General features: G+C 47.7%; 60 protein-coding genes (1 of these 60 only partly in view). 22 read left to right on the top strand and 38 right to left on the bottom strand.

Annotation, left to right across the window (positions count from 1 at the left end):
* From plsY to acnA, 7 genes are all read right to left on the bottom strand, one after another.
* Positions 1-550 carry the 5' portion of a glycerol-3-phosphate 1-O-acyltransferase PlsY gene (plsY, locus tag B4F99_RS04385; protein ID WP_035408639.1) on the bottom strand. The gene continues 65 nt to the left of window position 1, outside the view, so the window shows 550 of its 615 coding nt (coding positions 1-550); it begins with the start codon at positions 548-550; its stop codon lies off the left edge, out of view.
* A 17-nt stretch (positions 551-567) separates the two neighbouring features.
* Positions 568-1617 (bottom strand): D-alanyl-D-alanine carboxypeptidase family protein, encoded by a 1050-nt coding sequence (locus B4F99_RS04380; protein ID WP_290755562.1) that lies wholly within the window; start codon positions 1615-1617, stop codon positions 568-570.
* Between the two features lie 237 nt (positions 1618-1854).
* Positions 1855-2292, bottom strand: a complete 438-nt coding sequence (locus B4F99_RS04375) for an acyl-CoA thioesterase (protein WP_290755560.1) — start codon at positions 2290-2292, stop codon at positions 1855-1857.
* Positions 2293-2304: 12 nt separating this feature from the next.
* On the bottom strand, positions 2305-4548 hold the full coding sequence (locus B4F99_RS04370; RefSeq protein ID WP_214855417.1) for an AAA family ATPase: 2244 nt from the start codon (positions 4546-4548) through the stop codon (positions 2305-2307).
* Positions 4549-4624: 76 nt separating this feature from the next.
* Positions 4625-5332, bottom strand: coding sequence for a hypothetical protein (locus B4F99_RS04365; protein ID WP_290755558.1), 708 nt, complete (start codon positions 5330-5332; stop codon positions 4625-4627).
* Between the two features lie 190 nt (positions 5333-5522).
* A complete protein-coding gene (locus B4F99_RS04360) occupies positions 5523-5987 on the bottom strand; it encodes a DUF3939 domain-containing protein (RefSeq protein WP_214855413.1) in 465 nt (154 codons plus the stop codon).
* A 57-nt stretch (positions 5988-6044) separates the two neighbouring features.
* On the bottom strand, positions 6045-8771 hold the full coding sequence (gene acnA / locus B4F99_RS04355) for an aconitate hydratase AcnA (RefSeq protein ID WP_290755555.1): 2727 nt from the start codon (positions 8769-8771) through the stop codon (positions 6045-6047).
* Between the two features lie 257 nt (positions 8772-9028).
* Between acnA and B4F99_RS04350 the strand changes: the two genes are divergently transcribed.
* Positions 9029-9523, top strand: coding sequence for a hypothetical protein (locus B4F99_RS04350; RefSeq protein WP_290755553.1), 495 nt, complete (start codon positions 9029-9031; stop codon positions 9521-9523).
* 33 nt (positions 9524-9556) lie between these two features.
* Here B4F99_RS04350 and B4F99_RS04345 read toward each other — a convergent pair whose 3' ends face one another.
* Genes B4F99_RS04345 through B4F99_RS04335 form a run of 3 tightly spaced genes read right to left on the bottom strand, consistent with a single transcriptional unit; the run spans position 9557 to position 12230 of the window.
* Complete coding sequence (locus B4F99_RS04345) at positions 9557-10159, bottom strand: hypothetical protein (protein ID WP_290755551.1); 603 nt, start codon at positions 10157-10159, stop codon at positions 9557-9559.
* 33 nt (positions 10160-10192) lie between these two features.
* Positions 10193-11377 carry an RtcB family protein gene (locus B4F99_RS04340; protein WP_290755549.1) on the bottom strand — a complete coding sequence of 395 codons (1185 nt, stop codon included), beginning with the start codon at positions 11375-11377 and terminating at the stop codon, positions 10193-10195.
* A gap of 31 nt (positions 11378-11408) precedes the next feature.
* A complete protein-coding gene (locus B4F99_RS04335) occupies positions 11409-12230 on the bottom strand; it encodes a LysR family transcriptional regulator (protein ID WP_290755547.1) in 822 nt (273 codons plus the stop codon).
* 107 nt (positions 12231-12337) lie between these two features.
* Here B4F99_RS04335 and B4F99_RS04330 point away from each other — a divergent pair, with 107 nt between their 5' ends.
* Complete coding sequence (locus B4F99_RS04330; protein ID WP_214855402.1) at positions 12338-13576, top strand: purine/pyrimidine permease; 1239 nt, start codon at positions 12338-12340, stop codon at positions 13574-13576.
* A gap of 164 nt (positions 13577-13740) precedes the next feature.
* Here B4F99_RS04330 and B4F99_RS04325 read toward each other — a convergent pair whose 3' ends face one another.
* The 3 genes from B4F99_RS04325 to B4F99_RS04315 form a co-directional block, all read right to left on the bottom strand.
* The gene (locus B4F99_RS04325; protein WP_290755545.1) at positions 13741-14829 is read right to left on the bottom strand and encodes an MBL fold metallo-hydrolase; all 1089 of its coding nucleotides are present in this window, start codon (positions 14827-14829) and stop codon (positions 13741-13743) included.
* Between the two features lie 119 nt (positions 14830-14948).
* Positions 14949-15434 (bottom strand): general stress protein, encoded by a 486-nt coding sequence (locus B4F99_RS04320; RefSeq protein ID WP_290755543.1) that lies wholly within the window; start codon positions 15432-15434, stop codon positions 14949-14951.
* Positions 15435-15559: 125 nt separating this feature from the next.
* Positions 15560-17140, bottom strand: coding sequence for a peptide chain release factor 3 (locus tag B4F99_RS04315; RefSeq protein ID WP_214855395.1), 1581 nt, complete (start codon positions 17138-17140; stop codon positions 15560-15562).
* A gap of 402 nt (positions 17141-17542) precedes the next feature.
* Here B4F99_RS04315 and B4F99_RS04310 point away from each other — a divergent pair, with 402 nt between their 5' ends.
* Positions 17543-18787, top strand: coding sequence for an MDR family MFS transporter (locus tag B4F99_RS04310; protein ID WP_214855393.1), 1245 nt, complete (start codon positions 17543-17545; stop codon positions 18785-18787).
* Positions 18788-18843: 56 nt separating this feature from the next.
* Here B4F99_RS04310 and B4F99_RS04305 read toward each other — a convergent pair whose 3' ends face one another.
* The gene (locus tag B4F99_RS04305; RefSeq protein WP_214855391.1) at positions 18844-19641 is read right to left on the bottom strand and encodes a hypothetical protein; all 798 of its coding nucleotides are present in this window, start codon (positions 19639-19641) and stop codon (positions 18844-18846) included.
* Positions 19642-19782: 141 nt separating this feature from the next.
* On the opposite strand from B4F99_RS04305, the gene B4F99_RS04300 reads away from it, so the two are divergent.
* The 3 genes from B4F99_RS04300 to B4F99_RS04290 all read left to right on the top strand — a co-directional run bounded on the left by B4F99_RS04300 (position 19783) and on the right by B4F99_RS04290 (position 22660).
* A complete protein-coding gene (locus tag B4F99_RS04300; RefSeq protein WP_290755539.1) occupies positions 19783-20223 on the top strand; it encodes an RrF2 family transcriptional regulator in 441 nt (146 codons plus the stop codon).
* A 92-nt stretch (positions 20224-20315) separates the two neighbouring features.
* Complete coding sequence (locus tag B4F99_RS04295) at positions 20316-21329, top strand: hypothetical protein (protein ID WP_290755537.1); 1014 nt, start codon at positions 20316-20318, stop codon at positions 21327-21329.
* A 26-nt stretch (positions 21330-21355) separates the two neighbouring features.
* The gene (locus B4F99_RS04290) at positions 21356-22660 is read left to right on the top strand and encodes an LD-carboxypeptidase (protein ID WP_290755535.1); all 1305 of its coding nucleotides are present in this window, start codon (positions 21356-21358) and stop codon (positions 22658-22660) included.
* Positions 22661-22703: 43 nt separating this feature from the next.
* Here B4F99_RS04290 and B4F99_RS04285 read toward each other — a convergent pair whose 3' ends face one another.
* Positions 22704-23027 (bottom strand): hypothetical protein, encoded by a 324-nt coding sequence (locus B4F99_RS04285; RefSeq protein WP_023467783.1) that lies wholly within the window; start codon positions 23025-23027, stop codon positions 22704-22706.
* A gap of 91 nt (positions 23028-23118) precedes the next feature.
* Between B4F99_RS04285 and B4F99_RS04280 the strand changes: the two genes are divergently transcribed.
* Positions 23119-23544: a DUF2621 family protein gene (locus B4F99_RS04280; RefSeq protein ID WP_290755534.1), complete on the top strand. Its 426-nt coding sequence runs from the start codon at positions 23119-23121 to the stop codon at positions 23542-23544.
* 42 nt (positions 23545-23586) lie between these two features.
* Here the strand turns inward: B4F99_RS04280 and B4F99_RS04275 are convergent, their stop codons facing one another.
* Positions 23587-24066 (bottom strand): CcdC family protein, encoded by a 480-nt coding sequence (locus B4F99_RS04275; RefSeq protein ID WP_214855384.1) that lies wholly within the window; start codon positions 24064-24066, stop codon positions 23587-23589.
* A gap of 16 nt (positions 24067-24082) precedes the next feature.
* A complete protein-coding gene (locus B4F99_RS04270) occupies positions 24083-24781 on the bottom strand; it encodes a cytochrome c biogenesis CcdA family protein (protein ID WP_035408688.1) in 699 nt (232 codons plus the stop codon).
* 220 nt (positions 24782-25001) lie between these two features.
* On the opposite strand from B4F99_RS04270, the gene B4F99_RS04265 reads away from it, so the two are divergent.
* From B4F99_RS04265 to B4F99_RS04255, 3 genes are all read left to right on the top strand, one after another.
* Positions 25002-25196, top strand: a complete 195-nt coding sequence (locus tag B4F99_RS04265) for an aspartyl-phosphate phosphatase Spo0E family protein (RefSeq protein WP_290755531.1) — start codon at positions 25002-25004, stop codon at positions 25194-25196.
* Between the two features lie 196 nt (positions 25197-25392).
* Entirely contained in the window at positions 25393-25689 is a 297-nt protein-coding gene (locus tag B4F99_RS04260; RefSeq protein WP_290755530.1) for a hypothetical protein, read from the top strand.
* A 304-nt stretch (positions 25690-25993) separates the two neighbouring features.
* On the top strand, positions 25994-26896 hold the full coding sequence (locus tag B4F99_RS04255; RefSeq protein ID WP_035408692.1) for an SH3 domain-containing protein: 903 nt from the start codon (positions 25994-25996) through the stop codon (positions 26894-26896).
* Positions 26897-26955: 59 nt separating this feature from the next.
* Here the strand turns inward: B4F99_RS04255 and B4F99_RS04250 are convergent, their stop codons facing one another.
* From B4F99_RS04250 to yneA, 7 genes are all read right to left on the bottom strand, one after another.
* Positions 26956-28719, bottom strand: a complete 1764-nt coding sequence (locus B4F99_RS04250; RefSeq protein WP_290755528.1) for an ABC transporter ATP-binding protein — start codon at positions 28717-28719, stop codon at positions 26956-26958.
* A complete protein-coding gene (locus B4F99_RS04245; protein ID WP_290755526.1) occupies positions 28716-30467 on the bottom strand; it encodes an ABC transporter transmembrane domain-containing protein in 1752 nt (583 codons plus the stop codon). Before B4F99_RS04245 ends, B4F99_RS04250 begins: the two co-directional genes overlap by 4 nt.
* Positions 30468-30587: 120 nt before the next feature.
* Positions 30588-30818 (bottom strand): YneF family protein, encoded by a 231-nt coding sequence (locus tag B4F99_RS04240; protein ID WP_012370001.1) that lies wholly within the window; start codon positions 30816-30818, stop codon positions 30588-30590.
* 123 nt (positions 30819-30941) lie between these two features.
* Positions 30942-32930 (bottom strand): transketolase, encoded by a 1989-nt coding sequence (gene tkt / locus B4F99_RS04235; RefSeq protein WP_214855376.1) that lies wholly within the window; start codon positions 32928-32930, stop codon positions 30942-30944.
* A 279-nt stretch (positions 32931-33209) separates the two neighbouring features.
* Positions 33210-33446 (bottom strand): DUF896 domain-containing protein, encoded by a 237-nt coding sequence (locus B4F99_RS04230; protein ID WP_035398122.1) that lies wholly within the window; start codon positions 33444-33446, stop codon positions 33210-33212.
* A gap of 113 nt (positions 33447-33559) precedes the next feature.
* Positions 33560-34213 (bottom strand): YneB family resolvase-like protein, encoded by a 654-nt coding sequence (locus B4F99_RS04225; protein WP_035408704.1) that lies wholly within the window; start codon positions 34211-34213, stop codon positions 33560-33562.
* Positions 34214-34258: 45 nt separating this feature from the next.
* Entirely contained in the window at positions 34259-34546 is a 288-nt protein-coding gene (gene yneA, locus B4F99_RS04220; protein WP_023467771.1) for a cell division suppressor protein YneA, read from the bottom strand.
* 211 nt (positions 34547-34757) lie between these two features.
* Here yneA and lexA point away from each other — a divergent pair, with 211 nt between their 5' ends.
* The 5 genes from lexA to B4F99_RS04195 all read left to right on the top strand — a co-directional run bounded on the left by lexA (position 34758) and on the right by B4F99_RS04195 (position 38714).
* Entirely contained in the window at positions 34758-35372 is a 615-nt protein-coding gene (gene lexA, locus B4F99_RS04215) for a transcriptional repressor LexA (RefSeq protein WP_023467770.1), read from the top strand.
* Between the two features lie 31 nt (positions 35373-35403).
* The gene (locus B4F99_RS04210) at positions 35404-35874 is read left to right on the top strand and encodes a metal-binding protein (protein WP_035408706.1); all 471 of its coding nucleotides are present in this window, start codon (positions 35404-35406) and stop codon (positions 35872-35874) included.
* A gap of 186 nt (positions 35875-36060) precedes the next feature.
* Positions 36061-36762, top strand: coding sequence for an MIP/aquaporin family protein (locus B4F99_RS04205; RefSeq protein WP_035408708.1), 702 nt, complete (start codon positions 36061-36063; stop codon positions 36760-36762).
* A 43-nt stretch (positions 36763-36805) separates the two neighbouring features.
* Positions 36806-38308, top strand: a complete 1503-nt coding sequence (gene glpK / locus B4F99_RS04200; RefSeq protein WP_214855371.1) for a glycerol kinase GlpK — start codon at positions 36806-36808, stop codon at positions 38306-38308.
* Between the two features lie 133 nt (positions 38309-38441).
* Positions 38442-38714 (top strand): hypothetical protein, encoded by a 273-nt coding sequence (locus B4F99_RS04195; RefSeq protein ID WP_290755524.1) that lies wholly within the window; start codon positions 38442-38444, stop codon positions 38712-38714.
* Between the two features lie 87 nt (positions 38715-38801).
* Here B4F99_RS04195 and dhaM read toward each other — a convergent pair whose 3' ends face one another.
* The 3 genes from dhaM to dhaK are packed head-to-tail and all read right to left on the bottom strand — an operon-like array spanning position 38802 to position 40758.
* On the bottom strand, positions 38802-39170 hold the full coding sequence (gene dhaM / locus B4F99_RS04190) for a dihydroxyacetone kinase phosphoryl donor subunit DhaM (RefSeq protein WP_290755522.1): 369 nt from the start codon (positions 39168-39170) through the stop codon (positions 38802-38804).
* Complete coding sequence (gene dhaL / locus B4F99_RS04185; RefSeq protein ID WP_290755520.1) at positions 39163-39765, bottom strand: dihydroxyacetone kinase subunit DhaL; 603 nt, start codon at positions 39763-39765, stop codon at positions 39163-39165. The genes dhaM and dhaL overlap by 8 nt, the downstream gene beginning before the upstream one ends.
* 24 nt (positions 39766-39789) lie before the next feature.
* Positions 39790-40758, bottom strand: a complete 969-nt coding sequence (dhaK, locus tag B4F99_RS04180) for a dihydroxyacetone kinase subunit DhaK (RefSeq protein WP_290755518.1) — start codon at positions 40756-40758, stop codon at positions 39790-39792.
* A gap of 154 nt (positions 40759-40912) precedes the next feature.
* Here dhaK and B4F99_RS04175 point away from each other — a divergent pair, with 154 nt between their 5' ends.
* A complete protein-coding gene (locus B4F99_RS04175; RefSeq protein ID WP_035408725.1) occupies positions 40913-41614 on the top strand; it encodes an AzlC family ABC transporter permease in 702 nt (233 codons plus the stop codon).
* Positions 41593-41919, top strand: a complete 327-nt coding sequence (locus tag B4F99_RS04170; RefSeq protein WP_290755516.1) for an AzlD domain-containing protein — start codon at positions 41593-41595, stop codon at positions 41917-41919. The genes B4F99_RS04175 and B4F99_RS04170 overlap by 22 nt, the downstream gene beginning before the upstream one ends.
* A gap of 313 nt (positions 41920-42232) precedes the next feature.
* Here B4F99_RS04170 and B4F99_RS04165 read toward each other — a convergent pair whose 3' ends face one another.
* The 6 genes from B4F99_RS04165 to hflX all read right to left on the bottom strand — a co-directional run bounded on the left by B4F99_RS04165 (position 42233) and on the right by hflX (position 47289).
* Positions 42233-42508 carry a GNAT family N-acetyltransferase gene (locus tag B4F99_RS04165; RefSeq protein WP_035398130.1) on the bottom strand — a complete coding sequence of 92 codons (276 nt, stop codon included), beginning with the start codon at positions 42506-42508 and terminating at the stop codon, positions 42233-42235.
* Complete coding sequence (locus B4F99_RS04160; RefSeq protein ID WP_290755514.1) at positions 42483-42719, bottom strand: (4Fe-4S)-binding protein; 237 nt, start codon at positions 42717-42719, stop codon at positions 42483-42485. Before B4F99_RS04160 ends, B4F99_RS04165 begins: the two co-directional genes overlap by 26 nt.
* A gap of 116 nt (positions 42720-42835) precedes the next feature.
* Complete coding sequence (glnA, locus tag B4F99_RS04155) at positions 42836-44182, bottom strand: type I glutamate--ammonia ligase (RefSeq protein WP_290755512.1); 1347 nt, start codon at positions 44180-44182, stop codon at positions 42836-42838.
* Positions 44183-44227: 45 nt separating this feature from the next.
* Entirely contained in the window at positions 44228-44626 is a 399-nt protein-coding gene (locus B4F99_RS04150; protein ID WP_023467758.1) for a MerR family transcriptional regulator, read from the bottom strand.
* A gap of 141 nt (positions 44627-44767) precedes the next feature.
* The gene (locus B4F99_RS04145) at positions 44768-46045 is read right to left on the bottom strand and encodes an aminotransferase class I/II-fold pyridoxal phosphate-dependent enzyme (protein WP_214855359.1); all 1278 of its coding nucleotides are present in this window, start codon (positions 46043-46045) and stop codon (positions 44768-44770) included.
* A 2-nt stretch (positions 46046-46047) separates the two neighbouring features.
* Positions 46048-47289, bottom strand: coding sequence for a GTPase HflX (gene hflX / locus B4F99_RS04140; protein WP_214855357.1), 1242 nt, complete (start codon positions 47287-47289; stop codon positions 46048-46050).
* 139 nt (positions 47290-47428) lie between these two features.
* Between hflX and B4F99_RS04135 the strand changes: the two genes are divergently transcribed.
* Positions 47429-48400, top strand: a complete 972-nt coding sequence (locus B4F99_RS04135) for a tyrosine-type recombinase/integrase (protein WP_056060521.1) — start codon at positions 47429-47431, stop codon at positions 48398-48400.
* 146 nt (positions 48401-48546) lie between these two features.
* Here the strand turns inward: B4F99_RS04135 and hfq are convergent, their stop codons facing one another.
* Positions 48547-48795 carry an RNA chaperone Hfq gene (gene hfq / locus B4F99_RS04130; RefSeq protein WP_023467753.1) on the bottom strand — a complete coding sequence of 83 codons (249 nt, stop codon included), beginning with the start codon at positions 48793-48795 and terminating at the stop codon, positions 48547-48549.
* 48 nt (positions 48796-48843) lie between these two features.
* Positions 48844-49770 (bottom strand): tRNA (adenosine(37)-N6)-dimethylallyltransferase MiaA, encoded by a 927-nt coding sequence (miaA, locus tag B4F99_RS04125; RefSeq protein ID WP_290755507.1) that lies wholly within the window; start codon positions 49768-49770, stop codon positions 48844-48846.
* A 507-nt stretch (positions 49771-50277) separates the two neighbouring features.
* Here miaA and B4F99_RS04120 point away from each other — a divergent pair.
* Positions 50278-50805 carry a hypothetical protein gene (locus B4F99_RS04120; RefSeq protein WP_290755505.1) on the top strand — a complete coding sequence of 176 codons (528 nt, stop codon included), beginning with the start codon at positions 50278-50280 and terminating at the stop codon, positions 50803-50805.
* 35 nt (positions 50806-50840) lie between these two features.
* Here the strand turns inward: B4F99_RS04120 and B4F99_RS04115 are convergent, their stop codons facing one another.
* Positions 50841-51839, bottom strand: coding sequence for an ABC transporter permease (locus B4F99_RS04115; RefSeq protein ID WP_214855351.1), 999 nt, complete (start codon positions 51837-51839; stop codon positions 50841-50843).
* Positions 51832-52752, bottom strand: a complete 921-nt coding sequence (locus tag B4F99_RS04110) for an ABC transporter ATP-binding protein (RefSeq protein ID WP_290755502.1) — start codon at positions 52750-52752, stop codon at positions 51832-51834. The genes B4F99_RS04115 and B4F99_RS04110 overlap by 8 nt, the downstream gene beginning before the upstream one ends.
* A gap of 126 nt (positions 52753-52878) precedes the next feature.
* Here B4F99_RS04110 and B4F99_RS04105 point away from each other — a divergent pair, with 126 nt between their 5' ends.
* Positions 52879-53643 carry an SGNH/GDSL hydrolase family protein gene (locus B4F99_RS04105; protein ID WP_290755500.1) on the top strand — a complete coding sequence of 255 codons (765 nt, stop codon included), beginning with the start codon at positions 52879-52881 and terminating at the stop codon, positions 53641-53643.
* Positions 53644-53681: 38 nt separating this feature from the next.
* Here the strand turns inward: B4F99_RS04105 and B4F99_RS04100 are convergent, their stop codons facing one another.
* Entirely contained in the window at positions 53682-54032 is a 351-nt protein-coding gene (locus B4F99_RS04100) for a DoxX family protein (protein WP_035408747.1), read from the bottom strand.
* A gap of 205 nt (positions 54033-54237) precedes the next feature.
* On the opposite strand from B4F99_RS04100, the gene B4F99_RS04095 reads away from it, so the two are divergent.
* Positions 54238-55368 (top strand): S1C family serine protease, encoded by a 1131-nt coding sequence (locus B4F99_RS04095; RefSeq protein WP_035408750.1) that lies wholly within the window; start codon positions 54238-54240, stop codon positions 55366-55368.
* A 76-nt stretch (positions 55369-55444) separates the two neighbouring features.
* The coding region (locus B4F99_RS04090; RefSeq protein WP_290755498.1) for a lysine N(6)-hydroxylase/L-ornithine N(5)-oxygenase family protein at positions 55445-56549 on the top strand (1105 nt) is incomplete at its 3' end.

The following is a 56549-nucleotide window of genomic DNA, read 5'->3' as shown; positions in this document are numbered from 1 at the left end:
TGTTATCACGGTGCTTGAAGATGACGAACAACGCAAGAACCGTAAAGAACGTCGGAACGATCCAATCGTTCGTCAAGACGCCGATCGTGATCGACACGACAATCCCGACACTTGCTGCGACGATCGAACTGAGCGAGACCATCCGGCTCAGGCGAAGTGTCGTCAAAAAGGATACGAGCAGAAAGATGAAGAGAATCGGACTCGTCACGAGCAACATCCCACCAGACGTCGCGACTGCCTTTCCGCCCTTGAACTTTGCGAAAATCGGATAGATATGACCGACGACAGCCGCTAATCCAGCAAACAGCGGATGCACATCCGCGCCCATCAAGATCGGAACAAGGCTCGCGACGGCTCCTTTTCCAAGATCACCGATCAAGACGATGATTCCTGCCTTTTTCCCCAAGACACGGAACGTATTCGTCGTTCCGAGATTCCCGCTACCTTGTTGACGAATATCGATTCCGTGTCCCCATTTCCCGACAAGTAATGCGAACGGAATCGAACCAAGCAGATAGCCAAGAACCAAAATCCCTATGATTTCAATCATAGTCAACCTCCAACCTCTTAGTGACCGACTTTCATATATTCCTCAAGAGTCTGTCCGTTATTTTTAATTTGTGTCGCGACATCGACTCCGACATAACGAATGTGCCATGGCTCATACGTATAGCCCGTCCGTGACTGGAAATCACGGTCGTAACGAACGATGAAGCCGAACTTCGCTGCGTTATTCGCGATCCATTTTCCTTCTTTCGTATCACCAAGAGCGGCTGTTAATCCATTACCTACACTTGGTGACGAAATATCAAAAGTGAGACCTGTCTGGTGTTCACTGTGACCAGGGCGTGCTGAATATTGATCAGCAGCTGCCTTGCCGTCACGTGCGACATAATTATTATACAATACTTTTTGACGTGCGCCGGAACGGAATCCGCTGACAGCGTTCAATGTCACGCCTTCTTTTTTAGCAGCAGCGAACATCTTTTCCATCTGTTTCGCAGCTGGTGCTCGCATGTAGCTTTGTTCAAGTACACCCGAATAGGAGAAGCTGACGTTTGGAACGACGAGATCCGACGGCTTGTAGTCGATTGGCAAGCTATACTTCTTGTTGACGACGACGAGCATTCCAAGCGAAAGATCGGCTTTGGCATCTGCTGATTTATCGACGTCTGGCGTCTCATCTTCTGGTTTCGATGGTTTTTCCTGCTCTGGATCCTGAGACGAACTATCCGGTTTATCCGTCGATTCGTCCTTTTTGTCTTCTGTTTTGTTCTCTGCTGCAGGTGTATCATCTTTCTTTTCTGTTTCATCCTTCGTTGCCTCATCCGAAGATCCTTGGTCCTCTTGTGTCGTCTCATCGGATGATTTGTCTTCAGATGACTTGTCTTCTTGTTTTGCATCTTCTGACGTATCGTCTTTCGTTGTTTCATCTGTTTTGTTTGTTTCTTCTTTGTTCGTGTCTTTTGCTGTGTCTTCTTTTTTCGTTTCGTCTTTTGTTTGTGTTGTCTCATCTGATTTCTGTTCAGTTTTCGTCGTATCGTCCGCTTGTTGATCCCCAGGATTACATCCTGCAAGGAGAAGCGCTAACGTACTAACGGTTACGATTTTTTTCATGAGTAAGACCCCTCTTCTTTTTATGCTTCTCTATGTTACCGCTAATTGTTCCATCCGTCGAGCCTACTTCCAACAGATGGACTAAGACCCTACCTTACTTCAGCTTCTTTATTTTCGCAAATGATTCTGACTTTGTCATCGGTCGTTAGTACCAAGTGCTAAATTTTACTGTTCAGGGTGCAAATAAAAAAAGCGGAGCCGATTCAATAAAATCGATCCCGCTATTGTTGTACATCTTCACGCTTCCGTTAAGAGTGCTGCGTCCGTCTCACTCATCTTCTCGTAGATATCGTGCCAGTTCGGGAACACCTTCGGCAAACGAATCGGTCGGAAGTTTTCCTTCTTGACGACGACATGTGTCGTCTTTGCCGATACCGCAAGTTTTCCGTCCGGGTGCTTGACGGTATAAGCGTAAATCGTCCGTAAGCCATCGTAATGATCAATCCAGACCGTGACGACCGCCGTATCACTGTACGTCAACGAGCGCTTATAATCGAGATTGACATTCGTAACCGGGGAGACATAACCCGCATCTTCCATCTCCTTGTAATTAAGACCCAAGGACTGGATTAACTCTGTCCGTGCCAGTTCCAGATAGACGAGATAGTTCGAATGATAGACGATGCCCATCATGTCCGTCTCGGCGTACCGAACAGGTATTTCAATCGTGTGCATGTAGCTTCCCCCTTAAAAATCCTCTTTTTCAAGATAGGACCATTCTGAACCGGATAAGCTAACTTTGTCAATTAATCGCATCGATTGTTTCGCAATCGCCTGTTCGACAATCGTGATCGCCGCCCGTGCGTTTCCGTTCGGAACGACATCGATTTTCTCAGTAAGCGTCTGTCGCGCGTCCTCCGTCAGCTCATATCCGAATCGTGCCGCATATCCTTCAATGATTTGAATCAACTCGTCTGGCGAATAATTTGGGAAGTGGAACGACCGCTTGAAGCGCGACTTCAATCCCGGATTACTCGCGAGCAAGGCGTTCATTTGTTGCTCGTAACCTGCAAGAACAACAACGAGATTGTCTTGATGTTTCGTCATCTCATCCACAAGCGTATCGATGGCTTCCTTCCCGAAGTCATTTGCTCCACCGTTTAACGCATAGGCTTCATCAATGAATAAGACACCACCCAGCGCGTCTCGAATCGCGTCGCGTGTCTTTTGCGCGGTCTGTCCGACATATCCGGAGACGAGGTCCGCTCGGCTGACGACTTTCAAGTGTCCGCGTTTTAAATAGCCGCATTGTCGTAAGACATCGGCATAAAGCTGAGCGACAGTCGTCTTACCGGTACCACTATTGCCGCTAAAGACCGCATGCAGTTCGACCGGTAATACCTTATAACCGGCTTCACGACGGCGTTTTTGCATTGATAATAAGGCTTCGATCTGTTTCAATTCATCCTTTAGATCAGACAATCCGACGAGCGAAGCGATCCGTTCTTCCACCGTCGCGTCCGGTTCTTGCACCATCTCGAAATCTTCTTGTTCGAGTAAGGCAAAGTCTTCGTGACTGGCACTCTCTCCAAGGCTTGCTCCCTTCTTGAAGATCGCATCAAGCACGATATTGCGAACCGCCCGTCCGTTTCCGAAACTCGCGTCGACGCGCTCCCGCTCGAGCCGACCGAGCAACGCCCGCTCTGCTTGTTCCGTCAAGACGTAATCATTTGCCGTCGCAATCGAGCGTCCGATCGCGAGCAGCTCTTGATCCGTATAGTCTGCAAGCAGATAATGATTCGATTCCGGGAAACGGCTTCGTAGTCCGGGATTTGCCTTTAGGAAATCACGCATCTCTTCCGGATAACCAGCGAGGACGACTGCAAACCGTCCCGCATATTCCCCACTCGTCATCGCAGCGACGAGCGTATCGATCGCTGCCTGCCCATAGTCGTTCCCACTTTGTCCGGCACGCTTTAAGGCGTAGGCTTCATCGATGAAGAGTACACCTCCGACAGCTTCCCGGACCTTGCTCATGACTTGTTCTTCCGTTTGTCCGACGAAGGCACCGACGAGCGACGAACGATCCGTCTCGACGACTTCCGGGCGTTCGAGTAGTCCGAGTTCATGGTAGATCTTCGCCATCAAACGGGCAAGCGTCGTTTTCCCGGTTCCTGGGTTCCCCATGAAGATCATGTGTAGCGATGGTTGATCACTTGAACGATAGCCGTCTTCCGACCGTTTTTGTTGGTACTTCAAAAACCGATACATGTGGTGGACCCGTTGTTTAATGTCTTCGAGACCAATCATCGCGTCGAGTTCCTCGAGTGCTGATCGTTCAACTTGTTTGCTTTCGACGGGAAGTAAGGCAACGACACGCTTAAGATCCTGAATCGTCGTCGTTTTCAATTCCGTCATCTCACGGAATGCTTCTCGGGAATAGAAGCGTTCTTGTAAGCTGTCGACGAACGTCTGCGCCGTCTGCTCGAGCGTTGCACTCGAACGTAACAATGCCGTTCCAGCATCGAACAGTTCCGTCCAGCGTTCGGCATCTAGCCGACGAAGTCGTTCTGTCAGTTCGACGATTTGATCCGTCTCCTCGACGATTTGGCTCGCTTGGAGAATCAGTTCCTTTGTCGCAGATCGTTTCGCGTTCGCATTGTCCGTCTCACGGATCGTCGGGAACGTATGCGCGACGAGACGCTGATACGTACTTTGTAGTTGTTGCTCCGTTAATAACTGCTCAAGACGTGCTGGCAAGCGACCATGCTGACGGATTTCTTGCATCCAGCTCTCAGCTAAGGCGTCCAGTCGTCCTGTCATGATATAGCGATGCTCGACAAGTAACGCTAAGATACGGACGAGTGCTTCCGTTTCTCCAAGTAGCCGACTACTTTGGGCATAACGTAGCGCAAGCACCTCCTCAACTTTCGCGCCCTCTTCCCACGCCTTGATTTGATTGAACATCTCCTCTTTCGAGAATGCTTCCATGTTGAACCTCCTGCGTCTCGAAAAAACCGACTTTGTCCGCTACCGTTTCGTAGCGTCATCGCCGGTCGTTTCTTGTTTATTTTGCTTTTAGCCATTCCTTATCGAACGTATCAATTGTCTCAAAACTCTTCATCTTGACAGAGTAGAACAATTTACCATTATTGCGTGATTCGGCACCGAGGACTTTCGAACGGTCAGATGCGACATAATACGTCGCTTGTTCCTGGTTGTTTTCTTTATCGAAGATCGATGGATACTGTTTGATCCATTCTTCAGGAACCGTGCTCGATGGTTCTTTTTTCACGTAAACGTCCGCAGCCATCCCTGCAATGTCTGCTTCTCCCTCGACTTGTCCAAAGTCTCCTTTTTTAATGAAGGCGAGAATCTGTTCATTGAATCCTCGAGAGAGGAATGGACGCGGCGCACTGACGCTTTTGCCTGCTTTCGTCTCATTGACTAACTTCCCTGTCGCATCATACTCACGGAACATTGTGCCGTTCCAGGTCGCAAGCGATCCTTTTGACGGTCCGTCTACGACTTCTGTCCGAAAATGCCCTTTGTCGTCAAACACGACTTCATATGTCCGGGCTTCGAGCTCATCTTTTTTCGTTGCGAGTTTCTTCTCGACATATTGAATGCGTGTCATCGTATAAAACGGTTTGACCGTTGCGGCTTTTTCATCGCTAGCGGTCTGCGTCTTGTTCAAGAGATAAAAATTGTAGGCAAGGAGGATCGCCATTGCCACGATTGCTACTGCAATCCACGTGCTCGTTCGTTTCGTCATGCCATGTACACCTTCCTAGCTCAAGTCTCTATTCCCTATCATCGTATCGGTTTTAAAGGGGAAATACAAAGGGTTTGTCCAAGATTTCACGATTTCTGAGTAAATTCGTCAGACTTTTGAACAAATTAGAAAACGTTCAGGACGACAAAAAAAGGCGAACCGAATGAATTCGGTCCACCCTTGATTACGTTTACGCTTTCTTCGGCGTCAACGAGACGATCATCGACTCATCGACCAAGTAATAACTATGATGTGGCATTTCACGTAAATAGCCATCCTGAAACAACATCGCACAGTCGACTTGAAACGTTTTGCTATACGGTTTTAACGGAAGTTTTTTCACCCGGTCAAAATAGCGATCGACAGCAACCTGGACATGATCCATCTCATAGACGAGTTCCCGGTCTTTTGCTTCCATGATGGTGAATGTCTCACGCGACATGTAAAACACTTGTGTCGAGCGTGCTTTCAAATACGGCTCCAGCTGTTTCAGGTCGATCCGCTGATCATTATCTAGAAGCACTGTCCGATTCGTCCCTTTCGGTAGTTCAGATTCAAACGCATGCGTCGCTTGTTTGACTTCATCAAGCGTCACGTCACGCATCGGCAACGGTCGATCTTCCTTCGGTTGAAACCACTTCTTGAATCGATTCATCGAATTCCTCCTCTCGTCAAAAAAAGGTGGGGTTTCCCCCACCTTTGATTAGACAACTTATGCTTGTTGGAGACGCTCACGAAGGACCATTGGAAGGATCCCACCGTGACGGTAGTAATCGATGTCGACTTCTGAGTCGAAACGAGCAATCGCTTCGAATTCAGTGACTTTTCCGTCTGCCGCTGTTGCCGTGACTTTAACGATGTCACGTGGACGAACAGACTCATCGATTGCGATACTGATCGCTTCTTCACCTGTTAGACCAAGTGTTTCAGCTGTTGTGCCTGCCACGTATTGAAGTGGAAGAACACCCATCATGACGAGGTTTGAACGGTGAATCCGCTCGAAGCTCTCCGCGATGACGGCTTTGACGCCAAGTAAGTTCGTTCCTTTTGCTGCCCAGTCACGTGAAGAACCCATACCGTAATCTTTACCAGCGAGGATGACGAGACCTGTACCATCTTCTTTGTACTTCATCGCAGCATCGTACATCGCCATCGTTTCGCCTGTTGGCCAGTACGTCGTGAAGCCACCTTCTGTACCTGGTGCGACTTGGTTACGGATGCGGATGTTCGCGAACGTTCCGCGCATCATGATTTCGTGGTTACCACGACGTGAACCGTATGAGTTGAAGTCTTTTGGTGCAACCCCTTTGTTGACGAGGTATTGACCGGCTGGCGTCGTTTTTGAGAATGAACCAGCTGGTGAGATGTGGTCCGTCGTGACCGAGTCAGCGAACTTACCGAAGACACGGAGTCCGTTGAGGGCTTCGACTTGACCCGCTTCCTTCGCGAGGTTCTCGAAGAACGGTGGGTTTTGGATGTACGTCGACTCACCATCGAAGTCGTACTGATCCCCTGTTGGCACGTCAAGGTTGTTCCAACGTTCGTTTCCTATGAAGACTGAATCGTATTCTGCGCGGAAGCTTTCTGGTGTGACGACCGTGTTGATGATCGTTTGGATCTCATCACGTGAAGGCCAGATGTCAGCGAAGAAGACTTCTTGTCCGTCTTTGCCTGTCCCGAGTGACGCGTTCATGATATCGACGTCGACTGTTCCTGCAAGGGCATACGCGACGACGAGTGGCGGTGAAGCCAAGTAGTTCGCTTTGACGAGCGGGTGGACACGACCTTCGAAGTTACGGTTTCCTGAGAGGACAGACGAAACGAGCAAGTCTGAACCAAGGATCGCATCTTCGACAGCGCGGTCGAGTGGACCAGAGTTCCCGATACATGTCGTACAGCCGTAACCGACCGTGTTGAAGCCGAGTTCGTCAAGGTACGTTTGGAGTCCTGATTTCTCGAGGTAATCCGTAACGACCTTCGATCCTGGCGCAAGTGATGTCTTGACGTATTTCGGAACCGAAAGACCGAGTTCGATCGCTTTTTTCGCGACGAGTCCCGCACCGATCATGACGTAAGGATTTGAAGTGTTCGTACAACTCGTGATCGCAGCAATCGCCACATCACCAGTACGCATCTCAACCGCTTCGTCTTCGAACTGAACGACTGCGACTTTGTTCGCTTCTTCTTCTGCAAGACCAAATCCAGCGTTTCCTTGTGGAGCCGTCAACGCTTTTTTGAATGATGTATGGACATCCGTCAAATCAATCCGGTCTTGTGGACGTTTTGGTCCAGCAAGCGCAGGAACGATCGTCGAAAGATCGAGTTCGACCGTTTTCGTGAATGTTGGATCTTCGTTTTGTGGCGTGTAGAACAAACCGTTTGCTTTCGAGTAGTTCTCGACTTTTTCGATCAATGCTTCATCGCGACCTGTCAGACGAAGGTACGTCAATGTCTCTGTATCAACTGGGAAGAATCCACATGTCGCGCCGTATTCTGGAGCCATGTTCGCGATTGTTGCCCGGTCAGAAAGTGACATCAAGTGGAGTGATGGACCGAAGAACTCGACGAATTTACCAACGACGTTCTCTTGACGGAGCATTTCCGTTACACGGAGCGCGACGTCTGTTGCTGTCGTTCCTGGGTGCATCTCACCTGTGATGCGAACACCGATGACTTCAGGTACTGGGAAGAATGACGGCTGTCCGAGCATGCCCGCTTCCGCTTCAATCCCACCGACTCCCCAACCGAGGACGCCGAGACCGTTGATCATCGTCGTGTGTGAGTCTGTTCCGACGAGTGTGTCCGGATAGACATCAACTGTACCGTCTGCTGTTTCCTTTTCAAGGACGACAGATGCCAAGTACTCGAGGTTGACTTGGTGAACGATTCCTGTTGCTGGTGGTACGGCACGGTAGTTATCAAATGCTGACGTTGCCCAGCGAAGCAATTTGTAACGCTCTTCGTTACGCTCGAATTCAAGATCCATGTTTTCTGCAAGTGCTCCAGCAAAACCGTAGGCATCGACTTGAACCGAGTGGTCAACGACGAGGTCGACTGGTACTTCTGGGTTGATGACCGATGGGTCTCCACCGAGATCTTGCATCGCTTTACGAAGTGATGCGAGGTCAACGACCGTTGGAACACCTGTGAAGTCTTGAAGGATGACGCGTGACGGTTTGAACGGAACGTCGACATCATTCGAAACTTGAGCTGTTCCCCATTTCGCCAAGTTCTCGACGTGTTCACGTGTGATCGAACGACCATCTTGTTGACGAAGTACTGACTCGAGTAAGACACGAATCGAATATGGAAGGCGTTTGACTTCCGTCAATCCGAGTTCTTCCAATTTTTCAAGACTGTAGTACTGATAATTCTTACCGTTTGCTTCAAACGAACGGCGTGCGCCAAAGACATCTTGCGACACATCTGTTTGCTTCATGGTGATTCCCCCTTTAAGTGTTCACGACATCAAGCCCCTGATACCGCTTACTTGTACAGTTCTATCATAGTATAATATGGATTCCGTTACAATTTGAAAGAACAAAAGACTTTCGATAAGTTTTACTTATTGCCGATATTAAAAAATTATTCTGTTGTCCTGTTTTTTTCATATTTCCAGTCTCGCGTTTCCATTTAGAATGTTCAGGGTACTTAAAAAGTGTAGTACGATATCCGATTCTTGTGGAGGCGTTTATTATGGCGAAATATAAAAGCGATGCAACGCACGTCATTACGACGATTATTTTCAATGATTTAGAAAAAGCGCAAACAGGCTTCGCGATGATCAAAGACCTCGAAGCGATCAAGGAAATCGACATGGACCAGATGGTTCTCGCCAAACGCGACGAAGCAGAGGGGTTCTCTTTCATCGATGCCATTGACTTCACGCAACAGGACCAATCCTTCAAAGGCTCATTGATCGGCATGGCGATCGGTGTCGTCGGAGGTCCGTTCGGTATGCTCGTCGGTTCCGTTGCTGGTTATTTGATCGGTGCGAACCGGGATGAAAAGAACGAACGGGAATCGTTTGATTTATTCAACCGGACGCTGAATCAGATTGATCCCGACCATTACGGTGTCATCTTGATCAGTGAAGTCAACGAAGATTCAGAAGCCGTCAATGCGATCGCCGCTGAACTCGGAGCGACGATTCGCCGGACAGGTGAGACATTACCGGATGGTGCAGTCTAATCAAATCAAAGTTGTCTTCTTTACGTTCTCGTTTTAAACGGGAACGTTTTTTAATTCGTGAATCACCTGTTTTGCTGCCTCCTGCGTCGTGTCAGGATCGACTTTATATAAAGCATTTTGTTGCACGGATATGAGGATGTTTTTGTAGCTGATGATGATAAGATCAGACTGATTCGATAGCTTTTGATTCAGCCCTTTGTAGCCATCACTTGATTGATACTGCATCACGTCATTGCCTATGTATCGATCTATATAAGTAAGATGGATCGCTAACCGCGTATCTTGTTTTTGATTTTCAAAATAAAGTGTCTCTTGTGTCGACGGTGTGTCTATCGTTCCGTCAACGGTTAACCAACGTCTCTTCCCAAAACTCAATGATCGATCTACAGCCGTGAAATCTGAACCTATCGTACTTGCCTGCAACTGAAATTGATCCATCTTCAGGTGTTCATCCATGTACTTGAACAGCTTTTCATACTGAACAGGATGTAAGATAGGATGTTTTGTCTTCTGATTCGTATGAGTAGTAGTTTTGACTTCTACTTTTTTCTGTTCCGTCGTGACCGCCTCATCCGTACATCCTACACTTAAAAATACACTCGAAAATAGGATCGCCATGTTTCTCTCATAGCGCATACACTATCCTCCCCTTTTGAAAACACCCTGACATCACTTTGCCTTAAAGTTGTATAGCGGTTTAATGATCTCGACGACATCGACCGTTTCTTTCGTATTGCGAATGATTTCGTCCATCGGTTTATAGACGAAAGGCGACTCGTCACGCGTCGACGCGACGACAGAACTTGACCAGACATCGGTCATCGTCTTTTCGAATGCATCGAGTTCAACTGTTTTGAACGCTTTAGATCGTGACATGATGCGTCCTGCTCCGTGTGGCGCGGAATAATTCCAATCCGGGTTTCCTTTTCCGACGACGATCAAGGAGCCATCGCGCATGTTCATCGGAATGATTGCCCGCTCGCCGGCTTTCGCAGAGATGGCACCTTTTCTTAAAATCATCGCATCAAGATCAATGTAGTTGTGGATCGTATCGAACTGATCCACTACCGTCCATCCCATCGCCTCGAAAATGACTTCGGTCATCGCTTGACGGTTTAATGCTGCGTATCGTTGGGCGATCTTAAGATCATGGAGGTAACGCTCCATCGTTTCTCCGGAAACAGATGCTAAATCTTTGTTAAACGTAGATCGTTTTTCCTTCAATTGCTGCAAGGTCGCCTGAATATCCGATTCGCGCCCCTGCTGCTTTAATTCCTCAATGATTTGACCCGCATCAAATTGGAAGCGTGCCGTCTCGGCTTCTGCCTGATAATGTTCAGCGATCGTCTTCCCAAGGTTGCGACTGCCGGAATGAATCACGAGATAGCGCTGTCCTGCTGCATCCTGGTTCAGTTCGATGAAATGATTCCCTCCACCAAGCGTACCGATTGATAATCGTGCCCGTGTCTCGTTAAACGGTGCAAGTACTTGATCAAACGGTACCTGTTCTGACAATGGATGGGCTTGCTGGCGTACCGACATGCCACTTGGAACGAGACGCTGAATCGTCGCGTCAAGTTTCGCATAATCGATTGGTTCTTGTTCAGCAAGTCGTGTACATAACATGCCGCAACCGATATCGACACCGACGAGATTCGGTACGACCTCGTCCGTCACATGCATCGTCGTTCCGATGACGGACCCTTTTCCAGCGTGACAATCCGGCATGATCCGAACGCGACTATCTGTCGCAAATTGTTCCTCCAACATGGCTGTTACTTGCTTAATCGTCAGTTCGTCGACGTTGTCCGTGAAAATCTTTGCTTCCCCATATGTGCCTTGAATCTTTTTCATTCGATCGTTCCTTTCTTTCCTGTCCATTTAATTAATCTACTGTTTCTTGCATGATTTCAATGAATTGTTTTGTCAGTGTCGTCGGTCCCGTCTCCGTCAACCAGACGAAGGCTGTCGTACTTGCTGCACCTGACAGGTATGTCTGATGCAGTCCTGCCGTGTCCAGTTCCCGCAACGTACTCTCCGGCAATACGGTCACAGCCTTCCCTTTCCGAACGAGTCCGATTAGTGTCAAGACGTCAGAACACGTCTCTTGCGATACGACACCGAGCCGTTGACTTAATGTCTGAAAGACACCAAGCCCTTCCTGACTTGGAATGATGAGATCCGCTGTCGGATGATCAGGGTGCCAGACTTGATGAAACGGTTCTTCCTCCATCCATTCAATCGAGACGCCTTGCGCATCAATCGGCAAACGGACCAACGCTGCATCAAGTGACCGCTCTTTTAACCGTTCGATGAGCGCACTCGATTCTCCTTGGTGAACTTGTAAGATAATACCAGGATGTCGTCGTTTCATCTGTTCGATCCAGTCAACAAGCCGACTGGCTGATAACGTGTTGACACCAATCCGCAAAATCCCTGTTCGTCCGGCTTCGATGTCGCTTAATTCCATTCGTGTCTCCTGCTCAAACTGTAGCAATGAAACCGCCCGTTCATATAAGCGGTTGCCGCTTGGTGTGATCCGGATTCCGCGCCCTGCCCGCTCGATTAGGCGAACGCTTAACTCTTCTTCCATTCGTCGGATTTGTTGCGTCAAGGCAGGTTGTGCCATCCGTAAGCGCTCCGCTGCCCGTGTGACGGATTGTTCCTCGACGACCGCACAAAAATAGCGATACTGGCGTAAATCCATATTCATCATCTCTTTCATATGTTTTCATGTATAAAGATATATGAATCATAACATCAATCATATGCTATGATGCAGGAATATCTGAAGTTTAAGAAAGGAGCTTTTTCATGAAACAAACGACTTCTACCTTACAGTGGATCGTCTTTTTACTCGCGAACACGATTGCTTTACCAATCGTCGTCGCCAGTCTGTTCGACCTCTCATCAGTCGAAACAGCTGCTCTTGTCCAACGGTCGTTCTTTGTAGGCGGGATTGCCTGTTTCCTACACGGAGCCTTCGGCCACCGGCTTCCGATCGTATCGGGACCTGCCGGATCATGGGTCAGCATCTTCGTCGTCATCGCCGCACTACCGGTCGATTCAAAAACGGCCTTTACGATCGCGATGGCAGCCGTCGTCATTGCCGGTATCGTCCTCATCATCCTTGGTTTGACAGGATGGACGAAGTACTTATTACCCGTCTTCACACCGCTCGTCAGCGGAACGTTTTTGCTCTTATTATGTATTCAATTGACAGGCGTCATGCTTGGTGCCGTCCTCGCCGTCGAGGCAACACGGCTCGCCGGGATCATTACGTTCTTACTTGTGCTCGGACTCAGCCAATTCGGACCGAGTCGCTTACGTCCGTTCGCCTTGATGATCGGGATCATCGTCGGTTGGCTTGTCAGCCGTCCGTCACTTCCTACGTCGTCTAGTTTGTTCGCACCACCGCAAGCGTTACCGTTCGGATGGCCACAGTTTGACGGCAGTGCATTCCTTGTCGCGATTCCGTTCGCGATCTTGCTTGTCGTCAATTTAATTGCCGCTTTAAGTGCCGTCGAAGCAACGCTTCAAAAACAAGGACGTCTGCACCAAGGGTTATCCATCGAAGGCGTCATTCATTTACTCGCCGCTACTTTCTCGACGCTTGTACCGGTGCCTTTACCCATTACGAGCGGGTTCATCGCGCAAACAGGAAGCCGGAAACGTCGTCCGTTCTTGATTGCCTCGCTCGTCATCGCACTGATTGGTTTCTTCCCAAGCTTGATCGGGATCATCGCGACCTTACCGCGGAGCGTTGCGAGTGCCGCGTTGCTTGCGACATTGCCGCACATGTTCCTGATTGCTTGGCAGTCTGCTGAAAGTAACATGGAGAACAGTCGCCGCCGCCATGCGTTTGCGATCAGTGCCGTCATCGGCATCAGTATCTTGTTACAATCAACCGTCATCGCTGAAGTCCTGCCTTTGACGCTTCGTCCGTTCCTAAGTAATGGATTACTCGTCGGAACGATGCTTGTGCTCGGTTTCGAGATCATCGAAAAAGTACGTTCTCGTCGCGCGAAACAAGCGGATCGATTGGCAAGCTAAATGGTATTGTACGACCGGACGATTTCATCGTTCTCGCTTTCCTGTAAGAGTCGAGGATGAACATCTCATCTGTTTATTCATCTAAAAAAGTAGCCTTTTCGATGTGATTCGAAAAGGCTACTTTTTTATCATTTCATTCAATTAAAATCAAAAAGCTATTTTACTCAACGCACTTCCCGCCACCATTTCCGTGTCGTGCTCTCGGGTGTCACACTCTCCCCGATCATTGGTGTCAGAACCGGAATCTCATCGCGTTTTGCTTCCTTGAGCAACCGTTCGACCGGTTCGAACCACGCATGAAACGCGAGGATGAAGGCAGACCAGTGAATCGGCATCAGGACACGACCTTTGACATCACGATGAGCTTGAACCGTTTGTTCCGGTAACATATGCGAGTTGGACCAACGGACATCATACTGCCCACATTCCATCATCGTCAGATCAAACGGACCATATTGTTCACCAATTGCTTTGAAATGCGGACCATACCCACTATCGCCACTAAAGAAGACCTTTTGCGAGCCTTCGATGACCCATGATGCCCATAGCGTCGAAAATTGATCAAAACCATTTCGTCCTGAATAATGGCGCGATGGAGCCGCTGTCAATTTGACGTCACCGACTCGCGTCGATTCATGCCAGTCGAGTTCCGTGATCCGGTCCGCTGAGACGCCCCATCCACGGAGACGACTCCCAACACCGAGCGGCACGATGAAGCGACCGACTCGATTTTTTAAGGCAAGGACGGATGGATAGTCCAGATGATCATAATGGTCGTGTGAATAGACGACGACATCAATCAACGGAAGGCGTTCAAGGTCAACTTTCTGTGTCGTTTGAAACCGTCCCCCTCCCAGTTTCGGGAATGGCGACGGTGCGCGACCGAGCATCGGATCAAAGAAAATCGTTTGTCCATCGAGTTCAAGTAAAAACGCCGAATGTCCAAACCATGTCACACGTGGTACCTCACTATCGTCTTGCCGTCGCTGATATGGAAGCGTCGGCAGCGCTTTGACAGGACGCAGATTTGGAATGTTTCGTCCGTAGTCCTTTAAAATACTTTTCATCGAGTCCCATTCCATTTTCAACTGGAAGTCCATCTCATTTTTGAATTTCCCGTCAACAAAGCGATCTGATCGTTTAAAACTCAGTCGTTCCGCACGGCTTGGTCGATTTCCGAACACCGGGTATCGGTTGATGAACCAGGCAGTCGCGAGACCAATGCCTGCCAAAGCTGTCACTATTTTTTTCATGTATTATCACCTCTTCGATGCTCTCAGTATAGCACCTCGATTCCTCACATATCCTCCCCAGCGACTTCGGATACGAAAAAAAGTGAAGATCACCAATATGGCGTCTTCACTTCTAGGTATTAGTCGATATCGTCCGCTTTCCATTTCGCCCGGTCGCTCTTCTCACTTTCCTCACGGTGATTGGCTTCATAGGCGTTGTTTCCTGGATTTTCGACTTTATTATCATCGTGCCGATGATCGTGGTCATGGTTATGATGATGCTCATGGTCATGATGGTGATGGTGATCGTGGTCATGATCATGGTCGTGGTCGTGATCTCGATCCTTGACGAACAGTGCAAGACCGCCATGCTCGACTTCCGCGTAATGCCGTTCTGCCTCATCGTCCGAATGTCCGACACGTTTTAATGTCTCACGGAGCGGTGGTTCTTTAGAGAACGTTGATTTGACTTGATCAATCCAACTTGCACCCGATGCTTCGTCTGCCGCGTCATCTCGACCGACGACAGAAAAGTCCGAATCATGATGTCCTTGCTGTTTCAATTCTTCAATTTTTCGTTCCAGACTCGATTGATCCTGATAAATCCCAACAAACCGTTTCGCCATCACATGACACCTTCCTTTTTCATATGAATTCAAACTCGCTCTGTTTTTACCCTTGTTCGCTTGCCATCAAACGAGATTTCAGGAACGAAAAAACGGACCACTTCGAAAAGTAGTCCGTCAAAAACTTAGAGTTGTTGCGGTGAATCGACCAATGTGATCGTTCCTTCGTTTTTCTGAACGAATCGCTCGTAGACGAAATCATTCGCAAATAACAGAACGGCATTCTCCCAGCGGTCATAGACAAGAACCGTCCGTGAATCCGTCAATTTTTTGACGGCAGCGACTTCTGCTGGCTTGATCCACTTCGCGACTTGGAAGTTCGCGGCATCCTTCAAGATGTCAACGCCATACTCACCTTTGAGCCGGTGCTCGAAGACTTCGAATTGGAGTTGTCCGATCGCTCCGAGGATGATTTCGTTGTATTCCGTCTTGTAGACCTGGATCGCACCTTCTTGCGCAAGCTGTTCGACACCTTTTTGGAACTGTTTCGACTTCAAGGCGTTTTTCGTGTAGACCTTCAGGAAGAGTTCCGGTGCAAACGTTGGGAGTGCTTCATATTGTAACGATGGATCACCGTTCGTGATCGTATCACCGATTTGATAATTGCCTGAGTCATACAAACCAATGACATCTCCTGCGAACGCTTCGTTGACCGTTTCTCGCTCATCCGCCATGAATTGTGTCGATTGCGACAGCTTCATCTTCTTGCCTGTCCGTGTCAGGACGACGTCCATCCCACGATCGAACTTACCTGTACAGATCCGGACGAACGCAATCCGGTCGCGGTGGTTCGGGTTCATGTTCGCTTGAATCTTGAATACGAAACCACTGAAGAAGTCTTGCGCCGGCTCGACTTTTCCTTTGTTCGACTCACGTGGTGTCGGTGAAGGAGACAAGTTCAAGTAATGTTCAAGAAGTGGTGTGACACCGAAATCGACGAGTGCTGATCCGAAGAAGACCGGAGTCAGTTCACCTTTTGCGATCAATTCTTCATCGTATTCGTTACCTGCGCCGTCGAGTAAGTCGACTTCATCCATCAACGTCTCGTACATTTCCGAGTTGATCGTCGTCGCGAGTTCTTCGTTCGCGAGACCTTCCTCGCCGAGTTCGATCGTCTTACGATCATTTTTGAAGCAGTGGAATTGTCCTTTGACGCGGTCGTAGACCCCTTCGAACTGTTGACCTGAACCAGCTGGCCATGTCACAGCAACCGACGGGATACCGAGGACTTCTTCGAGTTCTTCCATCAATTCGAGCGGATCACGCGCTTGACGGTCCATCTTGTTGATGAACGTAAAGATTGGAATACCGCGCATTCGACAGACTTGGAAAAGTTTCTTCGTTTGCGACTCGATCCCTTTCGCCGCATCGATGACCATGATTGCTGAGTCAACAGCCGTCAGGATGCGGTACGTATCTTCACCGAAGTCCGAGTGACCCGGTGTATCCATGATCGAGACGATCTTTTTGTTGTATTCGAATTGCATGACCGAAGACGTAACAGAGATTCCGCGTTGTTTTTCAATTTCCATCCAGTCCGATTTCGCGAATTTCGAGTTTTTCCGTGCCTTGACAGAACCTGCCTCACGGATCGCGCCTCCGTGTAGGAGGAATTTTTCAGTTAGTGTCGTCTTACCCGCATCCGGGTGGGAAATGATGCCGAAAATCCGACGCTTTTCGACTTCCGTTTGTAGAATGTTTGTCATGTATGGTAGTTCCTTTCACCGATATATTCAAAAGTCCGATCAATCTTTTTCGCAACTAGTCTATCATACCGAATTTTCAAGGTCTCGTCCATTTCACTTCATTGACTCAATTTTCAGATTTAAAGTTGACAATTCATCACGATCTTCTTTACGATGACTAGGAAGTTCACTATTACAGAAGGAGGAGACGTACAATGGTATTCCATCAAGCCCGGACATCTGTCCACACTGTCTTTGTATCGGCTACAACTGTACGTCACCCAATCGTTTAATTTTTAATTAAGCAGGGTGTGCGTATGCGTATACGTGCATGCTGCCCTCTTATATTTGGACGGGTATGCCCATATTTGTGCGTATCCGTCTTTTCTATTGTCTAAAAACGGAATATAAGGGGTTTTCACTATGTTTAATGCACTCAAACAGCTTGATCGCAACATCTGGATCCGGTTCGTCGGGGAAACGATCACCGGGATCATGATGTTCATGATTGCACCATTTTTAGTTCTCTATTACGCGGATCGACTCGATTCTTACTTTTTAGTCGGCGTCATCATGGCGACTGGACCGATCATGTCACTCGTCGGCGCCGTTCTCGGTGGCCACTTCGCTGATAAATTCGGTCGAAAACCACTGATGGTTCTCTCGATCATCGGTGACGTCATCGCGCTAATCGGTTTCTCGTTCGCCGATTCATTCGGACCGCTGCTCGCTTTGAACGCGTTGCTCGGTTTATCGAGTTCACTGTTCCATCCGGCAGCAAGCGCGATGGTCGCTGACGTCACACCACCAGAACGCCTGAATGAATCGTTCGGTCTGCTTCGGATGGGACATAATGTCGGCGCAGCGTTCGGACCACTTCTCGGAAGTGCTGTCCTGTTCGTCGATCGTTCGCTCATCTTCTACTCCGCTGCCTTCGTCTTTTTCCTATATGGACTCGTTCTTTACTTCTTCATCGAAGAAACGAAACCGGAGTATATCGAAAAGACAGACGAAGTCAAAGTATCACCGCTCACTGTATTGCGGAAGGATCACGTCTTTTTAATCTTCATCGGTGCGGGTGTCTTCATTTCGATGGGGTTTGCCCTCGTCGAAAGTATGTTACCGGTCTTCTTGAAAGAAGCACTGCCAGGATTACCGACGAAACAAAATCCGTTTCCTTACTTGATGGCACTCAACGGAATCATGGTCGTCTTATTCCAGTTCCCGATTGCTGCTCGCTTGTCAGGGAAGGCATTCGGAAAAGTCATGTTGCTTGGTGCCTCGATCTTCGGAATCGGCATGATTTTCCTCGCATTCTTGCCGTCTTACCTGTTCTCACTCGGAACGAGTTATGTCGTGCTCGTGACAGTATTGCTTGCGATTTATGCGTTCTATACGCTCGGTGAGATGATCATGTCCCCTGTGCAGATGACATTCATTGCCTTAATCGCCCCGGAACATCTCCGCGGAACGTACAACGGTGCTGCGAGTCTTCAGTGGTTGATCGGTGGCGTCACCGCCCCACTGCTCGGATCCTTATTCCTTGACTCCGGAAAAGGTGATTTTGCGCTTGGATTCGTCGGACTGCTCTGCTGTGTATCAGGTGGGGTCTATCTCGCACTCGATCGTTCGATTCAACGCGCGAAACGCTTAACGAAATCAGCTTAAAAAAGCGATGTGTCATGCTCCGACTTTTGTCAGAGCGTGACACATCGCTTTTCTCGTTAAGATGGTAATTGATTTGCCGCTACGAACGGACCGAACAGGACCGGTAGCGGATCGAGTCGTTGCTGGATGTCTGCAATGAAGTTCGTCGATCCACTGACGAAGACGATCGGATCATTCGCTGTGATCATCGTCAGGAATTCCTGCATCTGCTGTTCCCATCCTTCTTGACGAATGTGGTGGACGATCATGCCTTTCGTCGTCAAGGAGAGGACATTTGCTAACATTCGTTCTGCCAGTTCTTCAGCTGAGACATGTAATAAGGTCGTTTTCCGACCGCTTAAGAGAGCATGCCTTGCTTCATCAATGACGGCTCCTAGATGATGTTCTTCTGCGATCAATAAGATATCTTGTTGCCGCCAATTTTCAGCACGGCGGTATTTACAAAAATGCCGACACGTATCGACAAGTTGATGATGGACGATGGACCATGCTTGAAGCAAAAGAGCATCTTCCTCAAGTGCATATTCAATCTGAACGGCTTTTAAAATTTCATGACTGATGATGTCCGGGTACGTCAGCAGAAACGATTTCGTCTGATTGATTTCGTTCAATAAAATCAATTTGAACAGTTCACTCGATTCATGCTGATTGGTAATTTGGTTCAGTAATTGACTTAGGCGTAAAATCCGCAGAGCCCGAGTTCCTTCCTGAGCCCCCGCTTCTCGAAGCGCGCGCAATTCTTCTTCGTACGTCGCCTCGAGCGAGTCATAGAAGCGCGTCGCGATCCGCAATCCCTTTTGCTCCATCGATGGACCTAGCTGTTGCAAAAGGTGTAATGCCTGATCGAAATGCATAATTTAACCTACCTTTCACCATCCATTATGCGTGAATCCACTCTCAAAAACAATCTCTAAAATGCATCTTATTTTTTGCACATTGAAAGTTGTAAATGCTTGCGTCCCCCCCCTAGTATGTGTGTTAAGTAGGTGATGAAAATGCGCATGACACGTTATACGGATTACGCGATTCGGTCCCTGCTGTTCGCAGCAGCTCATCCCGATCGTTTAGTCCGAATCCAGGAAGTAGCGGATTGTTACGACATTTCTAAGAATCATTTGATGAAAGTAGTCTATCGTTTAGGACAGAGTGGTCTGATTGATTCTGTCCGTGGTCGTGGAGGTGGTTTTCGATTAGCGAGCCCTCCGGATGCAATTCATATCGGTGACGTCGTACAACTCTTTGAACCAACCGTTCATTTTCTCGATCCGCAAGAAGGTATTTATGAAGTTCCTTCGCTCGATCCGGCACGTGATGCTTTCGATGATGCCATTGCGGCGTTCCATCAAGTACTCAACAGTTATACAGTACACGATTTGCTACATCCGACAGCTAATACTCATCCCCAAATACTTGAAATGATTCCGAACCGCGATTGAGCCGGTTCGGAATCTTTTTTTATTCCGTCCTCGCTCAATTGCGATTTCTCAAAACGCTCGTGGTATACTTATATAAGAAAGGAGGGGTACAGATGAACCCTCAAGAAGAACTCCATCTTTTATATCTTCGCTTAAAGGAAGAAGAACCCTCCGTTACACGCGGTGAGGCCTTATGGGCCATCTTTGAGGAAACAGCTGATGATTCACTCCGCTTCCTCTCCTTATGGACGTTTTCACAAAATCAATTTGATCTAGGACACTTCCGATCATTTCTCGTGTCCTTCACGCTCTTAATGGAATGGATCCGAAAAGACGAGATGACACTGACTCCAAAACAAGAACTTGATTTGTACTGGAACTATAAGTCCTATTTGATCTATATGGCAGAACAAGAAGACGTGACGGTATCGCTTCTCGAAGAAGATCTTGACCGATTCATCGATTTTTGTGACGCGCATGGATTCGCGCGCACACGCGACTATATTAGCTTCATGGTTTACAGCAAGCTCGGTGACGAGGAGCAAGCCGATCACTATTTATCGGAATGGGTCGACGCACCAAGCGACGAACTCAGTGATTGCCCATCCTGTGAAGCCTTCAGCCGGATGACATATGCAATCGAACGTGGATTCGAAGATCGCGCCTTACTTCTTTATGCGGCACTGCGACATGAACGCGGTTGTTCACGGATGCCAGATCAGGCTCATCCATACATCCTGCCATTATTCCTTAGTCGCAAAAAAGAACGTTTTGATTGGAGCGAACGCTTGATTGAAGAAGTCAAACGTGGTGAAACACTCTTTACCGGTGGCGATGAGCCTTATCATTTATATGCGAAGATGTATTACGACACAAACTATACCTGGTTGATGGAGGAGAAAAAACAGTTGATTCCATTCCTAACCGATCGTGGATATCTCCAGTTCCTACTCGCTCACTATGCATTCGCCCATCGACAATCCCTTGGTGAGGAAGCGTCGTATCTCGCAGCGCTCCGGACGAACTTATATGAAATCGCTCAATCTCTTGATCGTCGGATCGAAGGTGTCTTCTACTTGAATCTCGTTGAGCGTGAACTGAAACGGATCACCCAGTTCGTTGCTTAAATCTCATTCGTAAAGGAAGTGTCTTCATGTTAGATCATGTCCAACTCGCTATGCCGAAAAATGAAGAAGATCGCGCCCGTGCATTTTATGCCGGGCTTTTACATATGAAGGAAGTCGATAAACCTGCTGGTGTTCAAAAAAGTGGTGGTGTTTGGTTCAAAGACCACGGTACAGCGCTTCACCTCGGCATCGAGGAGCCATTCTCTCCTGCTAAAAAAGCGCATCCCGGATTGACCGTCGCTACATTTGAAGAATTGAGTGATCGCTTGCAAGACGCCGGTTATCCCGTTGAGCATGATACACGACTTGCTCCGCGCCGTCGTTTCTTTACAGCGGACCCATTCGGTAACCGATTGGAAATCATTTCCGCTCATCTTCCGACCTTAACGCCGAAGAAGCTGACAGATGGTTCACATATCCGCCTAGTCGCCCCCGCTTCGAGCCTCTCGACAGTCGAGCTGAAGATCATTGACGATGCAATCGAGACACTCGAATCATTCGGATTACGCGTCTCAATCAGTCAACATGCGCGTGCTGTCAATCCGTTCGGCTCCAGTGATCCCGAGTTACGCGTTGCAGATCTCCATGCCGCGTTCGCTGATCCGAACGTCGATGCGATCCTTTGCGTTCGCGGTGGGTTCAGTACGAATGAACTCGTCGATTTACTCGATTATGAACTGATTCGGACGCATCCGAAGATTCTTTGTGGCTTCTCTGATATCACGGCGCTCAGTCACGCCATTTTGACGAATACAGGTTTAGTGACATACTCTGGACCAATGTTACGGGCTTTCCGTGATCGTGACGCCTATACGATTGATTATTTCAAACAAGTCTTATTCGGAACGGACCCGGTTACAATCAAGCCGTCGATTCATTGGCGGGATTCGGATCGCGGACATGTCATCACGTTACCGAACAAAGGACCGATACTCTTATCTCCGGGACAAGCGAGCGGTCGTCTGATCGGTGGAAATCTTTGCACCTTGAACCTCCTTCAAGGCACGTCGCACTTCCCTGATTTGCGGGATACCATCTTGTTCCTTGAAGACGATTACGAAGTCCACCCAGCGACGTTCGCCCGTGATTTCGCCTCTTTGATGGCGCAACCAGGCGCCGAGACAATTCGTGGGATCGTCTTCGGACGGTTCCAACTCGCAACGAAGATGACGGAAGAACATCTGCGCTACTTGATTTCACTTTACCCATCACTAAAACAGATTCCGGTCCTTGCGAATGTCGATTTTGGACATACGAGTCCTTTGTTTACGTTCCCGATCGGTGGACAGGTTGACCTTCATGACGAGGTCATCCGACTTCATATTTCTTAAATATCAAAAGAAGGAGACGCGGCAATCCGCATCTCCTTCTTTTTTAATAGTCGAGCAATCTCGAAGCGTCGATTTGACGTTTCGACCCATCCGCGAACATCTCGAGTGTCGCAAAAATCTGGTCATTTGCCCATTCATAGTGAAGTAATGTGAAGTCTTCGAGTGTCGAGACCGTCTTGAACGTTTTCCCGACCGTAAACGCACGCTTCCGGCTCGCATCTTCTGCCGGAACGGTGACGAAGATGACTGTAATCTCCTCACCCTTTGTATCATAATAGAATTCAACGATCCGACCGTCCGCTGTTTCAGGTAAGACACCTTTACGGGGCTGTCCGGTCTCGTCCAATTGTACATATGGTTGCAGCATTTTTTCGCCTCACTTTCTCCGTCATTCATCATAGCACGTCCACCTGATTTATGCTAATCTATATTTGATGTGAAAGGGGGATGAGTCGCGCATGGAATGGTTCATGAACGGGATTCTGCTCTGGGGCTTTATCATGATTACACTCATGGCAATCGGCGGGGTTTTCATGTTCCGGAAGTTCCTCAAGAAGTTGCCGAAAGAAGACGGTAAATCGATGATGGACTGGGAAGATGAGTACATCGACAAGACACGACACCTTTGGACGGATGAGACGATGGAGTTATTGAACGCTCTCGTCATGCCGGTCCCATCGGCATTTCGTGATGTCGCACGCCGCAAGATTGCCGGGCGGATCGGACAGTTCGCACTCGAGGAACGGGCGACAGAGATGACATCTGAACTGGTCGTCAAAGGGTATATTTCTGCGACGCCGAAACGCGATCATAAATTCTTGAAAAAAGCTTTGACGGAGCACGCCATCGACTGGCGAGACTACGCATTATATTTCCAAAATTGAAGGATGCACGAAAAAACCGCCGAAGTCACCTTCAGCGGTTTTTTATTGGGGTAAATGTGCTACAGACACGGTGCCCGATTTCACCTTTTTGAATTTGAGATACATCGCGAAGCGCCACGGGGCAATCATACCGAAGGCGACGAGATAAAAGATCCCACCCGTCTCGAAGATGTCGATTTGCCCTCCGATAAAGAATTTCGCAATCGTCCGAATGAATAAGATGCCGAATAAGACGATGAAAAACGCTTTCGAACGTTGCAGATAAATCTGCCCTTCCGCTTCATAAAAATTGGATGTCTTGATCAAAAAGATACTGAAGATGGCTCCAATGAGCAACGCTTCTGCTACCTCCGTCCATGTCAGACGGGAAGCTGGGTATAAAAACTGTAGCATTCCCGTTGACATCGCAAACGGTGGGATCAAGATTTTTTTAGCGTTCGTCGGTTTTGCTGATGCCTTCACGCGAATAAAGCTGATCAGCAAACCCATGACGAGCGCTACCCCAGTTGATATCCAAATCATCCAATCACTTCCTTGATTAAAATCCTGTGAATCCGACGATGTCACTCATCCATGCCGCGAATTTACTGAGACCGTCAAAATACAGCATGACACCGAAGACCATCATCAAAGCTCCACCGAATTTCGTTAATTTCAGACTATACTGCACGAACAGACGCGAACGACCTACGAAAAATGCCATTAATAAGAAAGGAATCGAGAACCCAAGGACGTACGCGAGCATGTAGAACATACCTTGGCTCGGATTGGTCGCAGCTAATCCGATGACTCCTGCGAGAATCGGACCTGTACACGGTGTCCAACCAGCCGCAAAACCGATTCCGACGAGTACCGTTCCGACGTATCCCCCTTTTCGTTCCCCAAGATTCAGTTTCTTTTCACGCATCAAGAATGTCGGTTGCCATAACCCGACGAGAACGACACCGAACACGAAGATGACGAGTGCCCCGACCATCCGTAACGTATCCCGATATGTGATAAAGACATCTGCGAACAAGGATGTCGAGAGTCCGAGCACAGCGAAGACCATCGCAAATCCAACGAGGAAAGCTAACGTGTGAAACAGGGATCGCCTTTCCCGTACCCCTCGTTCCTTCAAATCCGTGACCGACACTCCTGTAATATAGGAGAGAAATACAGGATACAGCGGCAACGTACACGGAGAGACGAATGATAACAAACCGGCTCCGAACGCTAACCACAATGAGAGCTCCATATGAGCATCCCCTTTCTTTACTACTATAGAAGAAGTTCCTTCTCTATTTTGCCAAACTCCTCTGCATTTAGCACCTATTATCTCATAGAAAGTTGCAAAAGATTCGTGTCCGCCAAAATTACAAAAAAATTACATTTCGTCAATTTTACTGAAATCTCGTTGCATCTAGTAAATGGACTTGCTAGAATATGGATACGACACCAATGTAAGGGAGACCGCTATGACGACACAACAACTATTGACGTTAGCCATTGAAGCCAAACGTAGCGAATTATATCATCAAGCTGACCAGTCCAGCATCACCTCCCCGCGTGTTTTGCAACTTAGCCATGAACTCGACGTCCTACTTTTAGAATATTCACGGACGGTCCAAAACTATACCATTCACGGTTCAAACGAACCGCTCTTATCCTAATGCACGATCTAGTCAGCATTCGAGTGCGAATGCTGACTTTTTTATGACTTCTTATTTCTGATGGAGGTGCTTTATGTCTACTCTTACGTTCTTAGCTAGTTCCCGTCCCTTTTATGTACCTGACGATCTTCCTCGATTATACGTAGATGAAGTCGAACCGCTTGAATATGTCTCATTGAAGTAAGGACGATTCACGATGTCTTACCTTTATACGATTGATGGTGCTGATCAATGGGAGTTCATGATTTACTTAGAGCGTTATATGGAAGAAGGAGATGTCCTCGAATTACTCTACATTGAAAATCAAAATGACAGCATGCATGACCATCTACCGTCCGCTCCACTAGTAGAGCCGATTGACATCAATATTCAACAACGAACGTACCAAACGATTCACGGCACGTTTCAGCTTTCCGCTAACGATTGGATGCAGGAATTGTACCATCGTTCCTATCTGACAGCGTTTGGTGTGACGACGATCGTCAAGTATTGATCTGCATATCACCTATTTCACTTTTTCATCACTAGACGATAAAAGGATGACATAGTTTCTATATTTAAGTCTTTTTCCTTTTAAATTGTTCGAATATTTCATCGAAAGTAAGTCAAAAGACCTATAAATGTCTATTTTTCATAATTATTATGTCCTACCGATGACAAAAACCCTTCTTTTGCAATCTTCTTGTCATACAAGCTTAGTTTGTAACTCGAATGACATTGACCTGTAAACGCACAAGTCAGATTTGCCGTGTAAAGTAGGAACAGTAAACACAGCATATGTCAGGAGGACATCAATAATGAAAAAAGCAGTTTTCGCTGCCGGTCTTGCAGCAACAGCTCTATCAGTAGGATTTGCCCAAGAGACAGAGGCTGCCTCAGAAACGGTAACAGTAAATACACCAGTACTCAACGTACGCACAGCACCTACAACTGCATCAGCAGACGTAGGCAATGTATATAAAGGTCAAACATTAAATGTCGAAGGACGTTCTGGCGCATGGATCCAAACACACATTAACGGTCAAAAACGTTATGTCCATGGCGCGTATACGTCTGCAGCAGGCTCATTCGACTTTAAAAAAGCTACAGTTACTACGGCAGTATTAAATGTCCGTACACAACCAACGACAAGCTCGAAAGATGTCGGTAACCTCTACAAAGGTGAAAAAGTCAACGTAGAAGGTAAAGTCGGTGCATGGATCAAAACAACAATCGACGGTAAAACACGCTATGTACACAGTGCATATACAACACTCGGTAGCGTAGCGAAAGCACCAGCAGCTCAACCAGCTGCGAAGCCAGCGGCTCAACCGGCTGCGAAGCCAGCACCAAAAGCAGCAGCTCAACCAGCAACTGCAACAAAACAATCAACACCTGCAAAATCAGGTACAAAAGTGACGATGAACGTCAGTGCTTACACGAACGATCCATCTAACAATGGTAGCCAACTCTACAACGGTCGTGCGTTGACAGCAAGCGGTTATGACGTTACAAATACGATCACGTACAATGGTATGCGTATCGTAGCAGCTTCTTCGCAATATCCAATCGGTACACGTATGCACATCGAAGGCATTGGTGAAGCAATCGTACTCGACCGTGGTGGCGCAATCCAAGGTAACCGTCTTGATCTTCTCGTTGGTTCACAACAAGAAGCACTCAACTGGGGTCGCCAAAACGTCACAGTTACAGTCTACTAATCAAAACAAACAACCTGCCGGGCGAGATCGCCTGGCAGGCTTTTTTTATAGCTATTTTTTTAAGAGACCGTTACATGACCAGATTGCAGTTGATACATCTTCTTATACAATCCATCTTGCGCGATCAATTCTTGATGGTTACCTTGCTCGATCACTTCCCCTTGATGCAATACAAGAATCAAATCAGCATCTTGAATCGTTGATAATCGGTGGGCAATGGCAATCGTCGTCCGACCCTCACGCATCCGTTCGAGCGCCACTTGGACTTTTTCTTCCGTTTCCGTATCAATCGAACTTGTCGCTTCATCGAGAATCAGGATTTTCGGATCCCGTGCCATTGTGCGTGCGAAGGAAATCAACTGACGTTCCCCAGCGGAGAACGTCGCCCCCCGTTCCGCAACGGGACTGTCATATTGCTGATCGAGTTGATTGATGAATCCGTCGGCTTGTACGAATTTAGCAGCCGCTTCGACACGATCAAAGGAAATCGAACTATCGAATAATCGAATGTTATCCGCGACCGTTCCCGTGAACAAGAATGAATCCTGCAGGACGAGTCCGACATGCTGTCGTAGTTCTTCTTCTGATAACTGCTCGAGCGGTTGACCATCGATCAAGATCCGACCCGATTGGTACGCGTAAAAACGCATCAAGATATTGATGATTGAACTTTTCCCACTTCCCGTATGACCAACGAGCGCAATCGTCTGTCCTTTTTTCGCCTCGAACGAAATCCCTTTCAAGACATCCTTCTCTCCGTCATAACTAAAGCGCACGTCTTCAAAGACGATATGTCCTTCCGACACTCGTGCATCCCCTTCAAGTTGTTTCGTTGGTTCTGGCTCATCCGTATCGAGCACCTTGAATACACGGTCTGCTGAGACGACAGCTTGCTGGAACTCGGACAACCGTTGCATGATTTGCTGAACCGGTTGGAAAATTCGCTCCATGTAACTGATGAAAGCGTAAACGACACCGACTTGGACTGTTTGCGAGAATGATAAGACACCAAAGTACGTCACAAGTGTCGCAATCGAAATGGCGAGTAACAATTCGATGATGGGTCGTAGTAACCAGCTATCAAGCTTTAAGTTCTTGTAACGACCGTTTTGATGAGCGACGTTCGTCTCTTCGAATTCTGCCATTAGACGCTTTTCTTGGCGGAACTGCTGGATGATCGCCATCCCGTTGATCGATTCATTCAGTTGGGCATTGATTTTCGACAGTAAATCGCGGACTTCCGCGTAATACTTCGTCGAATACTTCCGGTAAATCCAAATGATGAAATAAAACAATGGTAACAACAATAACGCAATCGTCGCGAGTCGCGGTTCTAACAGATAGAGGAAGATATATGTCCCAATCAACTGGACACCGCTTTGCACGAATGTCGATAAGACACCGATGTAAAGTTCTTTAATCGCTTCCGTATCGTTCGTGATCCGGGAGACAAGTACCCCAGCAGGCGTTCGATCAAAATAAGCGAGTCGTAAGTGCATGACGTGTCGGAATACATCGATACGCAAGCGTTGAATGACTTGTAAGGCAATCTTTTGGAACTCAAATGCTTGCAAGTAATCGACAATGATCCCTGTTGTATGCAATAACAAGTACGCCGTAAACAAAAGTGCAACTTCCTTTACCGGATACGTACCCGGTGCGACATATTCATCGATAAAAATCTTGACGAGATACGGTCCCCCGAGTTTTGCCGCTGTCGTAATGAACAGCAGGATGAAAGCGATGCTGACTTGCTTTTTGAACGGTTTGACGAAATCAAGCAATCGTTTCAGGACGGCTTTTTCATTGATATCATGATTCATTCAGAACGCCCTCCTTGTTCAACGAGTGATTCTAGTTGCTGGCGATCGTACGTCTCTTTATACCAACCGTCATGAGCGAGTAATTGCTCATGTGTTCCTCGCTCGATGATCCGACCGTCTTCAAGGACGATGATCTCATCGGTATGCGACACAGCCGATAATCGGTGGGCAACGATGATTTGCGCTTGATCGTGATCCGCCGTACGGAAGTGGTGGATGATCGCTTCTTCGGTTTTCGCATCGACCGCAGACAAGGCATCATCGAGTACTAAAATCGGACAATCCGCTAATAATGCTCGGGCAATCGAGATCCGTTGTTTTTGACCGCCAGATAACGTCACCCCACGCTCCCCGACCATCGTCGCGTATCCTTCCTTAAATCCAAGAATATCCTCATGGACTGCTGCAATACGTGCCGCTTCCATGATGTCTTCCATTGATGCATCCGGTTTTGCAAAGGCAATATTATCGGCAATCGACGCGGAGAATAAGAAATGATCCTGTGGAACGATCGCTACTTGACGACGGACGGTGTCACGCGTCAATTGTTTGATGTCTCGTCCACCAATCGTGATGGCGCCTTGTTTAACGTCATATTCACGCGATAACAAACGAACGAATGTCGATTTCCCGGCACCCGTCTTCCCGACGATTCCGAGCGATTTACCGGGCTTCAACGTCACATCGATCTCTTGAAGGACCGGTTGCGTGTCATAGATGAATCGTTTAATCCCGACATGAAGTTCTGATGATGAGACACTCGTTGCTGCTTCCTTCGCATCTTTAATTTCTGGTTCGATCGCAAGCATCCGTTCGATCCGGTCATAGGAAGCACGACCCCGTTCAACGATGTTGAACAACCAACCGAAGGCGAGCATTGGCCACGTCAATAAACCAAGATATGTAGTGAAGGAAACGATATCACCAATCCGGATTTCGCCTTGTCGTAACAAGTAGGCGCCATAGCCGACCGCGATGATATACGATAGACCGACTAATCCAAAAATCGTCGGATCAAACAGTGCATCAATTTTCGCCACACGACGATTCTTTTGAACGACGTCATCAGACAGATCGGTAAACGTCTGCACGTCGGATTCGACTTCCCCTGTTGCTTTTAAGACACGGATACCACTGATGCTCTCCGCGACCTTATCGTTCAAATCAGAGAACGCTTCTTGCGCGTCATGAAAACGGGAATGTAACATCTTACCGTAGCGTGACGTCAAATAGACCATCAGTGGCATTGGCAAAAGTGACACGAGCGTTAATTTCCAGCTGATCGTCGTGACCATCGTGATGATGACAAAGCTCCCCATCGTCACCGAGTCGACGAGCGTTAGAATGCCGGCCCCCGCTGTCATCGAAACAGCTTGTACGTCGTTCGTCGCATGTGCCATCAAATCTCCACTGCGATATTTCTTATAGAACGATTGATCCAAATCTGAAAAATGACCATACAGTTGACTGCGTAACAATCGCCCGAGGCGAATCGATGCACCGAAAATGTGAAAACGCCAAAAATAACGAATGAAATACGTCGCGACCCCGATGAGTAACAATGTACTAGCTAGACGAATCAAATCATTCTTCGTCAAGCTTCCTTCACTCAGACCATTGACTGTCGTTCCGATGACCTTCGGTGGAATAAGTTCTACCCCTGCCACAAAAATCAAACAGATGACCCCAAGACTATACGCTTTCCATTCTCGTCGGAAAAACCAACCGAGTTTCCTGAAGACTCCCATTCAAGTCTCCCCCCTTTTTTAAATCCTATGATTATTTGAAATAGTCTCACATTTTAGATTAGTTCTCTTTCTAAAAAATAGCAAATAAAAAGGAGACCATTTAGTCCCCTTTCGTACAGCTTATTTTTTAGGTGATTTCATTGAACCACTCATTGAACGCATCACTTGGTTGACTTTCTTTTGTGATGGCTTTTGACCCATTTGCATCATCAATGTCTTAATCATATCTTCGTTGATTGGTGGGTTTTGCTCCAAGTAGTTCATCATGTATCGACGAGCGATATAGAAACCAAGGGCGACACCTGCTACCAAGCAAAGAAGGGCAATTAAAATCCAAATCCATGTAGCCAAGTTGCTTCCTCCTCTAACTTAAAACGTCGCTTTTTACTATACTATAATTCCAATTGTTTGCATAGATGATAATAGATGAAAAACGAGTCCGACGTAAGATCGGACCCGTTTTTCCGGAAATGATTATCCGAGTTGCTTGACAGTCGCTAAAACGTTCTCAACAGACATGCCGTATTCTTTCAAGAGGAAGTCTCCAGGAGCAGATGCGCCGAAACGATCGATTCCGATGACCTGTCCTTCTGTTCCTACATATTTGTACCAACCGAGTGAAGCCCCTGCTTCGATTGCTACACGTTTCGTGATGTGTTTCGGAAGAACCGATTCTTTATACTCTGCTGATTGTGCTTCGAATACTTCCCATGATGGAAGTGAAACGACAGCTGCTGATTCACCAAGTTCTTTTTGTGCTTCGACAAGAAGGTGAACTTCTGAACCAGTACCGAGCAAGAGTGTATCAGCTTTCGTAACGTCACCAGCGATGACATAACCACCTTTTTCAGCACCCTCTGTCGTCGTACCTTCAAGTTCAGGAAGACCTTGACGTGTCAAGACGAGGAGTGTCGGTTTATCTTTTGCTTGAACTGCTGTTTTCCATGCTGCGATCGTCTCTTTTCCGTCTGCTGGACGGTAGATCGTGACGTTCGGCATTGCACGGAAGCTCATCAAGTGTTCGACTGGCTCGTGTGTTGGACCATCTTCACCGACAGCGATCGAGTCGTGCGTCAAGACGAAGATTGATGGAAGTCCCATTAATGCTGCTAAACGAACAGCTGGACGGAGGTAATCCGAGAAGACAAAGAATGTCGCGCCGTAAGGAATGACGCCGCCGTGAAGTGCCATACCGTTGACAGCTGCTGCCATTGCGAATTCACGTACCCCGAACCAGATGTTGCGACCGCTTGGATCGATATCGAAGTCTGCTTCGCCTTTAAGCATCGTGTTGTTTGATCCTGCAAGGTCAGCTGAACCACCGAACAATGTCGGAACGTTCTTCGCGAGACCATTCAAGACTTCACCGCTTGTTTGACGCGTTGCTTTTTTCGACGACAAGTCGTATGTCGGAAGGTCTGCTTCCCAGTTGCTTGGCAATTCGTTTGCGATTGCGCGAACGAGTTCAGCATGCAATTCTGGGTGCGCTGCTTCGTATTGTTTCATCGTCTCGTTCCATGCGTCTTCTGCAGAAGCACCACGTTGGACGACCCGCTCGTCAAACAATGATTTGACTTCTTCAGGAACGTAGAACTCTTCGTGATCCCAAATGTAGCTTGCTTTCGTCAATTTGATTTCTGCTTCACCAAGTGGTGCACCGTGAGAAGCCGACTTCCCTGATTTGTTCGGTGAACCGAAACCGATGACTGTCTTGACTTCAATCAATGTCGGTTTTGTCGTCTCTGCCTGTGCCGCCGCGATTGCTTTCGAAATCGAATCGATATCCGTTCCGTCTTCTACGCGAATGACTTGCCAGTTGTACGCTTCGAAGCGTTTCTGGACGTTTTCAGAGAATGATTTATCGAGATCGCCATCAAGTGAGATATCGTTTGAATCATACAATACGACCAATTTACCAAGACCAAGGTGACCTGCGAGTGAAGCCGCTTCAGCTGAGACACCTTCCATTAAGTCTCCATCTCCACAAATTCCGTATGTGAAGTGATCAACGACGTTGAGATCGTCACGGTTGTATTTTGCTTCAAGATGACGTTCTGCCATCGCCATACCAACTGCCATCGCGATCCCTTGACCAAGTGGACCCGTTGTCGCATCTACACCAGCCGTGTGACGGTATTCCGGGTGACCTGGTGTTTTTGATCCCCATTGACGGAATGATTTAAGATCATCCATCGATAGATCATATCCCGATAGGTGGAGGAGTGAGTAGAGAAGCATAGAACCGTGTCCGGCTGAAAGTACAAAACGGTCGCGGTTGAACCATTCTGGATTTTTAGGGTTGTGGTTCATATGATCCGCCCAAAGCGAGAATGCCATCGGCGCTGCTCCCATTGGCATACCTGGGTGACCCGAGTTCGCCTTTTGTACGGCATCAATCGATAAGGTACGAATCGTATTAATTGCTAATTGTTCTACTGTCGTCATGTTCGTCAAAACAATCATCCTCTCTCTTTTTCACAAATTCCTACTCATTTTAGCATACTCTTAAATGTGATACAACTTTTCTAAATAGTATGTCACATTAAAATGAATGCGCTATCTATAGCCGTTCTATCGACTCATACAGGATGTCTGAATCGATGAATGTCCTCTATTAAGATGTATTGCTATCGTACAATGTTTCCTCACCTACTCACTCTAAACAAAAAAGATACTCGCTCTAAACAAAAAAAGAGGTCCGCTTGACGCGAGACCTCTTTTTTCTATAAAAGAAACGAACGATTATTGTTTATTCCGTTCTTCTTCTTGTGCTTGTTTCAATTTCTCTGGTGTTACGTCCGTTCCTTCTTCATCGACGATTTTCATGCCCATGAGTTGGTTTTTGAACGATCCACGGAATGCTGCGAGATACGCTGCACGTAATTCTTTTTGCTCTGCCGTTTCCGCTTCTGATAACGGCTCGACTTTTGATTTATTCGCTAATGCATTGATTCGATCTAATTGTTCTTGTGATAACATGGAATCCCTCTTTCTTTATGACTCAAACTTGAGTTGTTCAATTGTATTCTTACTGTAAAAGAGCTTATAAAAAAAAGCAAGTTAACCGCGTCAGTCGACGGGTTACTTGCTTCTCATTCCGGGCTAGGTGTCAGTTCGCGGTATTCAAGATATCGACGATTGACCGTTGCTTTTGAAATATCATGCCCCATCCCCCGCAAGGTGATGGCGATATCAGAAAACGTCAATCCGAGTTCTCGAAGACGTACAATTTCTTCGATCGGTACGTCTTTTCGACTACGTCCTGCGTTCTCTCCTTGACGATTGAGATTTCGTTCCGGGCGAAAACCTTGTTCGACTGCTCGCCGCATGCCACGGGCGATTTTTGCATTATGCAGTTTCCGTTGGTATTCTTCCACGAGTGAGACGATCTCAAGGACCATCGCTTCTGCATCCGCAAGTTGATATTCTCCATCTGAATCAAGCGTCATCAAGCGGACCCCATGTTTTTTGAATGTATGCAAAATAGCGATTTTTGCATTCCCTCGACCAATCCGTGTATCATCTGTCACCAGGACCGCATCTACCGTATCGCGTGTCACATAATCAAGAACTGTTAGCATCCCTTCCCGATCAACATCATATCCACTCTCTTTTTCAGAGACGATGTCCACGACATCAAATCCCTTTTGAGAAGCAACCTTCGAAAGCTCCATCCGTTGGCGTTCAATCGAACTATCTTGTGCTTCTTTTTCGGTCGATACTCGACAATAAATCACGACCTTCATCGTACCTCACATCCCTGTTCGTTCTTTCACAACTTTTCCATTTTGTCATTGCTGTGCGATTGGTACAACGATTTTGCTTTTTGAGATGACATGTTTTGTCTCAACATCATTATTTTTGATCAACCAGTTGACGTATTCCTCATCTGACATCGAACCGTCATTGTAGACTTCAGCAATTTGTTCGACTGTAGCGTTCTCATCGACCGTAACGGAAGCCGTCATCAATTGCGCTACTTTTTCATCTGGGCGTGGTGTGAGTAAAAAGATCACGAAGGCAATACTTAATGCATAGAAGAGAATAGAAAAAGCATGAGTACGAATCGTATGAATCATCATGAATCCCTCCAAATATGAAATGAATGAGTTAGAATAAACGTTCGCGGAACAATTGTTCGCATAACTCATAATAAACACAGAACCCGTGTTCGGTCAACACAAAATGTCGAACAATTGTTTGTACGCTCATTTGTTCTATGTTATAGTGAATTTAGAAACATATATTCTTACATTTCAAAATTCAATCCAGAAAGAGGTGGCAATTCGTATGCGGAAAATGTCTAAGCGTCAACAAGAGATTCTCGACTACATCGTCTCTGAAGTGAAACTGAAGGGGTATCCCCCATCAGTTCGTGAAATCGGAGAAGCAGTCGGACTCGCGTCTAGCTCGACGGTACACGGTCATTTGGATCGACTCGAGAAACGGGGAATGATTCGCCGTGACCCGACGAAACCACGTGCGATTGAGATATTGCTTGATAAGCCTGAAGAAATCACGGAAGCCATCGTTCATGTTCCCGTCATCGGGAAAGTCACAGCTGGTCTTCCGATTACAGCGATTGAAAACATCGAAGAACAATTCCCGCTTCCTGCACATTATGTAGGAAACGAAACGGTCTTCATGTTGACGATCGATGGGGAATCAATGATTAACGCAGGTATTCTTGACGGCGATCGTGTCATCGTACGCCAACAAAACACAGCAGAAAACGGAGAAATCGTCGTAGCTATGACCGAAGATAGCGAAGCGACGGTGAAACGGTTCTTCTTAGAAGATCAACAGGTACGTCTACAACCAGAAAATGACTCGATGGATCCGATGTATTTCGATAATGTCTCCATTCTTGGTAAGGTAATCGGCGTGTATCGGACGATTCATTGACGGAGGGACCAGTTACGACTGGTCTTTTTTCATGCCCTCAGGAAACGTACATGATACCGTCAATACCGTCGCACTGACGGGTTACGTTGCGTATTCGGTCGCAACGCAACAAACGGATTGGTTACCGACTGCCATCGGAATCGCTGTCGGTACGCTTTGGTTGTCACCTGACCTCGATTTAAAGTCAGAACCGTATTATCGCTTTGGACCATTTCGAGTCCTGTGGATGCCTTATGTGAAGATCATGCCCCACCGCTCGATCTGGTCACACGGATTGATCATTGGGGATGTCATCCGACTCCTTTATAGTGCTGCACTTGTGATTCCCTTATTATTTCTCAGCTTGTATTTTCAAGTCATCGCGTCAGAGACCATTGATTCCTGGTTCGCTTCCCTACCCGCTTTTGTCATTGGTATCATGGTGGCGAGTACAATTCATATCCTACTAGATTATTCCAGTAGTTGGTTTCGACCTAAAAAAAGAAAAAAGCGTCGTCGTTAACACCTCTTTTGCTTGCTTGCAGGCAAGACGAGGTGTTTGCTTATCCAATTTTTCGTATCTTTAAACATTAAAATAAAAAATTTCCATTCCTATATTTCAATTATATGTATTGAAAACGTTATCAAATCGGAGTAATTTAAAGTAGAAAGACCATTATTTGCTTTAATCCAAAGGGAGGGTTTTTGCATGAATAACTTTGTACTAGAAATGATCGGTACGATGATCCTCATTCTGCTCGGGGATGGTGTCGTCGCCGGTGTCGTCTTGAGAAAGACGAAGTCCGAAAACAGCGGATGGATTGTCATCACGTTCGCTTGGGGTCTTGCCGTCATGACAGGAGCATTCGTCGCTGCTGAGAGTGGAGCGCACTTGAACCCTGCTTTAACAATTGCACTTGCTTTAAACTCTGATTTACCGTGGGCAGACGTTCCTGTCTATATTGCCGGACAACTTGTCGGAGCTTTCATCGGCGCCATTCTCGTTTGGCTTCATTACATGAAACATTTTGAAGCGACTGATGATCAAGCTGCAAAACTCGGTGTGTTCGCAACAGGTCCAGCGATTCGCCATACGCCGTCGAACTTGATTTCTGAAATCATCGGGACATTCGTTCTCGTCTTCGGTATCTTGGCGCTCGGTTTAACGACATTCGGTGACGGCTTAAAACCACTTATCGTCGGTTTACTCGTCGTCGTCATCGGTCTATCACTTGGTGGTACAACAGGATATGCCATCAACCCGGCCCGTGACCTTGGACCGCGTATCGCACACGCTATCCTACCGATTCCGAATAAAGGTTCATCTGACTGGGGCTACTCATGGATTCCAGTCGTCGGTCCAATCATCGGTGGAGCGCTTGCCGTGTTCATCTATCAATTGATCTACTAAGATCACGTCTCACTAACACATACCGCTCAAGGGGGATTTCGAAATGGAAAACAAGTATATCCTAGCACTCGACCAAGGTACGACAAGCTCACGTGCGATCATCTTCGATCACGACGGGAAAATCGTCAACTCGGCACAACGGGAATTCAAGCAATACTTCCCACAACCAGGCTGGGTCGAGCATGATGCAAACGAAATCTGGGGTTCAATTCTTGCTGTCATGGCTGAAGCACTCGGAACAGCAGATATCAAACCTGAGCAAATCGCCGGAATCGGAATCACGAACCAACGTGAAACGACAGTGGTCTGGAATAAAGAAACAGGTAAACCGGTTTATCACGCACTCGTTTGGCAATCACGTCAAACGTCTGGTATCTGTGACGACTTAAAAGAACAAGGTTTGAATCAGAAGTTCCGTGATAAAACAGGACTTTTGATTGATGCCTACTTCTCTGGTACGAAAGTCAAATGGATTCTCGACAATGTCGAAGGCGCACGTGAGCAAGCAGAGAACGGTGAATTACTCTTCGGTACGATTGATACGTGGCTCGTTTGGAAATTGTCTGGTGGAAAAACGCATATCACGGATTACACGAACGCTTCACGGACATTGATGTACAACATCTATGAGCAAAAATGGGATGAAGAGTTGCTCGATATCCTCGGTGTTCCTGCATCGATGTTGCCAGAAGTACGTCAATCGAGTGAAGTCTACGACAAGACGGTACCGTATCACTTCTTCGGTTACGAAGTGCCAATCGCTGGGATCGCTGGTGACCAACAAGCTGCACTCTTTGGTCAAACATGCTTCGAAGCGGGTGAAGGAAAGAACACATACGGAACAGGTTGTTTCATGCTCATGAATACGGGTGAGAAAGCCGTTTCTTCTGACCACGGACTCCTGACGACAATTGCTTGGGGCGTTGATGGAAAAGTCGAATATGCGCTTGAGGGTTCTATCTTCGTCGCCGGTTCTGCGATCCAGTGGCTCCGTGATGGACTCCGTATGTTGAAACACGCGAAAGATTCAGAAGGCTATGCAACGAAAGTCGATTCAACAGACGGTGTTTACGTCGTTCCTGCTTTTGTCGGTCTTGGTGCACCGTATTGGGATTCAGATGTTCGTGGGGCGATCTTCGGATTAACACGCGGAACAGATAAAGAGCACTTCGTTCGGGCAACGCTTGAATCACTCGCTTATCAAACACGCGACGTGTTGACAGCGATGGAACAAGATTCTGGAATCGAACTGAAAACACTTCGTGTCGACGGTGGTGCTGTAGCCAATAACTTCTTGATGCAGTTCCAATCGGACATCCTCGGCGTTCCTGTCGATCGTCCAGAAATCAACGAAACGACTGCACTCGGTGCAGCATATCTTGCTGGATTAGCCGTCGGTTACTGGAAAGATAAAGCGGAAATCAAACAACAATGGAAGCTCGATCATCAGTTTAAACCAGAGATGAAAGAAGACGATCGTGAACAACGCTATGCTGGATGGCAAAAAGCAGTGGAAGCGACAATGGTCTTTAAACCATCGAAATAAGTTAATTAATAACCCGATCCCTTTTACAGAGGGACCGGGTTTTTGATATCTTATAGAAAATATAGCGTGAAGTGCCTCATGAATACCATTTATTCTGATCAACAGCTAAAAGAATACATTCAGTTCGCGCTTGATGGCAACATCACGCATGAAGAACTGGCAGCTGGCAGATTGGTGTTACCGGTATATGATCAATGTCTACCATAATGATTATTATCATCTTGCAACTGACGGACGTGGAACTTATCCATTAAGTGAACAAGCGACTGAAGTAGCAAACGATATCGATGCACAATGGGATCTCTATCTTTATAACACGTATTCTTTGGATGCATTACAAACACTTGATTTAGCTACAGTTTGCTTACCTAGAGAGTGGTTAGAAGAGTGGCTCCGGTCGTTTTGATTCATGAGAGTCTCTACTAAGTTTTAATATGAATAGAAGTAATTGAAATAAATCCCCCTCGCCTATTCGCGATGGGGGATTTATTACTTATTTGCCAAACTCATTTTTTAATCCGTCTTCAATCTCATCGACGGATTTCGACTGTCCACTTAAAACAGCTGCTAGAAAAGCACCTTCGACGAGTGGTGCGTCGATAAAACGTACCGTCCGTTCGCCACTGTATAATTCAAGTGCTAATTCCGTGTTCATCGTCGCAGAACCGATATCCGTTAAGACGACTCCATCGTCGTCTAGTGTATTCAGTGTTTCTTCGATTCGTGTCGCGTCCGTTCCAATGCTACCATTTTCAAGACCGGCTGCTATTAAGACTGGTGTATCCGGTGCCATCTCTGCCAACAGTTCCTTCAGTCCAGCCGCGAGTTTTTCACTATGAGAAACAAGTACAAGATTAACCATGAAGCACCTCCGCAATTTCGCTGAGTAGCAAAGCACTCGATAAACTACCTGGGTCCTGTACGCCTTCCGTCGCTTCACCGAAGTAGGACGCGCGCCCTTTCGTTGCGATACGCGCTTTTGTATCAGCAAGCGCTTGATCGATTGCCGCTTTCAAGTCCCCTTCTTGCGAGAGCGCTTCTTGGAACGGTGTCCAGATATCAACCATCGTCTTTTGACCGAATTCCGATTTCCCACGCGATTTGATCCCTTCCGTCGCTTCGCGGAAAGCGTCTGCAAGATCCGCACCTTCGACTTCTGTTTTCCCTTTGAATGCACCGGCGAACTTAACAAATGCTGTCCCGTATAAAGGACCGGATGCCCCACCAATCGTTTTGATCAGCGTCATCCCGACTTCTTTGGATAAAGCTCCTAAATCCTCATATTCGCCGTGTTCTTCTAGCGTCTTCTGGACTGCTTGGAAGCCACGCGACATGTTAATTCCATGATCTCCATCACCAATTTCCCGGTCAAGGTCCGTCAATTCATTCTTATGCTGTTCGATCTGTTCCGCTGCTTTGAGGAGCGCGCTTTGCAACTGTTCCGTCGTCAACTTCATGTTTTTACACCCCGTTTATTTGAATTAGAATCCAATCGCTTTCGTTTCTGCATCGAGATATCCGAGCAGTTCATCATCCACTGGTAAGAGCGTGATTGAGAACCCGTGCATCTCAAGCGATGTCATATAGTTTCCAACGAATGAGCGGGCAATCTCGTAACCATGCGCCTCAAGTTCTTCCGCGACATATTTATACGTGATGTACAGTTCGGATTCTGGTGTTCCGCCCATCCCATTCACCATGACGGCGACTTTTTTGTCTGGTACTTCTTTCGTCAAACGATCGAGCAACTCTTTGACGATCGCATCAACGGAAGCGACTGCTTTTCGTTCAAGTCCTTTTTCACCGTGGATCCCGATTCCGATCTCCATCTCGTCATCATGCAACTCAAAGCCTGGCTTGCCGCTCTCCGGCATGTAACATGGTGAGAGTGCCATTCCAATCGAACGAACGCCCTTGATGACTTTTTCCGCAACTGCTTTGACTTCACTTAGTGATTTTCCTTCTGCCGCTGCAGCACCGGCAATCTTATGGACGAAGACAGTTCCTGCGACCCCACGACGATCCTCTTCCTTTTTGATCGCGATGTCATCATTAACGACGACCGTATCAACTTCAATGTCCTCGAGTTCAGCAAGTTCCTTCGCCATATCGAAGTTCATGACGTCACCTGAATAGTTCTTGACGACGAGTAGGACACCTTTTCCCCCATGAGCTGCCTTGATGCCTTCAAGCACCATGTCGGGTGTCGGTGAAGTGAACACTTCCCCACAAACAGCCGCAGCAAGCATACCGTCCCCGACGAATCCAGCGTGTGCCGGTTCGTGACCGCTTCCCCCACCAGAGACAAGACCGACTTTTCCGTCCAGTGGTACTTTCCGCGCAACGACGTTAACACCTTCGACTTTTTTATACATATCAGGGTGAGCAAGTACGAGCCCGTCGACCATGTCTGAAACGAACCGGTTTGAATCTTTCATTAATTTGTGCATGAAAAACGCTCCTTTACCTAACTGATTTTGCCGTACCACTTACTCTTTACCACCAAATCAAGTCGAGTATGTCGAAAAAAATGATGAAAATATTGACCAGTTGGTGACGATATACCGCACGAATGCTATGCTCTTAAAAAAGAGGAGGAATCGAATGTCATCAGCCTTTCAAGCAGGTGTCCGCGCCTGTCTACCCACCGTCCTTGGCTATATCGGCATCGGCTTTTCCGCAGGGATCGTCGGTCGTGCCTCCGGCTTATCCCCTCTTGAAGTCGGATTCATGTCCGTCTTCATCTATGCCGGCGCCGCTCAATTCATCATCACGAGTCTCTTGCTGTTGAATAGTCCCGCCTCTGCCATCATTCTGACGACATTCATCGTCAATCTCAGGCACTTGTTAATGAGTCTGACGCTCGCTCCGCACGTCGAGACACGCCACCTTCGTGATCGACTCGGTACCGGGACGTTACTGACAGATGAATCGTTCGCTGTCGCAATGAATACTGCGCAAAAAGGGAAGATCTCACCGTCCTTCATGCATGGCTTAAATCTGACCGCGTATCTTAGCTGGATTATCGCAACCGTTCTCGGTGCACTTGTCGGTAGCTGGTTTCCTGATCCCGAACGCTTCGGTCTCGACTTTGCTCTGACGGCGATGTTCATCGGTTTATTGTACTTACAATTTGAAGGAGAACGTACCCGCATTGCCGTGAATAGTTGCCTCTTATTGATCGTCTTACTTTTGCTTTACATCACCATGCGCTACTTTTCTGCGGAAGTCGCCGTTCTTTGCGCGACACTCGGTGGCGCTAGTATAGGAGTCGTGATCACACGATGGAAATCCGCCCAGAATTAATCGGTCTCTTTTTAGCTTGTGGACTCGTCACTTGGATTCCACGTATCTTACCGTTTCTCGTCCTTCATGGACTGACGTTACCGCGCCTTGTAACGGAATGGCTCTCGTTCATTCCCATCTGCCTGCTTGGCGCCCTCTTCTTTCAAAATTTACTTATCGCGCAAGACAACGCGTTCCCGACGATTTCGACGCTTCATGTCTTCGCCGCCCTACCGACGATGGCAGTCGCGATTTTTAGTAAAAGTCTTTCTTGGACGGTCATCACCGGTGTCGTCACGATGGCGTTTCTACGGATTTATCTGTAAGCAAGTTATTCATCTTTAACATATTTCGGTAAATATTTTATGTTATCCTTAAAATAGAAATACATGGATAGTGAAGGAGGTGCTGATGTGCCGAACAAGTGGCTAATACCCTTTTTAATTTTATCGTGCGCTAGTTTTCTACTTGCGAATCAAATGGATCTACCTTATATGCTAAAACAAGGACTGGTCGCGTTGTACATCATCGCCTATTTCGGTGCGATGGTTGTTTCTCGCAAAATGAAAGTCAGAGATCACAAACAATGACTCGAAAAAATCTCCTCTAGTCTTGAGAGACCGGAGGAGATTTTTATGATCACGTATTTGCTTGTACGTCCTGATAATCCGATTGATGTTCGAACTCTTTTTTCGCAAACGGACATAACGGCAGTAGCTTGACGTTTGCTTCCCGTGCCCAGTTGACGATCTCGGCAACAAGTTGTTCCCCAATCTGTTGGTTCCGGTGCGCGGGATCAACATACGTGTGATCAATGATCCACATGCCGTTGTTCGTATCGCTGTAAGTGATTTCTCCAATCACTTCACCTTCCTGATGGGCTTCGATTTTACGTTCCGCTCGTTTCAGCTCCATTTGCTTCCCTCCGTTCGTAAGATAAGGCGCCGCTTGGACAACCATCGACGACGCGCATGACGTCTTCCACCGGCGCCCCGTCCCCTTCAATCCAAGGACGCCGTTTGACATCAAAGACGGTCGGTAGACTTCGTACACAATGACCGGAATGAATGCAGACTTCCGAATCAAAATAGACCGTGATCTCTTTGCCTTCATATCCTTTTTTCATGATATATCGTCTCCCTTTCTTTGTACTCTTGTATCTTTCCATATCCTTGACTCAATCCCTGTCGACGACATGAAAAAAGCACTTCCAGACAAAAGTCCAGAAGTGCTTGAGTTGGATTAGAACAAGACCATGTACTGATCGCGTTCCCATTCCGTGACTTGCGTCCGGAACATATCCCATTCGATTTCTTTCAATTCAACGAAGTGCTCTGCGATGTGATCGCCGAGAGCGTGCATGACGACGTCATCCGCTTTCAAGACTTCGAGTGCGTGGCTGAGTGTTGATGGAAGATCATCGATTCCGTTCGCAACGCGTTCCGGTTTGTCCATGACGTAGATGTTACGGTCGATTGGAGCCGGTGCTTTCAAGTTGTTCTTGATTCCGTCGAGACCTGAAGCGAGCAATGTCGCAAGCGCGAGGTACGGATTCGCTGCTGGATCGACTGAACGAACTTCGATACGAGTCGAGAGTCCACGTGCTGCAGGAACACGGACGAGTGGTGAACGGTTACGGGCTGACCATGCGACGTAGCAAGGCGCTTCGTAGCCAGGAACAAGTCGTTTGTATGAGTTGACTGTCGGGTTACAAACCGCTGTGAAGGCACGTGCGTGTTTGAGGATACCTGCTGTGAAGGCACGTGCATCATCCGACAATTGCATGTCTTCGTTGCCTTCATCGAAGAAGACGTTCTCGTTGCCTTTGAAGAGCGACATGTTCGCGTGCATTCCTGATCCGTTGACTCCGAAGAGTGGTTTTGGCATGAATGTCGCGTGCAAGTTGTGCTTCGCCGCGATCGTCTTGACAACAAGTTTGAACGTTTGGATGTTATCCGCTGTCGTGATCGCATCCGCATATTTGAAGTCGATTTCGTGCTGACCTGGAGCGACTTCGTGGTGTGATGCTTCGATTTCAAAGCCCATGTTCTCGAGCTCGATGACGATTTCTTTACGGCAATTTTCACCAAGATCGACTGGTGCGAGGTCGAAGTATCCACCTTGGTCGTTCAATTCAAGTGTCGGACGACCTTTTTCATCTTTCTTGAAGAGGAAGAATTCTGGCTCTGGTCCAACGTTGAATGATGTGAAACCGAGTTCTTCCATATCTTTAAGTACCCGTTTGAGCTGACCACGTGGGTCTCCTGCGAACGGCGAGCCATCCGGATTATGGATGTCACAGATTAAACGTGCAACTTTCCCTGTTCCATCTTCTGTCCATGGGAAGACGACCCATGTGTTTAAGTCTGGGAAGAGATACATATCTGATTCTTCGATCCGGACGAATCCTTCGATCGATGAACCATCGAACATCATTTTGTTATCAAGTGCTTTTTCCAATTGGCTTACTGGAATTTCAACGTTCTTGATCGTTCCGAGGATATCTGTGAACTGTAAGCGAATGAAGCGTACATCCTCAGCTTTAGCGATTTTCAAAATGTCTTCTCGTGTAATGTTGCGACGTGTCATGTGACAAATCCCCTCTCCGATTCGTTTTTATATGGTTACAGGTCCTTACTTGAAGAAACGCCCGAGCTCACCTTGGATGAGCGACGTCTTTCCATGTCGTCCTGCTTCCTTCAATTCATTTTTCAGGAGTTTATACAATTCGCCGTCAGATAGTTCCGGACGCGTCTCGACGACGCTCTCCGCAACGCGTTCGCGTTTGACGAGATCGTTTTCAAAAATCAATTTGATCCCTGCGATATTCAGTCCCTGATCCAGGTATTCCTTAATCGACAACAGGCGATCGACATCGTTGAACGAATAGAGGCGACGCTTCGTCTCTGTCCGCTCCGGCTTAATCAGTCCCTGTTCTTCGTAATATCGGATCTGGCGGGCAGATAACGCGGTCAACTCTTGAACGACTCCGATGGGAAATAGTGGCTTGGACTGGCGTGATGAGTCTGCCATGTGGTTCCTCCTTTTTCCTTACTCCATGAGAATAAACCTCTGTCAGGCAACTTGTCAAGCGATGTAAGAAAAGTTAACACAACTTTTTTAATCACTTTACTCGAAGTCGTTCAGAGGTCGTTTTCACGAGATATGCTAGTATTAAACGTTTTTTTCTGGAATTAATTGTTTTTCCATCAAGTGATTGACGGCTGAGATGATCGCGATCTTGACGTGGCTATACGTTAAACCACCTTGGACGTATGCAGTATAGGGTGCACGGATCGGACCATCCGCTGACAACTCGATCGATGAGCCTTGTACGAACGTTCCTGCTGCCATGATGACATCGTCCGCATATCCCGGCATATAATCCGGAATTGGTAACGCATGTGCATTGACGGGTGAAGCAGCTTGGATCGCCTGACAGAAAGCAATCATCGGCTCCGGCGCATGGAACGAGACCGATTGAATCAAATCCGTCCGTTCTGCCGTATGGTGCGGTGCCGTGTCAAAGCCGAACTGACCGAGCATGCTTGACGTGAACATCGCACCCATCAACGCTTGGCTAACCGTATGTGGTGCCATATAGAAACCTTGATACATATCCGGAAGTGCGGATAACGATGGACCGGCTTCGGCGCCAATCCCTGGCGTCGTCATCCGGAACGATGCCCGTTCGATCAAGTCCGTTCGACCGACGAGATAACCGCCAGTCTTCGCAAGACCACCACCTGGGTTCTTGATCAACGACCCTGCCATCAAGTCTGCCCCGACGTGCGTCGGTTCGATCGTCTCGACGAATTCACCGTAGCAGTTATCGACGAAGATCAGTACGTGCGGATGGACGGCTTTGATGGCGGCGATTGCTTCACCGATTTCATTAACCGGCAGACTGCGTCGCGTCGCGTACCCTTTTGAACGCTGTATCCCGACTACCTTCGTCTGCGGTGTGATCCGTTCGAGAACGACCGGTACGTCGATCGTCTCGGCGTTTTTCATCTCGACGACATCATAGTGGACGCCCAATTCCTTTAATGAACCGCGTCCATCACCACGAATTCCGACGATCTCTTCGAGCGTATCGTATGGTTTTCCTGTGATATAGAGCAGTTCATCGCCCGGCAACAATAAACCGAACAACGCGATACCGATTGCGTGGGTGCCGCTGATGATTTGTGGACGACAAAGACCGGCTTCCGCACCGAAGACGTCGGCATAGATGCGTTCGAGCGTATCGCGTCCTTCATCGTTGTAGCCATAGCCTGTTGACGGCATGAAATGAAAATCACTGACCTTGTGACGTCGGAACGCATCGAGGACACGGAATTGATTGTATTCCGCGACCTCTTGCGCCTTCTTGACGTACGGAGCGATCTGTTCCTCCGCCCGGTCAATGAGCGGACGAAGCGTTTCGTAATGGGTTAATTCTGAAAACATGTTTACACCTCGTATTGTTTCAATGTCGCGTATAGACGCGTATCTTTACGCAAGTAACCTTTTAGAATGACAGAACCATCTTCTTCGAACGATTCCTTCAAGTTCATCATGACTTCCTTTGCCGGATTGTAATGAGCAAAACCATCAACCGGGATGCGGATCTCGAGATACTCGAGGATCTCACTGATTGAACGTTCGATCTCTTCAATCAAACGCTCGATGTCCTGCGGATCAAGTGCAGAGATCAACAGTTTCCCGCCTGTAAACAAGCGGTTCAGCTGATCCTTCTTGTTGTAGACTTCTAGCTGCGGGATGTCACCGGCACCGAGTTCATCGAGAACATCGTTCGTCGTCTGCATCTGATTCAAATAATGCTCACTCGATGCATCGACGACATGGAGGATCAAGTCCGCTTCCAGCACTTCCTCGAGGGTCGAGCGGAACGCTGCGATCAACTTCGTCGGAAGATCTTGGATGAAACCGACCGTATCCGTCAGGAGGATTTGCCCACCTTCCGGCAAATCAACTTGACGTGTCAACGGATCGAGCGTCGCGAACAACTCATCCTTTTCGTATGTGTCGGCTTGAGTCAACCGGTTGAAGATCGTGGATTTGCCAGCATTCGTATAACCAACGAGTGCGATTTGGAACGTCTGGTTCTCTTTGCGACGTTCCCGGTAACGAGAACGGTGCGCGACGGATGTCTCGAGTTGTTTCGAAATCTCATCGACGCGGCGCCGGATATGACGACGATCCGTCTCGAGTTTCGATTCACCTGGTCCACGTGTTCCAATTCCGCCACCAAGACGTGACAGTTGTGTTCCCTGCCCGGCAAGACGTGGCAACAGATAACTCATCTGTGCCAGTTCGACCTGCAATTTCCCTTCGCGTGACTGGGCACGTCCAGCGAAGATATCGAGAATCAACTGCGTCCGGTCGATCAACTTGATCGCTTCCGGGTCTGATAAGGCAATCCGGATATTTTTCATTTGACCCGGCGTGACTTCAGCATTGAATATGATTAAATCAGGTTCAAGTTCGTCTGCTAACGCAACGAGTTCCTCAACCTTTCCTTTTCCGATGAACGTTCGGCGGTCAATCGCTTGTCGTTTTTGATCCAAACGACCGACGACGACACCATGCGCAGTCGTTACGAGTGCTTCGAGCTCCGCGACCGATTCTTCATAGACATGATCCGGGACACCGGGGAGCTGGCAACCAACGACGATGACGCGTTCTGACATAATATCATTCCTTTCACGAGTAAAGACGTACTGCGCCCCTTATCATACCACAGCCACCGGTTCGTCTGAACTTTTTTGGACAGGAAACATCCGTTCGGTTTATGATGGAAGAAACACCATTACGAAAGGGAGGAAAACGATGGCACGCGAACAGTCGTATACGCTTCCAGAATTCATTGAACGCTACCTATTTTATTTAACGACAAGCGGACGACAACTTTCGACCGTCCGGCGCTATCGGTACGATTTAATCGAAGTCCACCGCTACATGACGGATGTCGATCAACCACTTGAGACGATCGATGATTTCAAGGCGATTTCGATTGAGACGTGGAAGACGTTCATCAATGAGTACTTGATCGAAGAGAAACTCTACCAACAAGCGACGGTCGCCCGAATCGTCACCGTCATCAATCAAGTCAATTATCAAATTCGACAAACGAAGGCGAAGCTGATCGAATACGCACAACCGACACATGAATTGACGGCAAAACACGTCGCTTCCTTTAAGGAATACGAGCAACTCGTCCGAACGAATCAATCCGATCGCGGCTTGACGGAACATCAATTGAAAGCCCGTCCGTATTTGATCGATCGAAACGAACTCATTCTCCGCCTGTTTTATCGCTACGGTTTACGCGTCCATCACATCATCGGCTTAAAGATGCACGATCTCAACTTCGCCCAGCAAGAGATGACCGTCCACGATCGACTCGGCAACCGCTACCTGCTCCATCTCGAGCGGGAAGATCAAGATATCATGTTGCGTTACTTGAAGACGATTCCGGAGCCCGTCCGCCCACGTTATCACAGTACTGACCCTTTTTTCGTCGCCTTCGACTTCGCCCGGATGACATTCCGCTGGGTTTACAGTAAGAATGCACCGAAGCAATTGTCGATTGTCATGATCACGAAGATGATGCGTCAGCTGAATGAACGGTCGGACAACAAGCGGGTCTTGACACCGTCGATGTTACGCAACAGCTTCATCCTAAAAACGTATCAGGACGAGATGACGAAGGAAGAACGCCTGCAGAAGACGTGTCTTTATAAGGATGTCTCGCTTCGACGTTATGAAGAGGCGGTCGAGGAACTGACACCATTACTGTAATGACACATTTACGCTGAAAGTGAAGTAGCTGTCATTTTTCACTTCACTTGCGAAGCGTCATTCTTTCGTTATTCGTCTCGAATTTTTAATACGACCCACACCTGAATGAAACCTAAAAAAAGACGACCCCCCGGTCGTCTTTTTCATTAGCGAGAAACTTCTTGCGTCTCTTCTTGCTCATATAACGTCACGTTGCGCGCTGGTGCGAACGTCGAGATCGCGTGTTTGTAGATTAATTGCTGTTTGCCTTCTGACTCCAAAATGACCGTGAAGTTATCAAATGACTTGATCAGCCCCCGTAATTGATACCCGCTGATTAAGAAAACCGTCGTTGGGACTGCATCTTTCCGTAATTGATTTAAAAAGACGTCCTGAATGTTGTATGTCGCTTTCATGATTCCCCGTGCCCCCTCTTTTTATCTGTTTCTGTCTTCGGGCAACTCTTATTTAACCGCTTTCAGAAACTCTACAGTTCTATCATAGATAATTTTGAACGTTTCTTCAAATGAAAACTTTCCCATATCTACCCAAACGCCATCAAATTGATGACGGAACCAGGTCAATTGACGTTTGGCGAAGCGTCGTGTGTTCCGTTTTAGCATGTCAACAGCAGGATCGAGTGGTGCTCCGTCAAGAACAGGTAACATCTCTTTATAACCAATCGCTTGCAACGCCTTCGTCTGTCGATACCCGGCAGCGTCCAGACGCGCCACTTCCTCTAGAAGGCCACTGTCGACCATCATGTCTACCCGCTGATCAATCCGGTCATACAAACGATCCCGGTCTTTCATGTGTAAAACGAACAACAAACTCTCGTAAAGTGCGGGTTGACTGCCAGTCGTTTGTGTCTGACCAGTCCGCGCGACCTCGATCGCCCGAACGACCCGCTGGATGTTATTCGGATGAATGGCTTCTGCGCGCACCGGATCGAGTTCTTTTAACTGATCATGTAGTGCAGTTGCTCCATGTGTCGCCGCATACGCTTCGAGTTCAGTCCGTAAGGCTGGATCTTCTGCCTGCTCAGTAAACTGGTAATCATATAAAATCGATCGGATGTAAAGCCCTGTTCCACCGACGATGATCGGTAACTTACCACGGCTTGCGATCTCATCGATCGTCGCTCGGGCAACCGTCTGAAAACGGGCTACACTCATCTCGTCGTCCGGTGTGACGAGATCTAGCAGATGATGCGGCACTCCTTCCATCTCTTCGGTCGTCACTTTTGCCGATCCGATGTCCATCCCTTGATAGACTTGAACCGAATCTCCGGATAAGACCTCTCCGTTTAGTCGTTTTGCGAGTTCAATGCCTGTCTTCGTTTTTCCGACTGCCGTCGGTCCGACGATGACGATAACTGGTTGTTTCTTCATTCTGCTTCACCCATTCTTTATCTTTTCATTTTTGATTCGAGTGTACCACAGCCACTTACTCGGATTAAAAAAATCCACAAAAAAACCGCCCTCCTTGGACGGTTCCACACTTACTTGTCTTATACGCGACGGATGAAATCGTCATAGATGGCACTAAAGATGCACCATCCACAAATGACGACGCCTGTCAGCATGATGCCCCAATCTGCCATGGTCGTTCCTCCTCTAGTCATCGTTATTCTCTCTTTTGACGGTTTGAATGGTTTGTAAACCCTTTCGAGCAGGTTTGACACCAATTCTTGGAATCAGTATGATAAAAGTACGATTGGTACGTAGCGCGGAGGCTGACCTGCATCAGCTTCCCATAGAGGCACTGCCTCTCGATTCCATGTCTTGTGCTGGCACGAGGCGACATAGGAAGATTTCTTTCTTTCACAGAACAGGTCCGGCATCATGCCCGGGCCTGTTCTGCGTGCTAGTAGATTATTTCAAAAGGAGCTGGTTCTCGTGCGCATTCAAATCATTGGTGGGTCTGGTACAGGAAAAAGTACACTAGGTGCATTCGTCGGACAATCGGAACGGATTGCGTGGATCGATACCGACCATTATCTCTGGAAAGATACGAAGTTCACTGAAAAACGTGACGTCTCCGAGCGATTTTCCATGTATGAAGCAGATATACTGTCTTACCGTGATTACGTCGTCTCCGGTTCCATCTTCGCCTGGCACCCGGATGGTTTCACCAATCGGGACTTGCTCGTCTTCCTGTCGCTCGACGAATCGCTCCGGATGGAACGGCTCATCGCACGCGAAGCAGCACGTTATCCTGACTTTTCAGGATCAAATGAGTTCCTCGACTGGTGCCGGACGTATCATACAGCGACGGACCCGAAGATGATCGGCACGTTCGCGGAACACCAACTGCAAATGGAACGGTCGGTTTCCCCCGTTCTAAGATTAGACGCTTCCATACCGACACAGCTTCAGTATCAAAAAATAATGGAAACATATGACAAATTGCCTCATAAATCATGACAAACGGGTCCCCTCTTCAGGTGGACCCGTTTGTCTTAATACATATCTTTTTGCGTGAAGTTCCAGAAGGCAACGATTAGTGCCGCGGCCGTCCAACAACCGAGGACAGCAAGCGAAAACGGAAGTGTCATCCCTTCGATCGGTGGCGCTTGACCATCAAGGTAGTTAATCAGTCCAAAGTTGACGTTGACGAGATACTTCGAACTCGTCCAGCTCGAACCGAGCGTCGTCAGTAACGTACCGGAAATCAAAACTGCCATCATGATCCCGATGCCTGTCGCCGTATTCTTGACGAGAACGGAGACCATCAAGGCAATCGTCCCGACGACCGCCGTGACGATCCAGGCTAGACCGACCGCCATCAACAGATACTCCCACATCGGTAACGTATGCACGAATTCAGTCGAGAACGTTCCGCTCGGTGAAGCTTGGAATCCGGTCAAGATCGGTGCGGTCCAGCCGTCATAACCGAGGACGATTCCGGATATCGCATAACAGACGACGACGGTCAATGCCATCAGCATCGATGTATAAAGTAACACCGTCAACCATTTCGCCATGAGGATCTTCCAACGCCGGACCGGTCGCGACAGCAACGTCTTGATCGTTCCGTCATTTTGTTCCCCGCTGACGATGTCCGCCATGATGACGATGATGAACAGCGGTAAAATCAACGTCAATCCTTGCGAGAAGAAAATCCGGATGAACGTCGGGGCTCCCGGATAATTCGGATTGATGTCGTTATCGAGATAGTATTGGTTTTGTTTTAGGTCGAATTCAAGGAACTGACGGAACTCATCTTGAATACTGCTAGAAGCAAGACGGTTCTGTGTATCGACGATATCTTGTTGAAGTTCAACCCGCCAATCGAGTGTTCCTTGCTTTTTGATCTGTTCTTGAATGTCTCGATACTGTGCGTACGTAAACATTGAGACGAGGACGATGAGGATGATCGCAACGACAGCAAACCGACGTTTTGAAGCGATTTTCGTCACTTCATTTCGGACGAGACCGATCATGTTCGGATTACGCAATGTGATCTCCTCCCGTCAACGTGATGAACAGATCTTCAAGCGTCTGGACTTTCCGTTCGATCGGCCAAACTTCAACACCTGCTTCAAGCAACTGCTTGTTAAGTGCCGGCGTCTTACTAGCATCCATCAAGGTATGGACCGTATTCGCATCGACGACTTCGGATACTTGGACTAAATCAGAAGCCGATAAAATCTCGTTCGCCTTGAAGGCATCGTCGACACGCCAATCAACACCAGGAGCAAGCGACTCGACCAGCTCCTTGACCGTTCCGACTTGGACGATTTTACCGTAACTCATGATCGCGACACGATCGGCGAGCATCTCGATTTCAGCGAGAATATGACTCGAGACGAGGACCGACAGTCCCGTTTCCTCGACGAGCCGGCGTATGAATTGACGCAAATCCCGAATCCCCATCGGATCGAGACCATTCGTCGGTTCGTCGAGAATCAAGACGCTTGGTCGTCCGAGTAGTGCTTGGGCGATACCGAGACGCTGACGCATCCCGAGTGAGTATGTCCGGACTTGATCGTCGACCCGCGCCGTCAAATCGACGAGATCGATGACTTCCTGAATCCTTGCCTCGTCGACATTCGGTAACATCCGGGCGAAGACTTGTAAATTTTCACGACCTGTCAAATATTTATACAACTCCGGGTTCTCAACGATCGAACCAATCCGCTCCATCGCTTGGACGAACTGTTTGCGGACGTCGAAGTCACAGACTGTGATTTTACCGGACGTCGGTTTAATCAGTCCGACGAGCATCCGGATCGTCGTCGTTTTCCCTGCCCCGTTCGGTCCAAGGAAGCCGAAGACCTCACCCGGTTGAATTTCAAACGAGATATTATCGATGATCGTTTTTTTTCCGATCACCTTTGTTACATCTTCTAATTTCACTGTTGGTTTCACGTCTCTCACCTCTTATTGTCTATTCTAGCGGAATAATGAATCATTTGACTTGTCAGAACACTTCATTTCCGCACATTCTTTCAACATTTGCTACAATCAGGATAGAACCTAGAAGGAGGAACGTTCATGAAGCGATTACGCTGGTCCCTGTTTTTAACCGTTTCACTCTTACTGACCGCGCTGTTTGGTTACGGTTTCGTCAACGCCTATAGTGATGTCGTCAATCCACCGAAGCGTGCCGTCCTCACACCAACGAAGGAAGAACCTGTCAAAAAAGGCGGAACGTACGTCGCGCTTGGTGATTCCTTGACGCGTGGTGTCGGAGCATCTAACGGAAATAGTTATGCTGCTCTTGTCGGACGTGACCTTGTCAAAGCGAACACGGTCGAGCGTTTTCAGAATCTTGCCGTCAGTGGTGCCCGGACGGAAAATTTATTAAAACAACTCAAACAAAAAGAAGTCCTACGCTCAGTCAGTCAAGCGAAAGTCATCTCGGTGACGATCGGCGGAAATGACTTGTTCAATCGTGGCGAAGGTGTCACGAATTTCGATGCAAAGAAAACGGCCGCGACGATTACGACGGCTCAAGACAACTTAAGAAAGACGTTCCGGATTCTGCGCGAACAAAATCCGGATGCTGTCATCTTCTACGTCGGACTTTATAATCCTTTCCGGGCAACGGAAAACGGTGAGGCGTTCGATGCGATCGTGCAAGACTGGAATGCTAAATCCCGGACGCTCGGGATTGAATATGACGTCGAAATCATCGACACATTCAATCTCGTTCGCGACGTCAAACGTGATTTATCAAGCGATCAGTTCCATCCGAACGACTCTACCTATGAAGAGATCGCAAAAGCCGCATTACTTGCTGTCAATAAACGTTTCTAAAACAAAAAGCCGCCATTTCGGCGGCTTTTTGTTCCGATTCATTTCAGGCGTTTGGCCAAGGCGATCAGTCCCCATTGAAGCGGCAAACGTGTCCAGAGCAACCATGATGGAAGGCGCTTCCCATTGACCGGCTTCGGATTGACGGCCATATTGACGTTTGCCGGTAAGACCGCGTACAAAAAGGCCGGAAGCGTCTTACGAACGAGATGTACTCCTTTTCCTGTCAACAGCATGAGACCATAAGCGATCTCGATCACACCCGTTACTTGGACGAAAAAGCGCTTAAACGGAATGAACGACGGCATGATGCTGACAAACCCTTTCTCGTTGCGGAAATGACCAACTCCCGCAAACAATAATCCTGCTCCATAGACTAGACGTAATAGCATGATCATTCACTCTCTCTTTCCACTTTACGGATTCATTCGAAACAGCTTCAGTGTATCGAACTGATCCGATTATCTCAACTTTTAGAAATTGTCGTCGAATTATGGGGAATGATGAGTCATTTCGGAATGTCTCCCGTAATCAGGTGACAAGTCACTTCATTTGCTATGATGAAGTCAGAAATCATACAGGAAGGGATGACGACTTATGGCTGGAAAAACAAAAGGACTTTTACCTGGATTGACTGGAGGAATCATCGGTGCCGTTCTGACGGCAACGATCGCGTTTCCGATTTTACTCGATCAAGAGCAACAGGTCGCGGACACACCACTCTCAAACGGAATGCCAAAACAAGTCTCGACGACGTCGAATGATCCAGTGACGAATGCAGTCGCCACTGCTCAAAAATCCGTTGTAACGGTAACGAATTATCAAACCGGTAATGCGATGTCGCAAAAAGAAGCAGCTGCCGGCTCGGGATCTGGTGTCATTTATAAAAAAGAGAATGGAAAAGCATACATCATTACGAACCACCACGTCGTCGATGGCGCATCAAAACTTGATGTCACACTTAACAACGGTAAAACACTGCAAGCCAAATTACTCGGTAGTGACGAAACGTATGACTTAGCCGTGTTAGAAGTCGACGCAAACGACGTTCCAGGCGTCATCACACTCGGGAAATCGGCTGACTTAAAAGCCGGACAGACTGTCCTTGCGATTGGTAATCCGCTTGGTGAATTCCAAAACTCCGTTACCCGTGGAATCGTCAGTTCGAAAGACCGGACTGTACCGGTCGATACGAATAACGATGGACAAGACGACTTTAATACAACGGTCATCCAGACGGATGCCGCGATCAATCCTGGTAACTCAGGCGGTGCCTTGATCAATGAACAAGGACAACTCGTCGGTATCAACTCGATGAAAATTGCCGAGTCGGGTGTTGAAGGTGTCGGTTTCAGTATTCCAATCGATGATGCATTACCAATCCTTAAACAACTTGAGACGAACGGTAAAGTCGAACATCCGACACTCGGTGTTTCCTTACAAGATGTGGCGGCGTTCCCTGCTGGATATTTAAAAGATCAAGTTAACTTACCAGACAGTCAAAAAACAGGTGTCGTCGTCATGTCAGTCGAACCGAACAGTCCAGCTGCTGCGGCTAAACTGAAAACAGGTGACGTGATCACGAAAATCAACGACTCCGAGATTAAAGGATTCGTCGATATCAAAACGGCACTCATCAAATCAGACGGTCCACTCTCACTGACAATCATCCGTGACGGAAAAACGATGACGGTCGAGACGAAAACAACGACGACCGACCAGCTGTAAACTTCAGCCTGACGTTTCGTCCGCCTTCCTTTTCGGGTATTGTTTTAGAACAATATCGAATTGGGAGGCTTTTTCTATGTATGACTTAATCGGCATCGGCATTGGTCCGATGAATTTAGGGTTGAGCGCACTGGCTCATCCGACAGATTTAAAAACGTTATTTTTTGACGAAAGCGAACAATTCTCATGGCATCCCGGCATGATGATTCAGGATTCGATGATGCAGACAAGCTTCATCTCCGATCTCGTCACACTTGCTGATCCGACGAGCGCATTTTCTTACCTTAATTACTTACGATCGATCCAACGTCTCCACACGTTTTACTTCTATGAAAAACTTCTGATTTCAAGACAAGGTTACAATGATTACTTACGCTGGGTGGCGACACAGCTTAATGATTTACGATTTTCAACCCGCGTCGTCGATGTGCAAGATACCGGTGATAGTTTTGAGGTCCTCGTCGAAGATGTCACAACCGGGAAACGGGAAACGTTCGAAGCACGGAACGTCGTCATCGGTACTGGCTCAAAGCCCGCGATTCCAGACACGTTTGACGAGCGTGTCATTCACAATACACAGTATGTCATGAACAAGGCAGAACTGTTGCAGCGCAAAAAAATCAGTATCGTCGGCTCCGGTCAAAGTGCCGCCGAGATCTTCCTTGATCTTTTGACGACACCTGCTCCAGAGCGTCCTGAACTCGAATGGATTGCGCGTTCGACACTGTTTGAGACACTCGAGACCGGTAAACTCGGAGAAGAAATTTTTTCACCGAGCTATGTGATGTATTTCAACCAACTCCCACTCAAAGTAAGACAAGAGTCGGTCAAGAAATTCGCCCGGTCTCAGAACGGCATCAGTCCAGAGACCCTGCAATCGATCTATGCCCACCTCTATGATTTGACGGAAGAAGAACAGCAACAAGTCGCGATTCGCGCGAATCTTGAAGTGAAAAAGATTACCTATGACGAACGGTTCACGATCGCGATGCAACATCAAGAGCTCGAAGATGAACGCTCGTCTAAAACAGATGCTGTCATCGCGGCAACCGGCTTTTCGCCATCCCTTCCAAGCTTCATTGATCGACTCGATATCGTGTTCGAAGCACCCAACGCTTGGAAAGTCGACGCAGACTATCAAATCGTGCGTTCCGTCGAGACGGCGCATCATCTTTACGCAC

The organism is Exiguobacterium sp. UBA3491 (assembly GCF_002377745.1).
Classification (GTDB): Bacteria; Bacillota; Bacilli; order Exiguobacteriales; family Exiguobacteriaceae; genus Exiguobacterium_A.
Note: the sequence above shows the minus strand (reverse complement) of the source record. Positions and strands in the feature narration are given on the sequence as shown.

Excerpts from the sequence above, each read along its gene's own strand:
- B4F99_RS04380 (WP_290755562.1), bottom strand. The coding sequence starts at position 1,617 with ATGAAAAAAATCGTAACCGTTAGTACGTTAGCGCTTCTCCTTGCAGGA.
- B4F99_RS04375 (WP_290755560.1), bottom strand. The coding sequence starts at position 2,292 with ATGCACACGATTGAAATACCTGTTCGGTACGCCGAGACGGACATGATG.
- B4F99_RS04370 (WP_214855417.1), bottom strand. The coding sequence starts at position 4,548 with ATGGAAGCATTCTCGAAAGAGGAGATGTTCAATCAAATCAAGGCGTGG.
- B4F99_RS04365 (WP_290755558.1), bottom strand. The coding sequence starts at position 5,332 with ATGACGAAACGAACGAGCACGTGGATTGCAGTAGCAATCGTGGCAATG.
- B4F99_RS04360 (WP_214855413.1), bottom strand. The coding sequence starts at position 5,987 with ATGAATCGATTCAAGAAGTGGTTTCAACCGAAGGAAGATCGACCGTTG.
- acnA (WP_290755555.1), bottom strand. The coding sequence starts at position 8,771 with ATGAAGCAAACAGATGTGTCGCAAGATGTCTTTGGCGCACGCCGTTCG.
- B4F99_RS04350 (WP_290755553.1), top strand. The coding sequence starts at position 9,029 with ATGGCGAAATATAAAAGCGATGCAACGCACGTCATTACGACGATTATT.
- B4F99_RS04345 (WP_290755551.1), bottom strand. The coding sequence starts at position 10,159 with ATGCGCTATGAGAGAAACATGGCGATCCTATTTTCGAGTGTATTTTTA.
- B4F99_RS04340 (WP_290755549.1), bottom strand. The coding sequence starts at position 11,377 with ATGAAAAAGATTCAAGGCACATATGGGGAAGCAAAGATTTTCACGGAC.
- B4F99_RS04335 (WP_290755547.1), bottom strand. The coding sequence starts at position 12,230 with ATGGATTTACGCCAGTATCGCTATTTTTGTGCGGTCGTCGAGGAACAA.
- B4F99_RS04330 (WP_214855402.1), top strand. The coding sequence starts at position 12,338 with ATGAAACAAACGACTTCTACCTTACAGTGGATCGTCTTTTTACTCGCG.
- B4F99_RS04325 (WP_290755545.1), bottom strand. The coding sequence starts at position 14,829 with ATGAAAAAAATAGTGACAGCTTTGGCAGGCATTGGTCTCGCGACTGCC.
- B4F99_RS04320 (WP_290755543.1), bottom strand. The coding sequence starts at position 15,434 with ATGGCGAAACGGTTTGTTGGGATTTATCAGGATCAATCGAGTCTGGAA.
- B4F99_RS04315 (WP_214855395.1), bottom strand. The coding sequence starts at position 17,140 with ATGACAAACATTCTACAAACGGAAGTCGAAAAGCGTCGGATTTTCGGC.
- B4F99_RS04310 (WP_214855393.1), top strand. The coding sequence starts at position 17,543 with ATGTTTAATGCACTCAAACAGCTTGATCGCAACATCTGGATCCGGTTC.
- B4F99_RS04305 (WP_214855391.1), bottom strand. The coding sequence starts at position 19,641 with ATGCATTTCGATCAGGCATTACACCTTTTGCAACAGCTAGGTCCATCG.
- B4F99_RS04300 (WP_290755539.1), top strand. The coding sequence starts at position 19,783 with ATGCGCATGACACGTTATACGGATTACGCGATTCGGTCCCTGCTGTTC.
- B4F99_RS04295 (WP_290755537.1), top strand. The coding sequence starts at position 20,316 with ATGAACCCTCAAGAAGAACTCCATCTTTTATATCTTCGCTTAAAGGAA.
- B4F99_RS04290 (WP_290755535.1), top strand. The coding sequence starts at position 21,356 with ATGTTAGATCATGTCCAACTCGCTATGCCGAAAAATGAAGAAGATCGC.
- B4F99_RS04285 (WP_023467783.1), bottom strand. The coding sequence starts at position 23,027 with ATGCTGCAACCATATGTACAATTGGACGAGACCGGACAGCCCCGTAAA.
- B4F99_RS04280 (WP_290755534.1), top strand. The coding sequence starts at position 23,119 with ATGGAATGGTTCATGAACGGGATTCTGCTCTGGGGCTTTATCATGATT.
- B4F99_RS04275 (WP_214855384.1), bottom strand. The coding sequence starts at position 24,066 with ATGATTTGGATATCAACTGGGGTAGCGCTCGTCATGGGTTTGCTGATC.
- B4F99_RS04270 (WP_035408688.1), bottom strand. The coding sequence starts at position 24,781 with ATGGAGCTCTCATTGTGGTTAGCGTTCGGAGCCGGTTTGTTATCATTC.
- B4F99_RS04265 (WP_290755531.1), top strand. The coding sequence starts at position 25,002 with ATGACGACACAACAACTATTGACGTTAGCCATTGAAGCCAAACGTAGC.
- B4F99_RS04260 (WP_290755530.1), top strand. The coding sequence starts at position 25,393 with ATGTCTTACCTTTATACGATTGATGGTGCTGATCAATGGGAGTTCATG.
- B4F99_RS04255 (WP_035408692.1), top strand. The coding sequence starts at position 25,994 with ATGAAAAAAGCAGTTTTCGCTGCCGGTCTTGCAGCAACAGCTCTATCA.
- B4F99_RS04250 (WP_290755528.1), bottom strand. The coding sequence starts at position 28,719 with ATGAATCATGATATCAATGAAAAAGCCGTCCTGAAACGATTGCTTGAT.
- B4F99_RS04245 (WP_290755526.1), bottom strand. The coding sequence starts at position 30,467 with ATGGGAGTCTTCAGGAAACTCGGTTGGTTTTTCCGACGAGAATGGAAA.
- tkt (WP_214855376.1), bottom strand. The coding sequence starts at position 32,930 with ATGATTGTTTTGACGAACATGACGACAGTAGAACAATTAGCAATTAAT.
- B4F99_RS04230 (WP_035398122.1), bottom strand. The coding sequence starts at position 33,446 with ATGTTATCACAAGAACAATTAGATCGAATCAATGCATTAGCGAATAAA.
- B4F99_RS04225 (WP_035408704.1), bottom strand. The coding sequence starts at position 34,213 with ATGAAGGTCGTGATTTATTGTCGAGTATCGACCGAAAAAGAAGCACAA.
- yneA (WP_023467771.1), bottom strand. The coding sequence starts at position 34,546 with ATGATTCATACGATTCGTACTCATGCTTTTTCTATTCTCTTCTATGCA.
- lexA (WP_023467770.1), top strand. The coding sequence starts at position 34,758 with ATGCGGAAAATGTCTAAGCGTCAACAAGAGATTCTCGACTACATCGTC.
- B4F99_RS04210 (WP_035408706.1), top strand. The coding sequence starts at position 35,404 with ATGCCCTCAGGAAACGTACATGATACCGTCAATACCGTCGCACTGACG.
- B4F99_RS04205 (WP_035408708.1), top strand. The coding sequence starts at position 36,061 with ATGAATAACTTTGTACTAGAAATGATCGGTACGATGATCCTCATTCTG.
- glpK (WP_214855371.1), top strand. The coding sequence starts at position 36,806 with ATGGAAAACAAGTATATCCTAGCACTCGACCAAGGTACGACAAGCTCA.
- B4F99_RS04195 (WP_290755524.1), top strand. The coding sequence starts at position 38,442 with ATGGCAACATCACGCATGAAGAACTGGCAGCTGGCAGATTGGTGTTAC.
- dhaM (WP_290755522.1), bottom strand. The coding sequence starts at position 39,170 with ATGGTTAATCTTGTACTTGTTTCTCATAGTGAAAAACTCGCGGCTGGA.
- dhaL (WP_290755520.1), bottom strand. The coding sequence starts at position 39,765 with ATGAAGTTGACGACGGAACAGTTGCAAAGCGCGCTCCTCAAAGCAGCG.
- dhaK (WP_290755518.1), bottom strand. The coding sequence starts at position 40,758 with ATGCACAAATTAATGAAAGATTCAAACCGGTTCGTTTCAGACATGGTC.
- B4F99_RS04175 (WP_035408725.1), top strand. The coding sequence starts at position 40,913 with ATGTCATCAGCCTTTCAAGCAGGTGTCCGCGCCTGTCTACCCACCGTC.
- B4F99_RS04170 (WP_290755516.1), top strand. The coding sequence starts at position 41,593 with ATGGAAATCCGCCCAGAATTAATCGGTCTCTTTTTAGCTTGTGGACTC.
- B4F99_RS04165 (WP_035398130.1), bottom strand. The coding sequence starts at position 42,508 with ATGGAGCTGAAACGAGCGGAACGTAAAATCGAAGCCCATCAGGAAGGT.
- B4F99_RS04160 (WP_290755514.1), bottom strand. The coding sequence starts at position 42,719 with ATGAAAAAAGGATATGAAGGCAAAGAGATCACGGTCTATTTTGATTCG.
- glnA (WP_290755512.1), bottom strand. The coding sequence starts at position 44,182 with ATGACACGTCGCAACATTACACGAGAAGACATTTTGAAAATCGCTAAA.
- B4F99_RS04150 (WP_023467758.1), bottom strand. The coding sequence starts at position 44,626 with ATGGCAGACTCATCACGCCAGTCCAAGCCACTATTTCCCATCGGAGTC.
- B4F99_RS04145 (WP_214855359.1), bottom strand. The coding sequence starts at position 46,045 with ATGTTTTCAGAATTAACCCATTACGAAACGCTTCGTCCGCTCATTGAC.
- hflX (WP_214855357.1), bottom strand. The coding sequence starts at position 47,289 with ATGTCAGAACGCGTCATCGTCGTTGGTTGCCAGCTCCCCGGTGTCCCG.
- B4F99_RS04135 (WP_056060521.1), top strand. The coding sequence starts at position 47,429 with ATGGCACGCGAACAGTCGTATACGCTTCCAGAATTCATTGAACGCTAC.
- hfq (WP_023467753.1), bottom strand. The coding sequence starts at position 48,795 with ATGAAAGCGACATACAACATTCAGGACGTCTTTTTAAATCAATTACGG.
- miaA (WP_290755507.1), bottom strand. The coding sequence starts at position 49,770 with ATGAAGAAACAACCAGTTATCGTCATCGTCGGACCGACGGCAGTCGGA.
- B4F99_RS04105 (WP_290755500.1), top strand. The coding sequence starts at position 52,879 with ATGAAGCGATTACGCTGGTCCCTGTTTTTAACCGTTTCACTCTTACTG.
- B4F99_RS04100 (WP_035408747.1), bottom strand. The coding sequence starts at position 54,032 with ATGCTATTACGTCTAGTCTATGGAGCAGGATTATTGTTTGCGGGAGTT.
- B4F99_RS04095 (WP_035408750.1), top strand. The coding sequence starts at position 54,238 with ATGGCTGGAAAAACAAAAGGACTTTTACCTGGATTGACTGGAGGAATC.